This window comes from Brachybacterium sp. sponge (assembly GCF_001613775.1).
Taxonomy (GTDB): Bacteria; Actinomycetota; Actinomycetes; order Actinomycetales; family Dermabacteraceae; genus Brachybacterium; species Brachybacterium conglomeratum.
In genome coordinates this window covers 1411830-1467607 of sequence record NZ_LRMP01000001.1, presented here as the reverse complement: position 1 = coordinate 1467607, position 55778 = coordinate 1411830, and the positions used below count along the sequence as shown (strand labels likewise).

The 55778-nt window shown below is 72.4% G+C and carries 51 protein-coding genes and 5 tRNA genes (2 of these 56 cut by a window edge); 22 read left to right on the top strand and 34 right to left on the bottom strand.

Translation table 11 applies throughout. From position 1 onward, the window contains the following. Window positions 1-89 carry the beginning of a 4'-phosphopantetheinyl transferase superfamily protein gene (locus A4A78_RS06420; RefSeq protein WP_062947507.1) on the bottom strand. Its footprint begins 544 nt before the window's first position, so 89 of the gene's 633 nt are visible here — the first part of the coding sequence; the start codon lies at window positions 87-89; the stop codon falls past the left edge of the window. A 77-nt stretch (window positions 90-166) separates the two neighbouring features. Next, a complete protein-coding gene (gene nrdF / locus A4A78_RS06415; RefSeq protein WP_062947506.1) occupies window positions 167-1135 on the bottom strand; it encodes a class 1b ribonucleoside-diphosphate reductase subunit beta in 969 nt (322 codons plus the stop codon). 206 nt (window positions 1136-1341) lie between these two features. Here nrdF and A4A78_RS06410 point away from each other — a divergent pair, with 206 nt between their 5' ends. From A4A78_RS06410 to A4A78_RS06400, 3 genes are all read left to right on the top strand, one after another. Continuing rightward, the gene (locus A4A78_RS06410; protein ID WP_062947505.1) at window positions 1342-2733 is read left to right on the top strand and encodes a DUF418 domain-containing protein; all 1392 of its coding nucleotides are present in this window, start codon (window positions 1342-1344) and stop codon (window positions 2731-2733) included. A 601-nt stretch (window positions 2734-3334) separates the two neighbouring features. Beyond that, window positions 3335-3670 carry a PadR family transcriptional regulator gene (locus tag A4A78_RS06405; RefSeq protein WP_062947504.1) on the top strand — a complete coding sequence of 112 codons (336 nt, stop codon included), beginning with the start codon at window positions 3335-3337 and terminating at the stop codon, window positions 3668-3670. Beyond that, window positions 3667-4683, top strand: coding sequence for a permease prefix domain 1-containing protein (locus A4A78_RS06400; RefSeq protein ID WP_062947503.1), 1017 nt, complete (start codon window positions 3667-3669; stop codon window positions 4681-4683). The genes A4A78_RS06405 and A4A78_RS06400 overlap by 4 nt, the downstream gene beginning before the upstream one ends. A 140-nt stretch (window positions 4684-4823) precedes the next feature. On the opposite strand, the gene A4A78_RS06395 is transcribed toward A4A78_RS06400, so the two are convergent. Together A4A78_RS06395 and A4A78_RS06390 are read right to left on the bottom strand one after the other, a co-directional pair. Then, on the bottom strand, window positions 4824-5255 hold the full coding sequence (locus tag A4A78_RS06395; RefSeq protein ID WP_062947502.1) for a hypothetical protein: 432 nt from the start codon (window positions 5253-5255) through the stop codon (window positions 4824-4826). A 69-nt stretch (window positions 5256-5324) separates the two neighbouring features. After that, window positions 5325-5747, bottom strand: coding sequence for a hypothetical protein (locus A4A78_RS06390; protein WP_062947501.1), 423 nt, complete (start codon window positions 5745-5747; stop codon window positions 5325-5327). A gap of 140 nt (window positions 5748-5887) precedes the next feature. Between A4A78_RS06390 and A4A78_RS06385 the strand changes: the two genes are divergently transcribed. From A4A78_RS06385 to A4A78_RS06375, 3 genes are read left to right on the top strand one after another with little or no spacing between them, the layout of a single operon-like run. Beyond that, a complete protein-coding gene (locus tag A4A78_RS06385; RefSeq protein WP_062947500.1) occupies window positions 5888-6796 on the top strand; it encodes a WXG100 family type VII secretion target in 909 nt (302 codons plus the stop codon). A 48-nt stretch (window positions 6797-6844) separates the two neighbouring features. Then, window positions 6845-7378: a hypothetical protein gene (locus A4A78_RS06380; RefSeq protein ID WP_062947499.1), complete on the top strand. Its 534-nt coding sequence runs from the start codon at window positions 6845-6847 to the stop codon at window positions 7376-7378. After that, complete coding sequence (locus tag A4A78_RS06375) at window positions 7365-8039, top strand: hypothetical protein (protein WP_062947498.1); 675 nt, start codon at window positions 7365-7367, stop codon at window positions 8037-8039. Before A4A78_RS06380 ends, A4A78_RS06375 begins: the two co-directional genes overlap by 14 nt. 95 nt (window positions 8040-8134) lie before the next feature. Here A4A78_RS06375 and nrdE read toward each other — a convergent pair whose 3' ends face one another. The 4 genes from nrdE to A4A78_RS06355 all read right to left on the bottom strand — a co-directional run bounded on the left by nrdE (window position 8135) and on the right by A4A78_RS06355 (window position 13067). Then, on the bottom strand, window positions 8135-10267 hold the full coding sequence (gene nrdE, locus A4A78_RS06370) for a class 1b ribonucleoside-diphosphate reductase subunit alpha (RefSeq protein ID WP_062947497.1): 2133 nt from the start codon (window positions 10265-10267) through the stop codon (window positions 8135-8137). Between the two features lie 5 nt (window positions 10268-10272). Next, entirely contained in the window at window positions 10273-10671 is a 399-nt protein-coding gene (gene nrdI, locus A4A78_RS06365; RefSeq protein ID WP_010550465.1) for a class Ib ribonucleoside-diphosphate reductase assembly flavoprotein NrdI, read from the bottom strand. A 20-nt stretch (window positions 10672-10691) separates the two neighbouring features. Beyond that, entirely contained in the window at window positions 10692-10949 is a 258-nt protein-coding gene (nrdH, locus tag A4A78_RS06360) for a glutaredoxin-like protein NrdH (protein WP_010550466.1), read from the bottom strand. Window positions 10950-11588: 639 nt separating this feature from the next. Beyond that, window positions 11589-13067, bottom strand: a complete 1479-nt coding sequence (locus A4A78_RS06355) for a Gfo/Idh/MocA family protein (RefSeq protein WP_062947496.1) — start codon at window positions 13065-13067, stop codon at window positions 11589-11591. A gap of 208 nt (window positions 13068-13275) precedes the next feature. Between A4A78_RS06355 and A4A78_RS06350 the strand changes: the two genes are divergently transcribed. Together A4A78_RS06350 and A4A78_RS06345 are read left to right on the top strand one after the other, a co-directional pair. Beyond that, entirely contained in the window at window positions 13276-13947 is a 672-nt protein-coding gene (locus A4A78_RS06350) for a 1-acyl-sn-glycerol-3-phosphate acyltransferase (RefSeq protein ID WP_062947495.1), read from the top strand. Between the two features lie 65 nt (window positions 13948-14012). Further along, window positions 14013-14396 (top strand): universal stress protein, encoded by a 384-nt coding sequence (locus tag A4A78_RS06345; RefSeq protein WP_010550469.1) that lies wholly within the window; start codon window positions 14013-14015, stop codon window positions 14394-14396. Window positions 14397-14558: 162 nt separating this feature from the next. Here A4A78_RS06345 and A4A78_RS06340 read toward each other — a convergent pair whose 3' ends face one another. From A4A78_RS06340 to A4A78_RS06315, 6 genes are all read right to left on the bottom strand, one after another. Beyond that, window positions 14559-16070 (bottom strand): catalase, encoded by a 1512-nt coding sequence (locus A4A78_RS06340; RefSeq protein WP_062947494.1) that lies wholly within the window; start codon window positions 16068-16070, stop codon window positions 14559-14561. 98 nt (window positions 16071-16168) lie between these two features. Beyond that, a complete protein-coding gene (locus A4A78_RS06335) occupies window positions 16169-16603 on the bottom strand; it encodes a Fur family transcriptional regulator (RefSeq protein WP_053917054.1) in 435 nt (144 codons plus the stop codon). Between the two features lie 124 nt (window positions 16604-16727). Continuing rightward, window positions 16728-16800, bottom strand: a tRNA-Thr gene (locus A4A78_RS06330). A 142-nt stretch (window positions 16801-16942) separates the two neighbouring features. Beyond that, window positions 16943-18598, bottom strand: a complete 1656-nt coding sequence (locus tag A4A78_RS06325; protein WP_062947493.1) for an alpha/beta hydrolase — start codon at window positions 18596-18598, stop codon at window positions 16943-16945. A 130-nt stretch (window positions 18599-18728) separates the two neighbouring features. Continuing rightward, on the bottom strand, window positions 18729-19463 hold the full coding sequence (locus tag A4A78_RS06320) for an ABC transporter permease (RefSeq protein ID WP_062947492.1): 735 nt from the start codon (window positions 19461-19463) through the stop codon (window positions 18729-18731). 30 nt (window positions 19464-19493) lie between these two features. Continuing rightward, window positions 19494-20429 carry an ABC transporter ATP-binding protein gene (locus A4A78_RS06315; RefSeq protein ID WP_062947491.1) on the bottom strand — a complete coding sequence of 312 codons (936 nt, stop codon included), beginning with the start codon at window positions 20427-20429 and terminating at the stop codon, window positions 19494-19496. A gap of 156 nt (window positions 20430-20585) precedes the next feature. On the opposite strand from A4A78_RS06315, the gene A4A78_RS06310 reads away from it, so the two are divergent. Beyond that, window positions 20586-21719 carry a sensor histidine kinase gene (locus A4A78_RS06310; RefSeq protein ID WP_231880859.1) on the top strand — a complete coding sequence of 378 codons (1134 nt, stop codon included), beginning with the start codon at window positions 20586-20588 and terminating at the stop codon, window positions 21717-21719. After that, on the top strand, window positions 21701-22384 hold the full coding sequence (locus tag A4A78_RS06305; protein WP_010550476.1) for a response regulator transcription factor: 684 nt from the start codon (window positions 21701-21703) through the stop codon (window positions 22382-22384). Before A4A78_RS06310 ends, A4A78_RS06305 begins: the two co-directional genes overlap by 19 nt. 18 nt (window positions 22385-22402) lie before the next feature. Here the strand turns inward: A4A78_RS06305 and A4A78_RS06300 are convergent, their stop codons facing one another. Next, on the bottom strand, window positions 22403-22768 hold the full coding sequence (locus tag A4A78_RS06300; protein WP_062947489.1) for a metallopeptidase family protein: 366 nt from the start codon (window positions 22766-22768) through the stop codon (window positions 22403-22405). Window positions 22769-22923: 155 nt separating this feature from the next. Between A4A78_RS06300 and A4A78_RS06295 the strand changes: the two genes are divergently transcribed. From A4A78_RS06295 to A4A78_RS06280, 4 genes are all read left to right on the top strand, one after another. After that, window positions 22924-22996, top strand: a tRNA-Glu gene (locus A4A78_RS06295). Window positions 22997-23103: 107 nt separating this feature from the next. Beyond that, window positions 23104-23177 (top strand) — tRNA-Asp (locus tag A4A78_RS06290). A 73-nt stretch (window positions 23178-23250) separates the two neighbouring features. Next, window positions 23251-24273: an NADP-dependent oxidoreductase gene (locus A4A78_RS06285; RefSeq protein WP_062947488.1), complete on the top strand. Its 1023-nt coding sequence runs from the start codon at window positions 23251-23253 to the stop codon at window positions 24271-24273. Between the two features lie 196 nt (window positions 24274-24469). Then, a tRNA-Phe gene (locus A4A78_RS06280) sits at window positions 24470-24545 on the top strand. Window positions 24546-25354: 809 nt separating this feature from the next. Here A4A78_RS06280 and A4A78_RS06275 read toward each other — a convergent pair. Beyond that, window positions 25355-25666: a putative quinol monooxygenase gene (locus A4A78_RS06275; RefSeq protein ID WP_062947487.1), complete on the bottom strand. Its 312-nt coding sequence runs from the start codon at window positions 25664-25666 to the stop codon at window positions 25355-25357. 107 nt (window positions 25667-25773) lie between these two features. On the opposite strand from A4A78_RS06275, the gene A4A78_RS06270 reads away from it, so the two are divergent. Together A4A78_RS06270 and A4A78_RS06265 are read left to right on the top strand one after the other, a co-directional pair. After that, a complete protein-coding gene (locus tag A4A78_RS06270) occupies window positions 25774-26715 on the top strand; it encodes a GlxA family transcriptional regulator (protein ID WP_062947486.1) in 942 nt (313 codons plus the stop codon). Between the two features lie 806 nt (window positions 26716-27521). Further along, a complete protein-coding gene (locus tag A4A78_RS06265; RefSeq protein ID WP_082835207.1) occupies window positions 27522-29195 on the top strand; it encodes a formate--tetrahydrofolate ligase in 1674 nt (557 codons plus the stop codon). 176 nt (window positions 29196-29371) lie between these two features. Here the strand turns inward: A4A78_RS06265 and A4A78_RS06260 are convergent, their stop codons facing one another. The 6 genes from A4A78_RS06260 to A4A78_RS06235 are packed head-to-tail and all read right to left on the bottom strand — an operon-like array spanning window position 29372 to window position 36271. Further along, window positions 29372-29962, bottom strand: a complete 591-nt coding sequence (locus A4A78_RS06260; RefSeq protein WP_062947484.1) for a monovalent cation/H(+) antiporter subunit G — start codon at window positions 29960-29962, stop codon at window positions 29372-29374. Continuing rightward, on the bottom strand, window positions 29959-30597 hold the full coding sequence (locus A4A78_RS06255) for a monovalent cation/H+ antiporter complex subunit F (RefSeq protein ID WP_062947483.1): 639 nt from the start codon (window positions 30595-30597) through the stop codon (window positions 29959-29961). Before A4A78_RS06255 ends, A4A78_RS06260 begins: the two co-directional genes overlap by 4 nt. Continuing rightward, window positions 30594-31133, bottom strand: coding sequence for a Na+/H+ antiporter subunit E (locus A4A78_RS06250; protein WP_062947482.1), 540 nt, complete (start codon window positions 31131-31133; stop codon window positions 30594-30596). The genes A4A78_RS06255 and A4A78_RS06250 overlap by 4 nt, the downstream gene beginning before the upstream one ends. Further along, window positions 31130-32707 (bottom strand): Na+/H+ antiporter subunit D, encoded by a 1578-nt coding sequence (locus tag A4A78_RS06245; RefSeq protein ID WP_062947481.1) that lies wholly within the window; start codon window positions 32705-32707, stop codon window positions 31130-31132. The genes A4A78_RS06250 and A4A78_RS06245 overlap by 4 nt, the downstream gene beginning before the upstream one ends. Window positions 32708-32709: 2 nt before the next feature. Then, window positions 32710-33360, bottom strand: coding sequence for a Na(+)/H(+) antiporter subunit C (locus A4A78_RS06240; protein ID WP_062947479.1), 651 nt, complete (start codon window positions 33358-33360; stop codon window positions 32710-32712). Continuing rightward, on the bottom strand, window positions 33344-36271 hold the full coding sequence (locus tag A4A78_RS06235) for a Na+/H+ antiporter subunit A (RefSeq protein WP_062948115.1): 2928 nt from the start codon (window positions 36269-36271) through the stop codon (window positions 33344-33346). The genes A4A78_RS06240 and A4A78_RS06235 overlap by 17 nt, the downstream gene beginning before the upstream one ends. 185 nt (window positions 36272-36456) lie before the next feature. On the opposite strand from A4A78_RS06235, the gene A4A78_RS06230 reads away from it, so the two are divergent. Further along, window positions 36457-37800: an MFS transporter gene (locus A4A78_RS06230; protein WP_062947477.1), complete on the top strand. Its 1344-nt coding sequence runs from the start codon at window positions 36457-36459 to the stop codon at window positions 37798-37800. Window positions 37801-37823: 23 nt separating this feature from the next. Here A4A78_RS06230 and A4A78_RS06225 read toward each other — a convergent pair whose 3' ends face one another. Together A4A78_RS06225 and dcd are read right to left on the bottom strand one after the other, a co-directional pair. Beyond that, window positions 37824-38630: a hypothetical protein gene (locus A4A78_RS06225; RefSeq protein ID WP_062947475.1), complete on the bottom strand. Its 807-nt coding sequence runs from the start codon at window positions 38628-38630 to the stop codon at window positions 37824-37826. Further along, on the bottom strand, window positions 38627-39223 hold the full coding sequence (gene dcd / locus A4A78_RS06220) for a dCTP deaminase (RefSeq protein WP_062947473.1): 597 nt from the start codon (window positions 39221-39223) through the stop codon (window positions 38627-38629). Before dcd ends, A4A78_RS06225 begins: the two co-directional genes overlap by 4 nt. Before the next feature lie 140 nt (window positions 39224-39363). Between dcd and A4A78_RS06215 the strand changes: the two genes are divergently transcribed. Both A4A78_RS06215 and A4A78_RS06210 read left to right on the top strand, forming a co-directional pair. Then, window positions 39364-39434: transfer RNA gene (locus tag A4A78_RS06215), tRNA-Gly, on the top strand. Between the two features lie 203 nt (window positions 39435-39637). Continuing rightward, on the top strand, window positions 39638-40213 hold the full coding sequence (locus tag A4A78_RS06210; RefSeq protein WP_062947471.1) for a TetR/AcrR family transcriptional regulator: 576 nt from the start codon (window positions 39638-39640) through the stop codon (window positions 40211-40213). A 13-nt stretch (window positions 40214-40226) separates the two neighbouring features. Here A4A78_RS06210 and A4A78_RS06205 read toward each other — a convergent pair whose 3' ends face one another. The 7 genes from A4A78_RS06205 to A4A78_RS06175 form a co-directional block, all read right to left on the bottom strand. Further along, entirely contained in the window at window positions 40227-42680 is a 2454-nt protein-coding gene (locus A4A78_RS06205; protein WP_062947469.1) for a hypothetical protein, read from the bottom strand. 32 nt (window positions 42681-42712) lie between these two features. After that, window positions 42713-44617, bottom strand: a complete 1905-nt coding sequence (locus tag A4A78_RS06200; RefSeq protein WP_062947468.1) for a thioredoxin-like domain-containing protein — start codon at window positions 44615-44617, stop codon at window positions 42713-42715. 82 nt (window positions 44618-44699) lie between these two features. After that, window positions 44700-45377 carry an HAD family phosphatase gene (locus tag A4A78_RS06195; RefSeq protein WP_062947467.1) on the bottom strand — a complete coding sequence of 226 codons (678 nt, stop codon included), beginning with the start codon at window positions 45375-45377 and terminating at the stop codon, window positions 44700-44702. Next, window positions 45374-46087, bottom strand: coding sequence for an HAD family phosphatase (locus A4A78_RS06190; RefSeq protein WP_062947466.1), 714 nt, complete (start codon window positions 46085-46087; stop codon window positions 45374-45376). Before A4A78_RS06190 ends, A4A78_RS06195 begins: the two co-directional genes overlap by 4 nt. Before the next feature lie 64 nt (window positions 46088-46151). Continuing rightward, window positions 46152-47441 carry an O-acetylhomoserine aminocarboxypropyltransferase/cysteine synthase family protein gene (locus tag A4A78_RS06185; RefSeq protein ID WP_062947465.1) on the bottom strand — a complete coding sequence of 430 codons (1290 nt, stop codon included), beginning with the start codon at window positions 47439-47441 and terminating at the stop codon, window positions 46152-46154. Between the two features lie 33 nt (window positions 47442-47474). Continuing rightward, window positions 47475-49178: an ABC-F family ATP-binding cassette domain-containing protein gene (locus A4A78_RS06180; RefSeq protein ID WP_062947464.1), complete on the bottom strand. Its 1704-nt coding sequence runs from the start codon at window positions 49176-49178 to the stop codon at window positions 47475-47477. 97 nt (window positions 49179-49275) lie between these two features. Further along, window positions 49276-50244 carry an N-acetylmuramic acid 6-phosphate etherase gene (locus tag A4A78_RS06175; protein ID WP_062947463.1) on the bottom strand — a complete coding sequence of 323 codons (969 nt, stop codon included), beginning with the start codon at window positions 50242-50244 and terminating at the stop codon, window positions 49276-49278. A 106-nt stretch (window positions 50245-50350) separates the two neighbouring features. Between A4A78_RS06175 and A4A78_RS06170 the strand changes: the two genes are divergently transcribed. The 3 genes from A4A78_RS06170 (at window position 50351) to A4A78_RS06165 (ending at window position 53057) form a co-directional block, all read left to right on the top strand. Beyond that, window positions 50351-51394: an N-acetylglucosamine kinase gene (locus A4A78_RS06170; RefSeq protein ID WP_062947462.1), complete on the top strand. Its 1044-nt coding sequence runs from the start codon at window positions 50351-50353 to the stop codon at window positions 51392-51394. Then, the gene (locus tag A4A78_RS17765) at window positions 51384-51560 is read left to right on the top strand and encodes a hypothetical protein (protein WP_156488565.1); all 177 of its coding nucleotides are present in this window, start codon (window positions 51384-51386) and stop codon (window positions 51558-51560) included. Before A4A78_RS06170 ends, A4A78_RS17765 begins: the two co-directional genes overlap by 11 nt. A 69-nt stretch (window positions 51561-51629) precedes the next feature. Then, window positions 51630-53057, top strand: a complete 1428-nt coding sequence (locus A4A78_RS06165) for an NAD(P)/FAD-dependent oxidoreductase (protein WP_062947461.1) — start codon at window positions 51630-51632, stop codon at window positions 53055-53057. A 78-nt stretch (window positions 53058-53135) separates the two neighbouring features. On the opposite strand, the gene A4A78_RS06160 is transcribed toward A4A78_RS06165, so the two are convergent. The 3 genes in view from A4A78_RS06160 to A4A78_RS06150 are tightly spaced (each overlapping or abutting the next) and all read right to left on the bottom strand, a layout consistent with a single transcriptional unit that may run on beyond the window. Beyond that, on the bottom strand, window positions 53136-54890 hold the full coding sequence (locus A4A78_RS06160; RefSeq protein ID WP_062947460.1) for a cytochrome c oxidase assembly protein: 1755 nt from the start codon (window positions 54888-54890) through the stop codon (window positions 53136-53138). Continuing rightward, window positions 54887-55297, bottom strand: a complete 411-nt coding sequence (locus tag A4A78_RS06155) for a CrcB family protein (RefSeq protein WP_062947459.1) — start codon at window positions 55295-55297, stop codon at window positions 54887-54889. The genes A4A78_RS06160 and A4A78_RS06155 overlap by 4 nt, the downstream gene beginning before the upstream one ends. Further along, on the bottom strand, window positions 55294-55778 hold the 3' portion of the coding sequence (locus A4A78_RS06150; protein ID WP_231880858.1) for a CrcB family protein. The gene runs 79 nt beyond the window's last position; the window shows 485 of its 564 coding nt (coding positions 80-564); its start codon lies beyond the right edge, outside the window — the gene reads right to left on this strand; it ends in the stop codon at window positions 55294-55296. Before A4A78_RS06150 ends, A4A78_RS06155 begins: the two co-directional genes overlap by 4 nt.

Sequence of the window (55778 nt, the reverse complement as noted above, 5' to 3'; positions counted from 1 at the left end):
GTGACGGGGTGGAGACGCAGGTCAGCCCCGGAGCGCGGCGCTAGATCCTCGCGCTCCTCGAGCTCGGCGGGGTGCCGACGGGATGCCACGGTCTCAGCGTAGACGGACGGCAGGAGGCCCGGGGAGGCAACGTGCTGCCTCCCCGGGCCTCCTCTGCGATAAGGGCTCAGAAGTCCCAGTCGTCGTCCTCGGTCTCGACGGCCTTGCCCATGACGTAGCTCGAGCCGGAGCCGGAGAAGAAGTCGTGGTTCTCGTCCGCGTTCGGGGAGAGCGAGGCGAGGATCGCGGGGTTCACCTCGACCTGGTCCTGCGGGAACAGCGCCTCGTAGCCGAGGTTCATCAGCGCCTTGTTCGCGTTGTAGCGCAGGAAGGTCTTGACCTCCTCGGTCCAGCCGACCGGGTCGTAGAGGTCCTCGGTGTACTCCTCCTCGTTGTCGTACAGCTCCATGAGCAGCGAGAAGGTGTAGTCCTTCAGCTCCGCCTGGCGGGCGGCGTCGGCCTTCTCCACGGCCTTCTGGAACTTGTAGCCGATGTAGTAGCCGTGCACGGCCTCGTCGCGGATGATCAGGCGGATGATGTCCGCCGTGTTCGTCAGCTCGCCGCGGCTGGAGTAGTGCATCGGCAGGTAGAAGCCGGAGTAGAACAGGAAGGACTCCAGCAGGGTCGAGGCGACCTTGCGCTTCTCCGGGTCGTCGCCCTGGTAGTAGTCCATGACGATGTTCGCCTTCTTCTGCAGCGGCTCGTTGAACTCGCTCCAGCGGAAGGCCTCGTCGATCTGCTTGGTGTTCGACAGCGTCGAGAAGATCTGGGAGTACGACTTCGCGTGCACGGACTCCATGAACGCGATGTTGGTGTACACCGCCTCCTCATGGGGCGTGATCGCGTCGGGGATCAGGGAGACCGCGCCCACGGTGCCCTGCACCGTGTCCAGCAGGGTCAGGCCCGTGAACACGCGCATCACCAGCTGCTGCTCGGACTCGGTCAGACGGTTCCAGGACTGGACGTCGTTGGACAGCGGCACCTTCTCGGGAAGCCAGAAGTTACCGGTCAGGCGGTCCCAGACCTCCTGGTCCTTCGGGTCCGGGATCCGGTTCCAGTTGATCGCCTGGACCGTCGTCTTCAGGTGGTCGTTCACCGCAGCCTCACTTGCTCCTCAAGGGTCGTCGTCGTGTGCCCTCCAGTCTAGGCATCGAAGGCTCGCCCGGGGCCCTCCGGCCCGCCGCGGAGAGGTGCTTCCCACCACCGATCGAGAGCACGATCCATGACTTTCGTCGTGGGGCGTGCGGGCGCCGGCGCACTAGCGTGACGGGCACGACGTCCGCCGCTCCGGAAGGCCCTGCCGTGACCTCCGCTCCCGTCTCCGCGCACGCTCCCGACCCCTCGTCCGCATCGGCCGCTGCGGTCGCGCCGCCCCGCTCAGTCGCCCCCGATGTCGCGCGCGGGCTGATGCTCGCACTGATCGCGGTGGCCAACGTCTCCTGGTACCTGTGGCGCTCCTCGGAGACCGTCGGCGGCACCCCGCACATCCCGGCCGACGGGCCGCTGGACTCGATCGCGCAGGCGGTGATGACGATCGCGGTGGACCACCGGGCGATGCCGCTGTTCGCGTTCCTGTTCGGCTACGGGATGGTGCAGTTCTACCGCTCGAGGATCGACCGCGGCCTCGCCCCCGGCGCGGTGCGGGTGATGATGCGCCGTCGCCACTGGGCGATGCTGCTGCTCGGGGCGCTGCACGCGGCGCTGCTGTTCTACGGCGACATCCTCGGGGTGTACGCGGTCAGCGCGCTGGTACTGGTGTGGTGGTTCTTCGGCAGACGCTCCCGCACCCTGCGCATCTGGGTGATCGTGCTCGCGACGGTGACGGCGCTGTTCGCGCTGTTCAGCATACTCAGCGGCGTGGCGCTGACGTACTTCGTACCGGCCGAGGTGACTGCCGAGATGGCGGCGACGGACATGGGCACCGGCTTCGTCCGCCCCGTCGCGTACGACACCCCCTATCTCGTCTCGGTGCTGTATCGGCTCGGGCTGTGGGCGGTGGCGCTGCCCTTCGCAGCGCTGATGGGGGCGCCGCTGCCGATCCTGCTCGGCTGGCTCGCGGCACGGCGTCGGATCCTCGACGAGCCGTGGCGTCACGTGCGCCTGCTGCGGCGCACCGCGGTGATCGGCGTCGCGATCGGCTGGCTCGGCGGCGTGCCGGAGGCGCTCGCGATCCTCGGCCTCTACGAGCTGCCCGCCGCGGCGCCGTGGATGCTGACGGGGCTCACCTCGCTCACCGGTATCGCCTGCGGCATCGGCTACGCGGCCCTGTTCGGGCTGCTCGCCCTGCGCCTCGAGGGGAGGGCCCCCGTCGCCGACGCCCCGCGCCCGGACCCGTCGGCCGACCGGGACCTCTCCCCCGCCGAGCGCGCCTACGGCGTGCCCCGCGCGGAGGCCGCCCCGGCCCGCACACGCGAGCCCGGCGCGGTCGAGCGGACCCTCGCCGCGGTCGGGCAGCGCTCGCTGACCTTCTACCTGTTCCAGTCACTGCTGCTCGCGCCGCTGATGGCCTCGTGGGGGCTGGGTCTCGGCGGCACGCTCTCGACCGCCCCGGCGCTCGCGATCGCGTTCGCGGTGTGGCTGGCGTCGCTGCCGATCGCGGCGTGGATGGGCGCGCGCGGGATGCGCGGACCGGCCGAAAGGCTGCTGCGCCGGATGACCTACGGGAAGATCGACCCGGCGCCGGCGACGCGCTGAGCCCGCGCCGCCGGCTCGGCGGCAGGTCGTTCAGCGCCTTCCCGGAGCGAGCAGGGCCCGTTCCCGGCGACGGGTCTCGCGCAGCCAGGCGGGGTAGGCCCCACAGCGGCAGGATCCACCGCTGCCAGGTCGCCCCGTGCGCGATGACGTAGAGGGCCGCCTGGAACAGCACGGCTCCCATCGCCGCGACGAGTGTGATCCCTTCGACCGGGGCGAGCACCGGCCCGAGGACTGCCACGACGCCGAGCATCGCGAGGGTCTCGGCAATCACCGGCAGGAGCACCAGCGCTATCCCTTCGGAGAACGGGTACGTCCTCCGGTGCTCGATCGGCTCACGCCGCACCCACCACCGCGCCGACGCGCTGGTGCCGACCCTCCACCACAGGCACACCGAGGCGAGCAGTGCGGCGGCGAGGAACAGCACGACGCCGATCACGAGCCCGGCCAGGATGTCGCTGGTCATGACCTCGTGGTGGCACGCGGGGCTCCCCTCCCGGCGACGCCGCTCGCCCCCACCGCACCCCTCTTGCCGTACTACGCCTGCCGTAGTATTTTTTCCGGAGGACGCACCATAGCACCACGACGAGAGGCAGGGACCGATGTGATCGGAGCCGATGCCATCCGCGGGCACATCGACCTGATCCTGCTGTCGATCCTCGAGGACCGCCCCTCCTACGCCTACGAACTCTCCAAGACCATCACCGACGGCTCGCGCGGCGAGTACCTGATCAAGCAGACCACCCTGTACACCGCGGTCAAGCGCCTCCAATCCCAGGGACTCCTGGACAGCTACGAGGACGTCTCCACCTCCGGCAAGCCGCGCACCTACTACAAGCTCACCGCCGCCGGCCTCGAGCAGCTCGACGTCAAGCGCACCGAATGGCGCAGCACGCGGGCGCTCGTGGACCGCTTCACGGAAGGGAAGCACACCTCGTGACCGTCATCGACTCCTATCTCGACACCCTCTTCGCCCCGTACCCGGACTCGCCCCGTCTGCGCGAGGCCCGCACCGAGCTGCGAGCACTGATGGAGGACCAGCAGCAGGCGCTGATGGACGCCGGCCGCACCGAGTCCCAGGCCGTCGGCGCTGTGATCGCGGAGTTCGGCAGCCTCGACGAGGTCGCCGCCGAGCTCGGCATCACCGCGGAGCTGGACGGCACCGCGGCCGACACGGGCCCGACGGCACCGACGATTCTCGGCACCGAGCGCGCCGAGGAGTACGTGGAGGCCGTGCGCCGCGGACGGTGGATCCCCGCCGTCGCGATCCCCCTGTTCGTGCTCTCCGCGCTCCCGCTGCTGCTCCTGATCGCGGTGGGCGGCGAGGAGCCGTCGGGCTGGGCGCTCGGCGCGGGGCTCACCGCGCTGCTGATCCTCGTCGCCGTCGGCGTGGTGCTCCTGGTGCTCCAGGGCAGCCGGATGGAGGAGTTCGAGGACATCGACGAGGCCCGCTTCTCCCCCACCCCGGCGGTGCGGGAGATCGCCCGCGACCTGCGCCGGGAGCACCGTCGTGAGCGCACCCTCGCCACGGGCGCCGCGATCATGCTGTGGATCCTCGCTGCGGTGCCGGTGATCCTCATGGGCGTACTGACCGACTCCGGGTCGCTGGCCCCGCTGTACGGGGTGTGCGCGACGCTGGCGATGGTCGCGCTGGGGCTGTGGATCCTGCTGCGGTCGGCCTGGTCGGACACCGCCGCGGCCGCGCTCCTGCAGGAGGAGGACGAGGACGACCTCTCCGCCACCAGCACCTCCCCCGCGATCCGGGTGGTCGCCGCGGTGTACTGGCCCGTCGCCGCCGCGATCTACCTGGCCTGGAGCTTCCTCGGCGGCGAGTGGGGGATCACCTGGGTCGTCTGGCCGATCGCCGGCGTGCTCTACGCGGGCCTCTGGTCGGCGAGCGCGGCGCTCGGCTCGGCGGCGGACGACACCCGCTCGCGCACCCGTCGAGCATGACGAACGGCCCGCCCCGGGACCTCTCCCTGGGCGGGCCGCCGGCAATGGGTCAGGCTCTCTACTCATGCAGCTGACATGACCCTCGGCCGCATCGCCGGCGACTCGCCGAGTCCGTGTTTCGCGGGAGTCATGCCTGCGGCTCAGAGGCGACGGCCCCGCTGCGCCCTGAGATGCTCGACCTCAGCGCGACGGGTCTCCCGCAGCCAGGCCGGGTATATCCACAGCGGAAGAACGGAGCGGTAGCCGATCAGGAGGAGCAGCACAACCCAGATCAGCACTTCGAGGATCACCGCTGCCGGCACCAGGACCGATGCCATCGCCTCACGCAGCACGTCGACGGAGGCAAGCCCCACCACCCCGCCGGCCACGAAGACGGTCTGCGCGCACATCGGCAGCAGCACGAGCACGGTGGTCTCCGCGTAGGCGAACCCACGGCCCGGCCCCGCGCCGTGTGTGTCGACCCATGCGCGGAAGCCCCGCCCTCGACCGGCACGACACATCATCGCGAGGGCCGCCAGGGCACCGCCGAAGAGGAACAGTGCCAGCGCGACCAGGGCGAGCGAGAGATCCAAGCCTCGATCCTCCTCTCACCGCATGGGGCCTCTCCCCATGTCGTCCTCGCCCCACGACGGGCGTGCGAGTCACCGGCGGCCGTCCAGCCACTGCCGCTCGGCGCGGCGCTGCGGCCGCAGCCATCCGGGGTAGACGAACAGGGCGAGGATCTGCCGATTGCTCACGAGCAACATCACGACGATCGCGAGGACGATCTCGAGAGCCACCACGGTCCACATCACCGGGGCATGGAGCACATCGCGCACCCCCGGGTGCACCGCGAGCAGGAGGACGACCCCGATCGCCGCCATCAGCTGGCCGAGATAGGGCACGAGCCCCAGCGCCACGCCCTCCCCGGCGGCGTGCATGAACATCATGCGGTCCACTGGCTGTCGCCGAACCCACCAGCGGGCGACCCCGGACCTGCCCCAGCGGAACCATGCGGCGAGCATCAGCATCACCCCGCTCACGAGGAAGCAGAGCACGGCGGCGAGGAGGGCTCCGTAATCCATCGGTCCATCCTCCCATCTCGTCCCCGCCGGGACCGCTGGGGAGTTCTCCCCATCGCCACCGGCGGCGTGCTCCCCTAGATTCGACGTCACGCGACGACTGTCGGACGCTCACGTGGGGGCGCCGTACGAGGGGATGGACGATGACCGGCTTCCAGGGGATGGACACCGCACAGGTCGAGGACTACGGCGGCCTTCTGACGGATCGATCGGGCACGATCGAGGACCGCTTCAGCACGCTCGAGGGAATGGTCCGCGCGATCGTGGGCTCGCAGTGGGTGGGCCCCGATGCCGACGCGTTCGGCGATCGCTACAGCAACGAGGTCATGACGACGGTGCGGACCGCCCTCGATCAGCTCCAGCGCCGGATCGACGAGCTCCGCGGCCACGTGGAGGAGCAGGACTCCGCCTCCGACGGCTCCGAGGGCGGCTTCCTCGAGGGAGTCTTCTCGGCGCTGGGCGACGCGATCGACACCGTCGGCTCCTTCCTCGAGGACGCATGGAACCACCTCACCGACGACATCCTCCCCACCGTCCATGACGTCATCAGCAAGGGCCTCGGGGATGTCGGAAACGCGATCAAGAACGGCATCGACGACGCGCTCAAGCACGCCCCCGATCTCGGCAAGAACGCGGGGAAGCGGCTCCTGGGCTCGGCCGTCCCGTACGTCGGCGATGCCTACACCGGGATCGTCGCCGGCGTCGAGCGCTGGCAGCAGGACGGCGAGAACCACCCGGACATGGGCTTCGGGGAGCGACTCGGACGCGCCGCTCTGGACGGCGGGGCCAACTTCGCCGGATCCCTCGGCGGCGGTCTCCTCGGGTCCGCCGCCGGGACCGCGGCCGGCGGCTTCCTGGGCGGACTGATCGGTGGCGGCGGCGGGGCCGTGGCGACCTCCCCGACCGGTCCCGGTGCCGCCGTGGGCGGCGCCGCTGGCGGTGGCGGCGGCGCAGCCGTCGGTGGGGTCATCGGCGGCTACGCCGGCGACTTCATCGGGAGCTACTTCGGCGGGCGCCTCGCGGATGCCGGCATCGACGCCATCCTCGACTGAGCCCCGCACGGCCCTCGAGCCCCTGCACCCTCCCCCTAGGCTGGTTCCATGCCCTCCACCACGACCCCTCTGCGCACCGAGGTCCTGCCTCGACCGGACTCCCTCGTCCCACCGATGGCCGTGGACGTCCCGGTCACCTGGGTGCCGACCCCCGCCACGGACGCCGTCCTCGCGGGCTTCATGGACGACGGCACGCTGAGCCCGGCCTACGGGACCAACATCGTCCTCACCGGCGCCGCGCTGCCGGAAGGCATCGGGCTCGAGGACTGGCAGATCACCGTGCGGGACCGTCAGCTCTCCGCACTCCCGGACCTGCAGGTCCTCGACGATCGCCGACTCCCGACCCTCGGCGGCGACACGAGCGCCGAGCAGTGGTACCACTGCTCGGCGATGACGGACCGGCACGGGGCGACCGTGCTCACCCGTCGCTGGAACCGCCTGGTGCCCGGGCTCGGCCTGACGCTCACCCTCACCACGCTCCCCCTGCTCGATGCCGAGCACGGGGACCTGTTCGACGCGATCGCCGCCTCCTGGACGATCACGGAGCCCACGACGCAGGAGAGCGCCGATGATCACGCCTGATGCGAGCTCGCGGGTCATCGCGAGCGGCCCCGGTCCCGAGATCGACGCCCTCGTCGAGGCCTTGGCCGCCGGCCGTCCCGCCGCGGGCACCGAGGCGCTGGATCCGTCGTTCGTGCAGAGCATCGGCGAGATCGTCGCCGCCGCGTCGGGCACCGTCGAGGTCACCCTCTCCGGGCCGCTGAGCTACAGCACGCACCGCTTCACCCTGTCCCGCGGCGGGACGCTGCGGCGCAGCCAGGGGCAGTCCGACACCGTCGAGATCGCCGCCTTCCCGACGTCCGCCCTCCCCGGCGCCCTGCTGAGGCTCACGAGCATCGCGCCGGTCGAACCGCTCGGCACGGACACCGTGCTCGAGCTGCCCGAGGGGTGCCTGACGAGCCTCTTCACCCCCGAAAGCGAGCTCCGCGAGAGCGCTTGGGGCGCCGTGATCAGGGCCTCGCACACCCTGCCCGACGCAGAGCGCGCGGAGTTCGAGCGGGTCGAGCCCCGTGCGGCGCAGCTGGTGCGCCGCCGACCCGAGGGGGACCGCACCTCTCGGGTGCTCCTGCTTCGCGGCCGCTACCTGATCACTGCCGAGGACAGCACCGACGCGGTGCGCGGCACCGATCCCACCGGTGCGACCCGCAGCCTGCTGACCGGGCTGCTGCGACCCCAGGCATGAGCATCGCCGCCTGACCGGACGGTCTCGGTCGAGCATGACGAACGGCCCGCCCCCGGAGCTCTCCGGGAACGGGCCGCTCGCTGCGGGTCAGGGCGTCACAGCATGCAGCTGACGCAGCCCTCGACCTCGGTGCCCTCGATCGCCATCTGACGCAGGCGGATGTAGTACAGGGTCTTGATGCCCTTGCGCCAGGCGTAGATCTGCGCTCGGTTGACGTCGCGCGTGGTGGCGGTGTCCTTGAAGAACAGCGTCAGCGACAGGCCCTGGTCCACGTGCTGCGTGGCCGCGGCGTAGGTGTCGACGATCTTCTCGTAGCCGATCTCGTATGCGTCCTCGTAGTACTCGAGGTTGTCGTTGGTCATGTACGGCGCGGGGTAGTACACCCGGCCGATCTTGCCCTCCTTGCGGATCTCGATCTTGGAGACGATCGGGTGGATCGAGGAGGTGGAGTGGTTGATGTACGAGATCGAGCCGGTGGGCGGCACGGCCTGCAGGTAGGCGTTGTACATCCCGTGCTCGGCGACCTCGGCCTGCAGCTGCTTCCAGTCGTCCTGGGTGGGCAGGTGCACGTTCGAGTTCGCGAACAGCTCGCGGACCTTGTCGGTCGCGGGCTCCCACACCTGCTCGGTGTACTTCTGGAAGTACTCGCCGGTGGCGTACTTCGAGTTCTCGAAGTCGTAGAACTTCTCCTGGCGCTCCTTCGCGAGCTTCATCGACGCGAGGATCGCGTGATAGGTGACCGCGTAGAAGTACATGTTGGTGAAGTCGATGCCCTCCTCCGAGCCGTAGAACACCCGCTCGCGGGCGAGATAGCCGTGGAGGTTCATCTGGCCGAGGCCGATGGCGTGGGACTTCCGGTTGCCCTCGGCGATCGTGGGCACGGACTCGATGTCGGAGGTGTCCGAGACCGCGCTGAGGCCGCGGATCGCGGTCTCGATGGTCTGGGCGAAGTCCGGGGAGTCCATCGCCTTGGCGATGTTCAGCGAGCCGAGGTTGCAGGAGATGTCCCGGCCCATCTCGTCGTACGTGAGGTCGACGTTCATGGTGGAGGGCGTGGAGACCTGCAGGATCTCGGAGCACAGGTTCGAGTGGGTCACCTTGCCGGCGATGGGGTTCGCGCGGTTCACGGTGTCCTCGAACATGATGTACGGGTAGCCGGACTCGAACTGGATCTCGGCGAGGACCTGGAAGAAGTCGCGGGCCTTGATCTTCTTCTTCGAGATGCGGGGGTTGTCCACCATCTCGTGGTAGACCTCCGAGACGTTCACGTCCGCGAAGGGCTTGCCGTACTCGCGCTCCACGTCGTACGGGGAGAACAGGTACATCGGCTCGTTGTTCTTCGCGAGCTCGAAGGTGATGTCGGGGATCACGACGCCGAGGGAGAGGGTCTTGATGCGGATCTTCTCGTCGGCGTTCTCGCGCTTGGTGTCCAGGAAGCGCAGGATGTCGGGGTGGTGGGCGTTGAGGTACACCGCACCGGCGCCCTGACGCGCGCCGAGCTGGTTGGCGTAGGAGAAGGAGTCCTCGAGCAGCTTCATGACGGGGATGACGCCGCTGGACTGGTTCTCGATGTGCTTGATCGGCGCACCGTACTCGCGCAGGTTGCTCAGCAGCAGCGCGACGCCGCCGCCGCGCTTGGACAGCTGCAGCGCGGAGTTGATGGAGCGGCCGATGGACTCCATGTTGTCCTCGATGCGCAGCAGGAAGCACGAGACGAGCTCGCCGCGCTGGGCCTTGCCGGCGTTGAGGAAGGTGGGGGTGGCCGGCTGGAAGCGGCCGTCGAGGATCTCGTCGACGAGGTTGCGGGCGAGCTGCTCGTCGCCGCGCGCGAGGGTCAGGGCGACCATCACCACGCGGTCCTCGAAGCGCTCGAGGTACCGCTTGCCGTCGAAGGTCTTCAGCGTGTACGAGGTGTAGTACTTGAACGCGCCGAGGAAGGTGGGGAAGCGGAACTTCTTCGCGAAGGCCTGCTCGGAGAGCGACTCGATGAAGGAGAACTCGTACTGCTCGAGCACCTCCGGCTCGTAGTAGTCGTTCTCGACGAGGTAGTCCATCTTCTCGCGCAGCGAGTGGAAGAACACCGTGTTGGGGTTCACGTGCTGCAGGAAGTACTCCCGCGCGGCCTCGCGGTCCTTCTCGAACTGGATGCTGCCGTCCGGGCCGTACAGGTTCAGCATCGCGTTCAGCGCGTGGTAGTCGAGCTGCCTGTTGTGCTCGACCGGGGGCATCTCGGTCAGTGTCGCCAAAACTCTTCCAATCCGTCGTGGACCCGCGTCACATCGCGCGGAGTGCCGAACAGTTCGAACTTGTACATGTGGGGGACCTGGCACTTGGCGGAGATGATGTCCCCGGCCAAGCAGTAGGCCTCCCCGAAGTTGGTGTTCCCCGCGCTGATCACACCGCGGATGTGCCGTCGGTTGCGTTCATCGTTGAGGAACTTGATGACCTGCTTGGGCACGGCGCCCCGGCCGTTGCCCCCGCCGTAGGTCGGGACCAGCAGGACGAAGTCCTCGTCGACGACGAGGGGATCGTCCTTGGGGTAGAGCGGGATCCGATGGGCCGGCAGGCCGAGCTTCTCGACGAAGCGCTTGGTGTTGCCGGACACCGAGGAGAAGTAGACGAGACGGGTCACGCCGACGCCTCCCCGGCCTCTCAGATCGCGGCGGTGCGGCGCTGCTCGGCGCCGACGCCCGCGAGCGCCTTGATCTTGTCGGGGCGGAAGCCCGACCAGTGGTCCTCGCCCGTGATGACGACGGGCGCCTGGACGTAGCCGAGGGACTTCACCTTCGCGAGCGCGTCGGCGTCCTCGGTGATGTCGACGACGTCGTAGGCGACGCCCGCCTTGTTCAGCGCGCGCTTGGTGGCATCGCACTGCACGCAGAGGGGCTTCGAGTACACGGTGATGTCCAAGGGAAGTGCCTTTCAGGAGCGTCGCGCCGAGGCGCAGGACAGGGGCGAGAAGGAGATGTTCAGGAGGTCCGAGGACCGTGTCGCGAGGCTGTGGACTCCCGCAGGAGCCCTGTGCGCCGCGACAACGTCAACACTACACCTAGTGGTGACTCAGCGCGACGACCACAAGATGTACTGAGTTACAGGAGTGTCATCCACAATGCGATGTTGACAGCATGTGGATGGAGGGGGGCTCGCTGGGGACGGAGCGGCCGCCTCCCGTGCGAGCACCGCTGATACGTGCACAACCCGCTGTGGACGGCGCTCCGGGCGGCCGACGACGACGGTGGACAGGCACCCTCCGCACCCCTCCCGGAGCGGTCGGAACAGGCCTCCGAGTGAGGTGTCTCCCGGCGTGTCCCGCGCGCGCCCCGGCGTGTCGCGGGCGTGTCGTCGGCGTGTCCCCCGCCGTCCCCCGTCCATCCCCCGGCCGTCCCCCGCCGGGGCGCCGGATCCGGGCCGCGGACCACCGGTCCGGGGCCCGCGCACAGAGGGCCGACGCGGAGAGCCCCCGCCCTCCCCGGCAGGGGACGACGGGGGCTCTCTTCGACGGTCTGCGGACCGCCGGGGCCGACGGCGCGGCAGGGCCGACGGGTCGTCTCAGCGGCGCGGGTCCTCCGGGACGGTGGGGTCCGCGGCCGCGGGCGGTGCGTCCTCAACCGCGGCCGGTGCGCCCTCGGCGCCGCCGGACCAGGCGTCGACGACCTCCTCGGTGCTCGGCGCCGCAGGCTGCTCGAGGGTCACGGGCGCGGGCTCCGCCCCGGGCAGCTCGACCTCGACGGTCGCGGAGGGGGCGGACGCCCCGTCGGCGGGCTCCTCGTCCGTGCGTCCCGCGTTCGCGGTCGCCGACTCGGCCGACGGCTCCTCCGGCTGGGCCGACGGCTCCTCAGCCTCTGCCGCCTCCTCTGCCCCGGGCGCCTCCTCGGTCCCGGAGTCCTGCTCCGGCTCCGCCTCGAGGCTGCGGCCGTCGGCCTCCACGATGGTGGCGAGCACCTCGCGCAGCAGCACCACCTGGCGCAGCGCCTCGGCGGCGCCGGCCAGCGGTGCCTCGCCCTTCTCGACGAAGGCGTGGAAGGCCTCCCACATCAGCTCGGCCGAGCCCTTCGGCGCGGTGGTCGCGACCTCCTGGACCACGCCCGACTTCTTCTCCCGCAGCGAGACCGTGGAGCGGGCGTCGCCGTGGGAGGGGGCGGGCAGGTCCAGGCGCATGCGGCGCCGGGCGGAGAGCACCTGGAGCGTCTCGGAGTACTCGGGGGCGAAGGGGAGGTAGTGCCACACCAGGCGCACCTGCGCCCCGCTGCCGAGCTCGCCGAGCAGCTCGATCGATCCGGGGATCACTCCCTTGGGCCAGTGCCGCACCGCGACGAGCTTCTCGATCGGGCCGTAGGCCGCCTCGGTGACCGCCATCTGATGGGCGACGCCGGTGAGCAGACCCTTGACGTACAGGTCCCGGTCGCGCTGGGTGGCGCCGTCGCCGGTGCCCGCCTCGACGGCGGCCTGGAGCGCCTTGCGCCGCGCCGTGCGCTGCTCCGTGGGCAGGTCGTAGGAGGAGGTGGTGACGTGGGCCTGGCCGAACAGGGGCTGGCTGGCGGGCATGAGGACCTCGTGGTCCACCATCCGCAGGTCCTTGGTCGCGATGTGCTCGGACATCCGGGTCACGGAGTCGTCGTACTGCTGGGGATGGGCCAGCATCACCAGGCGCCGTCCCGCGATCCGCTCGAACTCGGCGACCTTCGCGACCTCCTCCTCGGAATAGCCCAGCGGTGGCTCGACCATCACCGGGATGCCGCGGCGCACGATCGCGAGCAGGTCGTCGACGTGGAGCCCGTCGGTCGACAGCAGCACGCCGTCCAGGGAGAGGGTCCGGGCGCGCACCGCGGCGACGAGATCCGCGACGGTCTCGTAGCGGCGCTCCTCCTCGATGCCCCACACCTCGGAGGCCTCGCGGCGCCGACGGGGCGAGTGGTCCACCAGCGCGGCCACGCTGAAGCGGTCCCAGCGCCGGCGCAGCACCGGCAGGTGCACGGCCTGCGCCATGGTTCCGGCGCCGACCACGGCGATGTTCAGGATCTTCGGCATCGACAGGCTCCTCGGGGGCTCGGCAGGGAGGGGCGGCTGCGCCGTCGGGACGACGGGCGCCGGGCCGTCTCCGGCATCGCGCCTGGACCGGGCACGATCGCACGCCTGTTCTACCACACGGGCAGGGACGACGATCACAGGGACGCCGCTCCGTCGCCCCCGCCCGCGGCGCTATCGTGGGGCGCTGATCGAACCCTGAGGAGGACCCGTGGTCGGACGCTTCTACACCGGTGTGCGGGGATTCGTGCGCCCGATCGTGAGGCTGCTGTGGAACCCGCGGGTCAGCGGGCTGGAGAACGTGCCGCCCGAGGGCGGCTTCGTGATCGCCTCGAACCACCTCGCCAACATCGACAGCTTCATGATCCCGGTGGTCCTGCCTCGAGCGATCCGCTTCGTGGCCAAGGAGTCGCTGTGGACGCAGAAGGGCCCGCACGGCGCGGTGCTGCGCTGGTTCTTCGACGCCGTCGGCGCGGTGCCGGTGGACCGCGAGGCGCTCTCCTCCGGCAAGGGCGCGCTGCAGGCCGGGCTCGAGGTGCTGCGCAACGGGGAGGGCTTCGCCGTCTACCCCGAGGGGCACCGCTCCAAGGACGGGCTGCTGCATCCGGGCAAGCAGGGCGCGGCCTGGCTCGCGCTCGAGTCGGGTTGCCCCGTGATCCCGGTCGGGGTCAAGGGCACCCAGCACATGTTCTCCTCCCTGATCCCCCGCCGCGGCGAGATGACGATCCGGGTGGGCACCCCGATCACCCTCGAGGAGATCGACCCCTCCGCCTCCAAGGGGGCGCGCCGACGCCTCCTGACCGCCCGGATCATGGATGAGATCCAGGCGCTGTCCGGTCAGCGCCGGGCCGACGGTCCCTCGGCACGGTCCCGGGACCAGTAGGATCGCACCAGGCCGCACACCGAGGTCGCGGCCGTCGCCCGAGAGCACCCCAGCCAGGAGAGCAGATGGCCGTCGTCGTCGGATTCATCCCCACCGAGGTGGGCTTCAAGGCGCTGGCCGCGGCACGTGAGGAGGCCGAGCAGCGCGGCGGGCCGCTGGTCGTGGTCAACGTGCTGCGCGCGGGCGTCGAGGAGGATCCCCGCCACGCCGACGAGCAGCAGCTCGAGATCGCCCGTGACGAGCTCCGCCGCACCACCGTGCGCGTCGCCTTCCGCCAGGAGACCACGGAGGACGACATCGCCGACGTCCTGCTGCAGGTGGTCGAGGAGGAGAGAGCCGAGCTGCTCGTGCTCGGCGTGCGCCGTCAGAACGACCTCGCCCGCCACCTGCTGGGCCTGACCGTGCAGAAGCTCCTGCTCTCCTCCCCCAGCGACGTGCTGGTGGTCTGAGCTCCGGCTCGGGCCGCCCACGGCCCGAGGGCGGACGCCGCTCGGCCCGACCCCGGCCGTCGACACCGACCCCACAGCGACGACAGCGGCCCGACCCCTTCCGGAGAAAGGACCGGGCCGCTGCGCTGTGCGGGGCCGCTCAGGCGGTCGCCCGCGCGAGAGTCACTCGGAGACGGGGTCCGCGCCGGGGATCTGCTCCTGCTGACCGGCCTTGACCTTGGCCTCGATGGCCTCGCCGACCTCCTGGTCGATGTTCTTCCAGTACTGGAAGGCGTTGGAGAGCACCGGCTCGATCACGGTGGACAGGCCGCCGGCGACCGTGTCGATCAGGCGCTGACGCTCGTCCTCGCCCATGACCTCGCGGACCAGGGTGTGCGCCTGGCCGAAGTCGTCGTCCTCGGAGTGCAGGGAGTAGGCGGCGCGCACCAGCGTGCCGTCGGCCTCCCAGCCGTTGTCGACCGGGCCCTGCGCGTCCTGATAGGCGCGGCCGAAGGAGTTCGGCGCGTACACCGGCGCATCACCGCTGTGGAAGAAGTTCATCGCGCCCTCCTTGTCGTAGGAGTTGGTGGCGATGACCGGACGGTTCACGGGCAGCTGGTTGAAGTTCGTGCCCAGGCGGTTGCGCTGCGCGTCCGGGTAGGAGAAGACGCGGCCCAGCAGCATCTTGTCCGGGGAGACGCCGGTGCCGGGCACCAGGTTCGAGGGGCTGAAGGCGGCCTGCTCGATCTGCGCGTAGTGGTTGACCGGGTTCTGGTTCAGGGTGAAGCGGCCCACGGGGATGCGCGGGTAGTCCTTCTTCGACCAGATCTTGGTGAGGTCGAAGGGGTTGAAGCGGTAGGTCTTCGCGTCCTCGTAGGGCATGATCTGCACCTCGAGCCGCCAGGACGGGAAGTCGCCGTTCTTGATCGACTCGAAGAGGTCGCGGCGGTGGTAGTCCGCGTCGGTGCCGGCGATCTCGTCGGCCTCCTCGTTGGTGAGGAACTCCAGGCCCTGCTCGGTGAGGAAGTGGTACTTGACCCAGAACTTCTCGCCGGCCTCGTTGACCCACATGTAGGTGTGCGAGGAGTAGCCGTTCATGTGGCGCCAGGTCTTGGGCAGGCCGCGGTCGCCCATGAGGTAGGAGACCTGGTGGGCCGACTCCGGGGAGAGGGTCCAGAAGTCCCACTGCATGGTGTTGTCGCGCAGGCCGGAGTCGGGGGTGCGCTTCTGGGAGTGGATGAAGTCGGGGAACTTCATGGGATCGCGGACGAAGAACACCGGGGTGTTGTTGCCGACGATGTCGAAGTTGCCCTCCTGGGTGTAGAACTTCAGCGCGAAGCCGCGCACGTCCCGCCAGGTGTCGGGCGAGCCCAGCTCACCGGCCACGGTGGAGAAGCGGGCCAGCATCGGGGTCTTGGCGCCCTTCTGGAAGAGCCCTGCCTTGGTGTACTTCGAGACGTCCTCGGTGATCTCGAGCTCGCCGAAGGCGCCGGAGCCCTTCGCGTGGGGGCTGCGCTCCGGGATGCGCTCGCGGTCGAAGCGCGCGAGCTTCTCGACCAGGGCGACGTCATGGAGCAGCAGCGGGCCGTCGGCGCCGACGCTCAGCGAGTTCGCGTCGGACTCGCGCGGCGCACCGGACTCGGTGGTCGACGCGATCGTCGAATCGTGATGGGCCGTGGGATCCAGATGGGTCATGGAGTTCTCCTCGGGTCTTTCTGACAGGTCGTGACGAAACGTTCTGACAGTCGTGGGCGGTCAAGGACCCTGGTCCGGCCGGAGCCGGGTCAGGGGGTTCAGGGGGTGGCGGCCTCGCGCTCGCGGCAGTCGCTGCAGGTCCCGCGATAGACGACATCGGCCATCTCGATCGAGAAGCCGTGGTCCTCGTGCGGGATCAGGCAGGGCGCGGCGCCGACGGCGCAGGGGACGTCCTCGAGACGTCCGCAGCTGCGGCACACCAGGTGGTGGTGGTTGTCGTGGCGGTGCATCTCGTAGCGCATGGAGCGCCCTCCGACGGAGACGCGTCGCAGCAGCTCGGCGTCGGAGAGGGCGTTGAGCACGTCGTAGACGGCCTGGCGGGAGACCGTGCCGAGGTTCTCGCGCACGGCCTGGGCGATCGCCTCCGCATCGGAGTGCGGGTGGGCCTCGACCGCAGCCAGGGTCGCGAGCCGCGGGGCGGTCACGCGCAGGCCGACGCTCCGCAGGGCGGAGGTGTGGTCGGTGGTCGTCATGGCCCCCACCCTAGCCCGCTATCTGGACAATCTCAAGAAAGCGAGCGGGCCCGTCCACACCGGCTCCTCCCCCGCCGACGAGAACGGGCCCGGCCCTCTCGAGGGGGCCGGGCCCGTGATCCGGAGCCGCCTGCCGGAATCGAACCGGCGACCTATTCATTACGAGTGAATCGCTCTACCGACTGAGCTAAGGCGGCGTCGCCGCGCACGCGCGGCGGACCGGTTCACTGTACGTGACCTGGCTGGCCAGGCGCAAAGCGTCCCGGCGCGATCCGCGTCACGCTCGTCGGCACGGCCGGTCCGCCGCGGAGCGCCGAGTCGTCGACCGCCGCGCGCGCTTCAGCAGCGCAGCCCGTCCTCGGGCACGGTGCCCTCGAGGAGATAGGCGTCGACCTGCTCCTCGATGCACCCGCCCGAGCGGCCGTAGGCGGTGTGGCCCTCCCCCTCGTAGGTCAGCAGCGTCGCGTCGTCGAGCTGGGAGGCGAGCTCCTCCGACCAGGCGTAGGGGGTGGCGGGATCGCCGGTGGTGCCGACGACCAGGATCGGGCCGGCGCCCTCGGCGGTGATCGGCGCGGGCTCGCGCACGGGCTCCTCGGGCCACTGGGCGCAGCCGTCCCCGCCGAGCATCGGGCCGAAGGTCGGGAACTCCTCGGCGAGGCGCTCGGCCTCCTGCTCGACCCACTGCTCGTCGGCGACCCCGGGGTGGTCCAGGCAGTTCACGGCCGTGATCGCGAAGGCGGCGTTGGTGCGGTAGGTCCCGTCGTAGCGGCGCTCGGAGGAGAGGTCCGCGATGTACAGCAGCTGGGAGCCGTCGCCGTTCATCGCGGCGGCGAGCGCCTCGCGCCCGTACTCCCACTGCGCGTCGTCGTACAGCAGCGTCAGCACGGCGGAGCGGGCGAGGGCCCCGGTCAGCGGCCGCTCGGGGTCCCCGGTGTCCAGCGGGGTCTCGTCCACGCTCTCGAAGAAGCTCAGCAGCTGCTCCTTCGCCTCGGCCTCGTCGCCGCGGAAGGGGCAGGAGTCGCCGGCCTCGAGGCAGCGGGCCAGGAACGCCTCGGTCGCGTGCTCGAAGCCCTCGGCCTGGCCGGCGGAGAACTCGTCCATGGACATGTCGGGGTCGATCGCGCCGTCCAGCACGAAGCGCCCCACCCGCTCGGGGTGCAGCTCGGCGTAGCTCGCGCCGAGATAGGTGCCGTAGGAGTAGCCGAGATAGTCGAGCTCCTCGCTCCCGAGCGCCGCGCGCAGCACGTCCATGTCACGGGCCGCGGAGTAGCTGTCGAGATAGGGCAGGACGTCGCCTGAGTTCGCCTCGCAGGCCTCGGCCACGCGCGCACCCCACTCCTCGGCGAGCGCGCTCGTGTCCTCCGCGGCGGGGTCCCCGGTCGCGGCGAGGTACTCGTCGGTCTCCGCGTCGTCGAGGCACTCGATCCCCTCCGAGCGGTTCACGCCGCGGGGGTCGAAGCCGATGACGTCGTAGCTCGCACGCACCTCGGGGGAGATCAGGATCTCCGCCGAGGGCAGGAAGTTCACGCCCGAGCCGCCGGGTCCGCCCGGGTTGGTCACGAGCGAGCCCTTCGACTCGCCGTCGGCGGCGAGTCGGCCGACGGCGATCTCGATGTCCCCGGCCTCGGGGTCGTTCCAGACCAGCGGCACCGTGATCGTCCCGCACTCGGCGCCGTCGGCGTCCACGTCCTCGCAGGGGCCCCACTCGATCTGCTGCGAGTAGTAGGCCTCGTAGGCGGGGTCCTCGGCCGGGTCCGTCGGCAGGTCGACCGCCGCGGAGGTCCCGGTCTCCTCGAGGGCCGGGCCCTCGTCGGCGGAGCCCTCGCCGGCGCCGCCGGCATCGCCCGCGCCGCCGGAGTCGCTCGCCTCGCTGCCGGCCGGGGCGTCCCCCTCCGGAGCGGCTCCCTCCGTGCAGCCCGCCAGGAGCATCGTCGCGACGGCCGCCGCGGCGGCGAGGCGGGCGAGGGGGCGTCGAGTGCCGGGGAGGGGCGTCATGCGGGGTCCTTGTCCATGGGGGGAAGCATCCGTGGGGCCCGGCCATCCTAGGACGCTTCCCCGCCGATCTCCCGACGTCAGGGCCCCGTCGTCGTCCGCAGGGCGTCCGGCCCCGGCGGAGCATCCGCCCTCAGCCGATCTCGCGGTGGCGCCACCTCTGCGTCCCGAGCGCGGCGGGGAGCAGGACCAGCAGGACCAGCGGCAGCAGCTCGAACGCGCCGGCCTCCCCGTTCGCCAGGGCGAGCGAGGCGCCGGTCAGGTCCACCGCGGCGATGACGTCGGCCAGGGTCTGCGAGCCGAAGGCCATGGCCAGGTTCGAGGCGGTCCCGATGACGAAGGGGATGCCGATCGCGGCGACCATACCCAGCACGGTGGACTGCAGCAGCATGCCCATCGCGAGGGAGAACAGGAAGGTCGCACCGAGGTTCGCGAGCTGCGTGGTCAGCACCCCCTCGATGCTCGAGAGCACCGCCCCCTCGCCGATCAGCTCCCCGCCGATCCAGGTGCTCGCGGCGGCCAGGCCGATGCTCACCGCCGCCAGTGCGACGAACACCACCAGCGCCGCGATCGCCTTGGAGGCCAGGACGGCGAGGCGCCCCGGGCGCTGCAGGAGGGTGATCTGGATCGAGCCGTCGGACCACTCCCCCGCCGTGATCCACACGGTCAGGGCGGGGATGATCAGGGTCAGCGGCAGCGAGATCACGAAGAAGGTCATCTCGAGATCGGCGGTGCCGTCGGGGACGAGCGCGGGCTGGATCAGGCCGCCGAGCGCGGCGAAGCCGGCCACGGCGAGCAGGGACAGGGTCAGCAGGATCTTCGCGCCTCGGGTGTCGAGGAAGGCGCGCAGGTCGATGTCGGGTCGCACGGGGGTCTCCTGGCGGTCGGAGGGCGGAGGTCAGAGGGCGGGGGCGGGTTCGTCGGCGGAGGGCTCGTCGTGCCCGGTCAGGGCGAAGAACACCTCCTCCAGTCCGGTGCCGGCGCCCGCGCCGAGGGAGGTGAGCACGAGCTGCTCGCGCAGGGCGAGGCGGCCCATGTCCTCGGGGGCGAGGCTGACGGCGAGCTCGCCGCCGGCGCGCAGCTCGAAGGCGATGCCGTGGGCGTCCAGGGCGCGGCGCAGCGCCGCCTGGTCCAGCGCGGCGACGCGGGTGCCGGTCACGGCGGTGAGCTCTTCGAGCGGGCCCTCGCGCACCAGGCGCCCCTCGGAGATCACGACCAGCCGGTCCACGGTCGCCTCGACCTCGCGCAGCTGGTGGCTGGAGAGGAGCACGGTGCCGCCGGCGTCGGCGAAGGAGCGCAGCAGGCGGCGCATCCAGCGGATCCCCTCGGGGTCCAGGCCGTTGGCGGGCTCGTCGAGCACGAGCACCGAGGGGTCGCCCATGAGCGCGACGCCGATCCCGAGCCGCTGCCGCATGCCGTAGGAGTATCCGCCCACGCGCTTGGTCGCGGCGTGCTCGAGGCCGACGGTCTCGAGCACCTCCTCGGCGCGGTCGCGCGGCATCCCGAGGGTGCGGGCGGTCAGGCGCAGGGTCTCGATCCCGGTGCGGCCGCCGTGGAGGGCGCGCGCATCGAGCATCACGCCGACGGTGCGGGCGGGATGCTCCAGCGTGCGGTAGCGGCGGCCGCCGATCAGGGCCATGCCCTCGTCGGCCTCGGCGAGACCGGTGAGGATCCGCAGGGTGGTGGACTTCCCCGCCCCGTTGGGGCCGAGGAAGCCGGTGACCGTGCCGGGGCTGCAGGAGAAGGAGAGGGCGTCGACGGCGGCGCGGGCGCCGTAGCGCTTGCTCAGCGCACGCACCTCGAGGGTCGGGGCGGTGGCGGTGGTGGAGGTCATGGCTCCACGCTCCTCCCCCGCCGCGGCGCGGCGACAGCGACCACGGGTCCGTGCGCGGGCGACGATCGTCGGCTCCTCGACGGTCCCCGTCCGACGATGGTCGCCGGCCCCGTCCCGTGCGGCGGCGCGGCCTGTGCGCGCCGCTACAGTGACCGGGTGGACCACCCAGGAGCGCCCGCCCGTCGTCGCTGGCAGGAAGGGCTGATCGTCGTCGCCGTCGCCGCGGAGGCGGCGGCGACGACGCTGCTCGCGACCTCCGCGATCGGCCGCTGGCAGGGCGTGGTCGCGCTGCTGCTGGGCGTCGCGCTGCTCGCCCGGCACCGGCACTGGCCGTGGCTGCTGCCGCTGGTGCAGATCGCCAATGCCTTCTCGGGCTCGATCACCGTGCTGATCATCGCCACGTACACCTTCTCCACCCGCTGCCCGAACCGCGTGCTGACGCTGCTGTTCGCGCTGCTCGCAGCGGGCACCGCCACGCTCACCCCGCTGCTGCTGATGGGCGACCAGCCCGAGGCGGCCCTGATGACGATCGTGCTGACCACGCTGGTCGTGGCGGCGTCGACCTCGATCGGCCTCTACACGGCGGTGCGGCGAGCGCTGCTGGCGGAGCTGCGGGAGCGGGCCGAGCAGGCCGAGTCCGGACGGGCCGCGGCCGAGGAGCAGGCCCGACGCGCCGAGCGCACCCGCATCGCCCGCGAGATGCACGACATCGTCGCGCACAAGATCTCGCTGGTCGCCCTGCAGGCCGGGGCGCTCGAGGTGAACCCCGACATGGGCCGCGAGCAGGTCCAGCAGTCCGCCTCCCTGATCCGCGGCACCGCGACCACGGCGCTGTCCGAGCTGCGGGAGGTGCTGGGGGTGCTGCGCGGCGACGAGGAGCAGGCGCCGCTGGCCCCGCAGCCCACCTGGGAGGACGTGCGGCGCCTGGTGACCACCTCGCAGGAGGCGGGGGTGTCGGTGGACCTGTTCGACTTCATCGACGACCCGGTCCCCGATCCCCTGGCGCGCACCGCCTTCCGCGTGGTCCAGGAGGGCCTGACCAACATCCACAAGCACGCCGTGCACACCCGGGCCCGGGTGGCGCTGATCGGCGAGCCCGGCACCGACCTCGTGATCGAGGTCAGTAATGTGCTCCCCAAGGGGTTCACGACGGATCTGCCGGGGGCCAGGATGGGCCTGTCCGGCATCGAGACGCGGGTGACCCATGCGGGCGGGTCCATCACCTCGGGCCCGACCGACGACGGACGATTCGAAGTGAGGGCGGTGATCCCGTGGCCGACGGCGACGTGACGCGCGTGGGACTGATCGACGACGACTCCCTGGTCCGGGCCGGGCTGGCGATGATCCTCGGCGCCGATCCGGGGATCGAGGTGGTAGGTCAGGGGGCCGACGGCTCCGAGGCGGTGCCGCTGGTGCAGAAGCACCGGCCCGACGTGCTGCTGATGGACGTGCGCATGCCCACCCTCGACGGGATCGCGGCGACGAAGGCGGTCACCGCGCTGACCGGCGCGCCGAAGATCATCATGCTGACCACCTTCGACATGGACGAGTACGTCTTCCAGGCGCTCGAGGCCGGGGCCAGCGGGTTCCTGCTCAAGGACACCCCGCCGCAGGACCTCGCCCGGGCCGTGCACGTGGTCGCTGGGGGCGAGGCGATGCTCTCCCCCACCGTGACCCGCCGGATGCTCTCCCACTTCTCCGACGCGAACCCCGGCTCCCGGCAGGAGCGCCACCCGGGCCTCGACCAACTCACCGAGCGCGAGACCGAGGTGCTCGGCGCCGTCGGGGCGGGGCTGTCCAACGCCCAGATCGGGATGCGGCTGTTCATGAGCGAGGCGACGGTGAAGGCGCACGTCTCGAAGATCTTCGCGAAGCTCGACTGCACCAACCGCGTGCAGATCGCGATCATCGCCCACGAGGCCGGGCTGACGGACCTCGACGCCGACCAGCTCTGAAACGGGGCGGTGCGCGCCCTACCCCCAGCCCAGCTCGTGGAGGCGCTCGTCGCTGATGCCGAAGAGGTGGCCGAGCTCGTGCAGCACGGTCACCGCGATCTCGCGGACCAGGTGCTCGCGGGAGCGGGCGTGGCGCTGCAGCGGTCCGCGGAAGACGAAGATCCGGTCCGGCTGGCGGAAGCCGTCGAACACGGAGCGCCGATCCAGCGGCACCCCCTCGTACACGCCCAGCAGCTCGGCGCCGCGGGACTGCTCGGGCGTCGGCTCCTCCTCGACGAGAATCGCGACGTTCGCCTCCGCGATCGCCCGGGCGACCTCGTCCGGCAGCGAGTCCAGGGCGTCGTCGACCGCCTCCTCGAACTCCGCCCGGCTGATGTGGATCATGCGGTCATCGAACCACGCCCGCCCGCGCCGTGGTGGACCGTCGGTCTCGGCGCCGGGCGGATCCGTGTCGGATAGGACGCACCTCGCCCGAACCCGCGAGCGTCGGTGCCCGGCCCGCGGGTATGCTCTGGCACGGGCGGTTCCGACCGCCCCGGGCCCCCATCGTCTAGAGGCCCAGGACACCGGCCTTTCACGCCGGCGACACGGGTTCGAATCCCGTTGGGGGTACTGCTCCGCCGAGGTGCGAGGCGGCTCACAGCGAAAGTGGTCGTGAGAGCCCAGAACCTCCGGTAGAGTTATCCGAGTCGGAAGGCGAGAAGCCGGAAGACACGAGAGGCCCTGTAGCTCAGTTGGTTAGAGTGCCGCCCTGTCACGGCGGAGGTCGCCGGTTCAAGCCCGGTCAGGGTCGCCCCTCGAGAAGGCCCCGGAGCATCGCTCCGGGGCCTTCTTCGTGCCCCTGCGGAACTGCGTACGCTCGAGGCATGAGCACCGATCTGCAGAACCGCCGGATCCGCCTCGCCTCCCGCCCGCACGGCGAGCCGGTCCCCTCCGACTTCCTCCACGACACCGCCCCCGTCCCCTCCCCCGGTCCGGGCGAGGCGCTGCTGCGCACCCTGCACATCTCCCTGGATCCGTACGTGCGCGGCCGGATGAGCGATGCGAAGTCCTATGCCGCTCCGATGGAGGTCGGCGACGTGATCGTCGGCGGCACCGTCTCGGAGGTCGTCGAGTCCGCCGACGACTCCCTCGCCCCGGGCGACGTGGTCCTCGGCTACGGCGGCTGGCAGGAGTACAGCGTCGAGGAGGTCGCGGGGCTGCGTCGCCTCGACCCCGCGGCTGCGCCGGTCACCACGGTCCTCGGCGTGCTCGGCATGCCCGGCTTCACCGCCTATGCGGGACTCACCGCGATCGGGAGGGTGCAGCCCGGGGAGACCCTCGCCGTCGCCGCGGCGGCCGGTCCCGTCGGCTCCGCGGTCGCGCAGATCGCCCGCCTGCGCGGTGCCCGCACGATCGCGATCGCCGGCGGCGAGCGGAAGGTCGCGCTGCTCGAGGAGCTCGGCGTCGACGTGGCGCTCGACCACCGTGCCCCGGACCTGCCGGGCCGGCTCGCCGCGGCGGCGCCGGACGGCATCGACGTGTACTTCGAGAACGTGGGCGGCGCGGTGTGGGACGCCGTGCTGCCGCTGCTGAACGAGTTCGCGCGCGTGCCCGTGTGCGGGCTCGCCGCGAACTACAACGCCACCTCCCTGCCGGAGGGTCCAGACCGCAGCGGCGCCCTGATGGGCCAGGTGCTCGCCAAGAGCCTCACCCTGCGCGGCTTCATCCAGCGCGAGTTCGCGCCGACGATGTTCGAGGACTTCCAGCGCGAGATGGGCGCCTGGGTCGCCTCCGGCGAGGTGCGCTACCGCGAGGACGTCACCGTCGGGCTGGACAGGGCGCCGGAGGCGTTCGTCGGGATGCTGCGCGGCGACAACCTCGGCAAGGCGCTGATCACGCTCGACTGACGCGCACGCCCGACCGGCCCCAGGAGTGCCGGGCGGGCTGGGGTGGAGGCGGAGCGGCTTCGACTGCGGGGTGGCTCGGGCCTGTGCACCCCGAGCCCCGGGCGCGTCGCCGTGGTCTGCCTCTCACCGGGGCGCATCCGGTGCACACCACCGCGCAGGGGCTGTTACGCTTGTCCTCGGTCGTCACGACGACCACGGCTCTGTAGCTCAGTTGGTAGAGCGTTCGACTGAAAATCGAAAGGTCACCGGATCGACGCCGGTCGGAGCCACCACCACGAAGCCCCTTGGTCCGCCAGGGGGCTTCGTCGTTGCTCGGTACTGTCCGCCGGGACTCTCGCATCCCAGCTTCTCCACCTTGAGACTGCTCCGCTTCGGCACGGCGGCATACGACCGACATGACGCCCGATGGCGCCCCCGCGTCCGAAAGTCAGGCTGACTGACCATTCTATTGCTGATGTTCAAAACAACATGACTGCAAGACACGGAGGAAAACTGTGGAGTTCAGCGAGCGGCTCGAAGCCCTGGCTACCAAGGTGCACACCGTCATCTGAGAAGTCCCCTGAAACGTCTTCGACGATGACGGGACCGGCGAGGAGGAGGGCGCGGTGAGCTAAAGGAATGGAGCTTGCTCGGCTTCGACGCCGCCGCAAGCTCCGGTGAAACGGTCGGTACTGGTCGGTAGTCGTCGGTCACCACCGGATGGCGGCGTCCGCCACGCTCGGCGTTTGCGCAGGTCAGCGGCTCGTTCGCGCAGTGGGCGCATCAAGCGATAGACGCAAAGCCGACGTGATGAGGTCGTCGGTTCGATTCCGACAGGCGGCTCCGGCGAACAGCCCCTGACCTGCGGAAACGCAGGTCAGGGGCGGTTCGGTCCAGGTGGTCGCGCGATGCGCTGGCCTCACGGCTCTGCCCGACACCGACGTCGCTCTCCTCTGCGACGGACCCCTCGCCGGCTGAGCGCTCGCGGCCGGCATCCTGTCCGTGTGCCGATAGGCCTCGCACCGCTCGGCAACGCAGCATGGCGTTGCGTCGCGACCTGGCGACGGCTCGGCGGGGCGCGATCGTCTCGTGCGTTGGCGGACTACGGGAGCTTGGACGCGAGGACGTCGGCCGCCAGGATCTCGGGTGCTGCGCTGAGGAGGTGCTGGTTCGCCATCAGGGCTGCGACGATGGCGCCGTTGGCGTGGGCGTCGCGAGCGGCCTCGTCGGGGAATGCATCGAAGATCCAGAAGGTGTCGGCGTTGGTCCTGACCGCGAACCAGACAATCGTTCCCACTTCTTCGTTGGCGAGTGCGACAGCGCCGGCGAGCAGATCGGCGACCGCGTCGTGCTGTCCATCGGCCGCGACGATCTTGGCGACGAAGGCATACGGAAGTGATGCGGGTGTGGACATGAGGGACTCTCCTAGGTGTCGGGGTTCTTCGTGGGACGAGTTCAGCGTATGACGAGCGAGGGCCGATGGGGAGTGGCGTATACGGCAGTATTGCTATTGTTTACGTCATGCGTATCGGACTGATCGCGATCGACGGCTGCTTCGGTTCGGCTATCGCGTCGATCATCGACATCGTGCGGGTGGCCGACGGAGCTCGCGGCGATGTCGACCCGCGGATCGACCCGATCGAACTCGCCATCCTCGGACCGAAACGGCGAGTGACCACGACGGCATCGATGACCCTGTCGGTGGACCAGCCGCTGTCGGAGTCCGGAGAGTTCGACGTGGTCGTCGTCCCTGCGCTTGGAACCCTTACGGCCGCCGCTACCAACGACGTCCTCCAGAGCCGAGATGCTCGTTCGGTCATCGCCTCGCTCGGGCGCCTCGACGAGGCGACCACCCGTATCGCCGCGGCGTGCACCGGCGTGTTCGCTGTCGCCGAGACCGGACGGATGCATCATCGGCGGGCGACGACCAGCTGGTTCCTGGGGCCGGAGTTCCTGAAGCGCTATCCGACCGTCGCCCTCGATCTCGACACCATGGTCGTGGTCGACGGGAACCTCGTCACCGCCGGCGCCGCGTTCGCCCACATCGACCTCGCGCTCTCACTCGTGCGATCGATCAGCCCCGACCTGGCCCAACATGTCGCCAAGCTCCTCATCATCGACGAGCGCCCGTCGCAGGCGGCCTTCGTCGCCTACGAACATCTCCGGCACGAGGACCCGATCGTCGTCGAGTTCGAACGCTTCGTGCGCGCCCGCCTGGACGAACCGTTCAACGTCGCCTTCGTCGCGCAGTCGCTCGGCACCAGCCGGCGCACCCTCGAACGACGAGTCCGTGCGGCGCTCAACCTCACTCCGCTCGGCTTCGTCCAACGGCTTCGCATCGAACGAGCTCAGCACCTCTCAGCAACCACGGACCTCACCTCCGCCGAGATCGCGCTACGGGTCGGCTACGCGAACGCCGAGACTCTGCGCTCCCTCCTGCGTAGGGAGCGACGCCGTTCCTGACCTATCGCAATGCCTGTAGCCGGTGTGCTAGTGCTCGACTGGAACCACCTCTCAGCACGTCGCGTCGACGCTCCCGCGTCGCCCCTGGACGACCCACTCGACACGCCCGCAGCACAGGCCATGTGACGTGTCCCGGCTTCGCGGACGGTCGGGGTTGGGTGGCTGTGATGTCGCTGCGTTCTCGTCGAGAGGATCAGCAGACCCGATCAGAGCCGATTGGGATAAGACGTGAAGGCGGTCAGGTCAGGGCGGCCGAAGCCGGCCGGCGGGGTAGCGTCGGTCACGTCGAGGTCCTTCGGATGGATGGCGTAGGAACCTCCATCGTCGGGAGATCTCGACGTCTATCTGCGGACCGACGCGCCCGGCCGACCTACACCCTCATCTGGGAAGAGCCCCTTTGCGCTGGGGCAGGAGGCCGGTCACACAACACGGGCGGGACGGCGACGAAGCGGGGCGAGATCGCTCCTCGGACATGCCTCGCTGCTGCGCGCCGGCATCGGGAGCGGTCCCTGGCGGGGATCGTGCGCTGTGTCGTCGGCCGAACCTCCCACAGCGCTTGTCGGACGGCGAGAGCCGGAGGTCCCCATGTCCCCGGCCGCCGGGCGGCTGGTCGGTCACACCGCTCGGGGACGACGCGCGGCGAACGGGCCGACAGGGCGGTCGGGCCGTCGCGCAGCGGCGCGAGGACCGGGCGACGTCCATCCGACGAAGGGGCGGCATATGCCCAGGATCTGCCCCGTAAGGTGGGCCACGACACTGCCCGGACGCCGATGCCCGGGTGAGCGACCACGAAGTGGAGGACGATGATGTCAGCCGACAACCCCGATCTCGCCATCGCCCAGGCGGCGACCCTGGAGCCCATCACCGCGATCGCCGAGCGCGCGGGCGTGCCCGGGGAGGCGCTCGTGCCCTACGGCTCCTACAAGGCCAAGGTGGACGTGCGCCAGATGACCCCGAGCGGGAAGCAGGGGCGCCTGGTGCTGGTCTCGGCCATGTCCCCGACCCCGGCCGGTGAGGGCAAGTCCACCACGACCGTGGGCCTGGCCGACGCGTTCTCGCTGATGGGCCACCGCACCATGGTCGCGCTGCGCGAGCCCGCGCTCGGCCCGATCATGGGCATCAAGGGCGGTGCGACCGGTGGCGGCCACGCCCAGCTGGTGCCGATGGAGGACATCAACCTCCACTTCACCGGCGACTTCCACGCGATCCAGATCGCGAACAACACCCTCGCCGCCCTCGTGGACAACCACATCCACCAGGGCAATGCGCTGGGCATCGACCCGCGCCGCGTCCAGTGGAAGCGCGTGGTCGACGTCAACGACCGCGCCCTGCGCAGGACCGTGATCGGCCTGGGCGGCGCCACACAGGGCGTCCCGCGCGAGGACGGCTTCGACATCGTCGTCGCCTCCGAGATCATGGCCGTGCTGTGCCTGGCCACGGACCTGAAGGACCTGCAGGAGCGGATCGACCGGATCGTCGTGGGCTTCACCTACGACCGCAGCCCCGTCACCGTCGAGGACCTCGAGGTGGGCGGCGCGATCACGATGCTGCTGAAGGACGCGCTGCTGCCGAACCTGGTCCAGACCCTCGGCGGCACCCCCGCGCTCGTGCACGGCGGCCCCTTCGCGAACATCGCCCACGGCTGCAACTCGCTGGCCGCGACCCGGCTCGCGCTCTCGCTCGCGGACATCACCGTGACAGAGGCGGGCTTCGGCTCCGACCTCGGGGCGGAGAAGTTCCTGGACATCAAGTCGCGGGTGGGCGACCTCGCCCCCGACGCCGCGGTCGTGGTCGGCACGGTGCGCGCGCTGAAGATGCACGGCGGCGTCGCCAAGACCGATCTGGCGACCGAGGACATCGAGGCCGCGCTGCGCGGCACCGAGAACCTCGCCCGCCACGTCGAGAACCTGCGCAAGTTCGGCATCGAGCCGGTGATCGCGCTGAACCGCTTCCCCACCGACACCGAGGCCGAGCTCGAGGCGGTGCTCGACTGGGCGAAGGAGCAGGGCTTCCGCGCCGCGCTGTCCGAGGTGTGGGCGAAGGGCGGCGAGGGCGGCCGCGCCGTCGCCGAGCAGGTCCTCGCCGCGATCGAGCAGGACGAGCCCGACTTCCACCACCTCTACGATCCCGCCGGCGGGATCGAGGAGTCCCTGCGCACCCTCGCCCGCGAGGTCTACGGCGCCGACGACGTGGTCTTCGAGGACCGCGCCCCGGCGCAGCTGCGGATGCTGAGGCGCAACGGCTGGGACACCCTGCCGGTGTGCGTGGCGAAGACGCAGTACTCGTTCTCCGACGATCCCTCCGCGCTCGGCGCCCCGACCGGGCACGTGCTGCACGTGCGCGATCTGGTGCCGAAGATCGGAGCGGGCTTCGTCGTCGCGCTCACCGGCGCGATCATGACGATGCCGGGACTTCCCAAGGAGCCAGCCGCCCTGCGCATGGGCGTGACCGAGACCGGGGAGTCCATCGGCCTGTTCTGAGCCGGGCCGGTCCGGGACGCCCCGCGCGTCCCGGACCCCCGCTCCCCCGCACGACGACGCCCGTGCCCGCGATCAGCGGGCACGGGCGTCGTCGTCGGTGTCGCCGGGCGTCGGCGTCGTCGTCGTCGGTGTCCCCGGGTGTCGGCGGTGTCGCCGGGTGTCGTCGGCGTCGCCGGTCAGCGCCGCTCGTCGCGCTCGGCGACCTCCTCGGCCTCGAGCTCGGTCTCGTCGTCGAGGTCGATGTCCAGCCCGTCCTCGTCCTCGGCGTCCGCGGCGCCGCCCTCGGGCTCCTCCCAGTTCCGTCCGGTGAGGGGCTCGACGGTGTCCGTGACGACGTTCTCGGGGAACAGCTCCTGGCCGCCCCCGTGCAGGTCCTCGTGGTCGTCGTCCGGCTCGTCGACGAAGCCGTCCTCGTCGTCGTCGTCATCGGACGGGGTGGCGAGCCGCTCGCTGAGCTCGTCGATCGCGTAGTCGCCGCCGCGCACGAAGCCGCGGCGGAAGGCGGCGCGCCCCACCATCACGCTCGCGACCGGGACGGTGAGCATCTGCGCGAGCAGCACGACCAGCAGGAACGCCGCGATGCTCCACGACCCCGCGGCCAGCGCCGCCCCGGCGAAGACCAGGATCAGGCCGAGCACCTGCGGCTTGGAGGCGGCGTGGATGCGCATCAGCACCCCGTCGAAGCGGTTCAGCCCGATCGCGGAGAGGACGCCCAGCAGGAGCCCGGCACCGATCAGCACCGACGCGATGATCTCGACCGCGCTCATCGTGCACCTCCCGTCGGACCGTCCGCGAGCCGGTCGTCGTCCTCGAAGCCCCGGTCGCCCGCGCCGGAGCCGTCCGTCGTGCCGCCGAGGCCGAAGCCCTCCTCGGAGCCGTCGTCGGCCTCCTCCGCCGGGTCCGCCGCCCCGAGCACGCGGGCGTGCTCGTCATCGGGTGCGAGGGCCCCGTCCTCGGAGGCGGTGCCGGTCTCATGCCCGAACCCGGCCCCGTCGCCGAAGCCGCCCTCGCCGCCGAAGCCGTCCTCGGCGCTGAACCCGTCCTCGGAGGCGGAGTCGGTCTCGAGGTGGATCGCCTCGTGCGGTCCGGTGTCCGCGTCGGGCTCCTGGGGATGGGGGCGACGCCGGCCCTGCATCGGGTCCTCCCGCGCGACGAAGCGCGCGAAGGTCACGGTGCCGACGAAGGCGAGCCCGGTCAGGCTCAGCATCGCGGGCCCCGCCCAGGCCGCGCCGGAGTGCGCGACGTGGAGCGCCAGGCCCATCACCACGAGGGTGACCAGGGAGTCGCTCGAGATCGCACGGTCCAGGATGGTGGGGCCCACGATCATGCGGTACACGATCGCGAGGCCGGCGACGGCGAGGATCGCGGCGTAGACCACCAGGACGACGTCGAAGGCGCTCATCGCAGACCCGCCTCCTCGAGGATCTCGCGGCGGCCGACGGCCCACAGCAGACGCTCCTCCTGCGCCCGCACGCTCTCACGGGCCTTCTCCACGGCCTCCGGGGTGCCCGCGTTGAAGGTGTGCAGGAAGAGGGTGCCGGTGGCGCGCTGCGCCTCGACCACGACCGAGCCCGGGATCAGGGTGCACAGCACGCCCGTGAAGGTCAGGAAGAAGTCCGAGCGGGAGGCCATCTGCACCGCGATCACGGAGCTCGGGGGCTGCGGGCCGGGACGCACCGCGAACCAGCCCACCTGCACCGCCGAGATCGCGCAGTCCACCAGGAAGCGCAGCACGAAGAGGGTGAAGCGAATCGGGCGCAGGGTCAGCTCGTGGCCGGTGGGCGGCATCGGGAAGAGCACGAAGACGAGCACGGCCACCAGGGCGCCGCCGAGCACGTTCTTCAGGTCGACCCCGCCCCACAGCAGGCACCACAGGGCCACGGCCGTGAGGATCCACAGCCAGGAGCGGCGCAGGTCGCGGAACCGTCGCGAGATCATCCGTCCACCTCCGCGATCACGCCGTCCTCGATCCGCTGGCCCTGGTCGTCGATCCGGTAGCGCAGGTCCCCGGCCGCCTCGTCGCCGAGCACCGCGCCGACGTAGGGGGTGCGCTGCAGGACCGAGTGCGCGGCCTCGTCGGCGTAGTTCATCAGCGGGCCCGCGAAGACGGTCAGCGCCAGGGAGAAGGCGATCATGGCGGTGGTCGCGCCGGTCATCACCTTCGGCATCGGCACGTCACGGGCGATGATCTCCTCGCTAGGCTCCTGCCAGAAGGCGCGGTTCCAGATCTTCGCGATCGCGTACAGGGTCAGCAGGCTGGTGATGACGCTGACGGCGATGAGGATCCACCCGGCGGTGTTGTCGTAGGCGATGCCCGCCTCGATCAGGCCGACCTTGCCGATGAAGCCGGAGAACGGCGGGATGCCGGCGAGGTTCATCGCGGGGATGAAGAAGAGCACCGCGATGAGCGGGGCGAGCTTCTGGAGTCCGCCGAGCCGGATGAGGTTCGTGGAACCTCCGCGGTGCTCGATCAGCCCGGCGGCGAGGAACAGCGTGGACTGCACGGTGATGTGGTGGGCGACGTAGTAGATCGTCGCCGCCATGCCGAGCTGGGTGACCATGCCGATGCCGAACAGCATGTACCCCATGTGGGAGACCAGCGTGAAGGACAGCACGCGCTTGAGGTCCGTCTGCGCGACGGCGCCCAGGATCCCGATGAACAGGCTCAGCCCGGCCGCGGCCAGCAGCAGGTTCGAGATCTGCGAGAAGGGGAACAGCAGCGTCTCCAGGCGCAGGATCGCGTAGATGCCGACCTTCGTGAGCAGTCCCGCGAAGACCGCCGTGACCGGCGCGGGCGCGGTCGGGTACGAGTCGGGCAGCCAGGCGCTCAGCGGGAAGATCGCGGCCTTGATCGCGAAGGCGACCAGCAGCATCAGCTCCAGGATCATGCGGGTGCCGGGCTCGAGCCCGTCCAGCCGCACCGCCAGCTCGGCCAGGTTCACGGTGCCGGCGGCGGCGTAGATCGCCGCGATCGCGGACAGGAAGATCACCGAGCTGAGCACCGAGACGATCACGTAGGTGGTCGCGGCGCGGACGCGGCTCGCGGAGCCGCCGAGGGTGAGCAGCACGTAGCTCGAGGCCAGCAGCACCTCGAAGCCGACGTAGAGGTTGAACAGGTCCCCGGCGAGGAACGCCATGGACACGCCCGCGACCAGGGTGAGGTAGGTGGGGTGGTAGATCGCCACCGGCGTCCGCTCGACGTTCTCGCTCACGCTCTGCGCGCTCGAGTAGACGAGCACCGCGAGGGTGACGAAGCTCGAGACGGTCAGCATCAGCGCCGTCAGCCGGTCCGCGACCAGCACGATCCCCAGCTGCGGGGTCCAGTTGCCGATCTGCAGGACCAGCACGCCCTCCTGGGTGACGTGCCAGGCCAGCACCAGCGCGATCGCGAAGATCGCCACCAGCGTGGCCACCGCGAGGCCGAGCTGCAGCCGGGTGTGGTGGCGCAGCAGCAGCGTGATCGCGGCGCCGACGAGCGGCAGCATCACGGGCAGGGCGAGGAGGAGCTCCATGCTCAGATGTCCTCCTCGTCGGTCGTGCGGTCGCGGATCTCGTGGCGCAGCGCCACGGCCTCCCCGCGGCGGTGCTCGCGGCGGCGGCGCATGGTCTCGCGCAGCGAGTCGGCGTCGCCCTCGTCGGCCTCCGTCGCGTCCTGGGGGACGTCCTCGGCGCTGGTGAGGTCCGAGCCCAGCGGGTCGTCGTCCTCGTCGCCGAGCCCCTGGGACTGCGCGAGCGCGCCGCGCCGCGCCTCCTCGCTGAGCGCCTGCGACCAGGGCAGGCGCTCCGCGTCCTCGCTGCGACGCCGACGACGGCGCAGCACGCGCCGGTCCTCGACGTCGTCGGGGACCTCGTCGTGGCCGAACAGCTGCCAGGCCCGGTACGCGAGCGCCATGCCGAAGGCGGTGATGCCCAGCGAGATCACGATCGCGGTGAGCACCATCGCGAAGGGCAGCGGGTCGGTCATCTGCTCGGGGTCGCCGCTGCCCTCGAAGGGCGGGGTCCCGATCGGTCCGGCGGCGACGATGAACAGCAGGTTCACGCCGTTCCCGGCGAGGACGAAGCCGAGCATGATGCGGGTCAGCGTGCGCTCGAGCACGAGATAGATGCCGCAGGCGATCAGCACCCCGGCGGTCAGGAGGAGGGCGAGGCTAACGGGCATCGGCATCGGCCTCCTGCTGCTGGTCGATCTGGGCGCCGAGGGAGCGCAGGAAGTCGAGCATCACGCCGACCACCACGAGGTACACGCCCAGGTCGAACAGCAGCGCCGTCGGGAAGTGCAGCTCGCCCAGCAGCGGCACGTGCACCACGGGCGTCGCCTGGGAGAAGACGTTGCCGCCGACGAGGAGGGGCAGCACCCCGGAGATCACCGCGAGCGCCATGCCGGTGCCGAGGACGAAGCCGGCCTGGACCGGGGCGGCCTCGGTGAGCTCGTAGCGGCCCCCGGCGAGATAGCGCACCGCGAGGGCCAGTCCCGCGACGAGGCCTCCGGCGAATCCGCCGCCGGGCAGGTTGTGGCCTGCCATCAGCAGGTACACGGAGAACATCATCATCATCGGGAAGGCGATGCGGGTGATGACCTCGAGGACCACCATCCGCCGCTCGGGCGCGAGGGTCAGTCCGGCCGAGAGCCAGGTGCGCCAGCGGTTGCCGCCCGCGACGTCATCGGGCCGCGCATCGAAGTCGAGCGCGTTCTGCGGCAGGGCCGGGTCCGCGCGACGGCGCCAGATCGAGGTGCGCGAGGCGTCGAGGTCGCGCACGCGGGCGATGGGCCGCTCGCGCCGGGTCACGAAGATCAGCGAGGCGACGCCGGTGGCGACCACGAGCAGCACGGAGATCTCGCCCATCGTGTCCCACACGCGGGCGTCGACCAGGGTCACGTTGACGACGTTGTGGCCGCCGCCGATCTCGTAGGCCGGCTCGATCAGGCCCGGGCCGAGCGCCTCCCGGTAGCGGGCGTCGGCGGCGTACAGGGCGCCGCCGCACAGCACGAGCGCGGTCGAGATCGCGATCGCCCACCGGCCCCAGGCGCCGATCCGCAGCGGCCGGCGCGAGAAGTGCAGCGGCAGACGGCGCAGCACCAGCACCAGCACGACGGTCATCGCGGTCTCGACCAGCACCTGGGTGGTGGCGACGTCGGGCGCGCCCGCGACCAGGAAGAGCACGGCCACGCTGTAGCCGGTGACGGTGATCAGGAAGACCGCCCGCAGACGGCGTCGGGAGCGCGCGGCGCCGATCGCGGCGAGCGCCGCGACGGGCAGGACGATCAGCTCGACCGGGTGCTGGAAGAGCACCAGGTTGTCCGGCAGCGGCGACTGGGTCAGCGCGACCGGGGCCACCAGCGCCAGCAGCACCACGAGCATCGTGCCCAGGGTGTAGGGCAGCGAGCCCCGCTGGAACAGGGGCGTGATAATGATCGAGAGCTTGTCGACCGTGCGCAGGATGCGGCGGAAGCCGCGTTCGGCGTCGAGCACGTCCAGCGCCCGCTCGGGTGCCCAGGTCAGCGGGGAGACCGCCTTCTGGAGCAGCGCCACGGGCCGCGGGATCAGGCACAGGACGATGCCCAGGCCGAGGGTGATCGCCGAGGCGAGCAGCGGCACTCCCAGGTGCGGGATGACCACGAGGTGGATCCCCTCCCCCGTCTCCGGGAGCACCGAGGCATAGGCGCGCAGCACCTCCTCCAGCGGCGAGGTCAGCACGATCAGTGCGAGGGACGCCGCGGTGATCAGCGCGGGCGCGAGCCAGTACAGCGGGGTGATGCGCACGGCGGCGACGCGCGGGGCACCGGGGGCCGGGCCGAAGGCGCCGCGCACGAAGCGCCAGGAGTAGGCGACGGTGAGGACCGAGCCGGCCACCAGCGCGATCAGGAGCAGGCGCTGCCAGCCGCCCGCGTACCAGAGCGCCGAGTAGATCGACTCCTTGGCGACGAAGCCGTACAGCGGCGGGACCGCGGCCATCGAGGCGGCCGAGAGGGTGCCGATCACCGCGAGGATGGGCGCGGCCTTCCCCACCCCGGAGAGGATGCGCAGGTCGCGGGTGCCGAACCGCTTGTCGATGATGCCCACGACCATGAACAGCGGCGCCTTGAACAGCGCATGGGCGATCAGCATCGCGAGCCCCGCGAGCACCGCGTCGTGCGTGGCCAGGCCCGTGACGGCGGCGAGGAAGCCGAGCTGGGATACGGTGCCGTAGGCGAGCAGCAGCTTGATGTCGGTCTGCCGCAGCGCGCGCCAGCCGCCCAGCAGCATCGTCGCCGCGCCGAGCACCGACAGCACGACGGTGATCACCTCGAGGTGGGTCAGCGCCGGCGCCATGCGGAGGATCAGGTAGATGCCCGCCTTCACCATCGCCGCGGCGTGCAGGTAGGCGGAGACCGGGGTCGGGGCGGCCATCGCGCCGGGGAGCCAGAAGTGCGTCGGCACGAGCGCGGACTTGCTGGTCGCGCCCGCGAGCATGAGCACCATGGCGGTGATCAGGAAGGGGCCGGCGTCGGCCCACATCGGGTCCGCGACGATCTCGGACAGGCGCAGGGTCCCCGCCTCGGCGGCGACCATCAGCATGCCCACCAGCATCGCCAGGCCGCCGGCGGTGGTGGAGATCAGGGCGTTCAGCGCCGCACGGCGGGAGGCCTGCTTGTCCTGGTAGTGGCCCACCAGCAGGTAGGAGAAGACGGTGGTGAGCTCCCAGAAGGTGTAGATCACCATGACGTCGTCGGCCAGGACCAGCCCCACCATCGCGCCGGCGAAGGCGGTGAGCACGCCGGCGAAGCGACCCAGCCCGGGCTCCGAGTCCTTGAAGTAGCGCGCGCAGTACAGCAGCACCATCGCCCCGATGCCGGTGGCGATCAGGCCGAGCACCCAGCTGAGGGTGTCCAGGCGGAAGGCGAGGTCGATCCCGAAAGCGGGGATCCAGGGGACGGACACCTCGACCGGTGCGTCCCCGAGGGTGCGCGGATCGAAGGTCGCCAGCCACACGGCGGAGGCGGCGGGCACCACGGCCAGGGGGTAGAAGGCGCTGCGCCCGATCCAGCGGACGAGGAGAGGAGCCACGAGCGCCGCCACCATGTGGGCGAGCAGCATCGTGAACACGGAATCTCCGTCCGGCGCGGGGAAAGGGCCAGGTGCCATCCTACGCGAGGGGGCCGCGCCGTTCCTGGGCCGCTGCTGATCTCACAGCGGACAGGGCTCGCGGCACGGCGCTCGGCTCTCGGCGCTCCGGGCTCGGCGTTCGGTGCTCTGGGCTCGTCGCTCCGTAGAGTGTGGCCATGACCTCGCCCCGACGGCTCCGTCCCCCGGTCGTCCCCTTCGCGCTGTGGGACGGAGGCATGTCCGCCTTCAGCTCCGTCATCCTCACCTTCGTCTTCGCCACCTATGTGGCCAGCGGCGTCGCCTCCGAGGGCGCGGTCGGCGAGGAGGCGATCACCGCCGCGCAGGCCCACGGCTCCCAGGTGCTGACCACCTGGCAGTCGATCGGCGCGGTCGCCGTCGCCCTGCTCGCCCCGCTGCTGGGCAATCTCGCCGACTCCGGCGGCGCCCGCAACGCCCTGCTGCGGATGACGACGCTCGCCACCGTGGCGACCGTCGCGCTGATGCCGCTGGTGAAGCTCGACTCCGACTACCTCACCCTCGGCGCGGTGCTGATCGCGCTCGCGGTCGTGTTCAGCGAGCTCGCGGGCGTGTTCGTGAACTCGGTGCTGCCGGAGATCTCCACCCCCGAGAACCGGGGACGGGTCTCGGGGACCGCCTGGGCGGTCGGCTACTGGGGCTCGATCGTGTGCCTGGGCCTGGTGCTGGTGCTCTTCGTGATGCCCGGGACGGGGATGCTCGGCATCACCGGCGAGGACGGCTGGAACTACCGGGCGATCCCCCTGTTCGTGGCGCTGTGGATCCTGGTCGGGACGCTCCCGCTGATGCTGCGCGCCCCGCGCCACCCGGCCACCGCGCCCGGCGAGCGCTGGAACCCCTGGCAGGGCTACGCCTCGATCATCCGTCGCGTGCTACGGGCGGTGAAGGAGGAGCCGGTGATGCTGCAGTACCTGGTCGCCTCCGCGATCTACCGCGACGGGCTCGGCGCCGTGTTCTCGATCGCGGGCGTGCTCGCCGCGAACGCGTACGGCTTCGGGGCGGTGGAGATCATCGTCTTCGGCATCGCCGCGAACCTCGTCGCCGGCGTCGGGGTGTTCCTCGGCGGGAGGGTCGACGACCGCGTCGGCCCCCGCCCCGTGATCATCGCCGGGTGCGCCGGCATCATCGTGCTGGGCCTGGTGGTGCTCGCCTTCGAGCCGACGATCGTGTTCTGGGTGGCGGGCCTGGCGATCTGCCTGTTCGTCGGCCCCGTGCAGTCCGCCTCGCGAAACCTGCTCACCCGACTCTCGCTTCCGGGCCGGGAGACGGAGAACTTCGGCCTCTACGCGACGACGGGCCGGGCGCTCGGGTTCCTCGGCACCGCGGCCTTCGCCGCGACCGTCGCGCTCTCCGGCGAGACCCGCACCGGGATCCTCGGGATCGTGATCGTGATGGCGCTGGGCCTGCTCGCCTTCCTGCCGATCCGGCTGGGGGCCGCGGGCCGCGCCACCTCGGCCGCGCGCTCGGGAGCCTCGGCCACCTGACCGGGGCCGGCCCCGGACCGGGATCAGGCGAGGTCGGCGGGGTCCACCAGGAGGCCGTCGAGGTCCAGGACGTAGCCGCCGACGCTCTCGGCGATCAGCCCGGCGATCACGCCGATGCGCCGGTACGCCTCCTGCCAGCGCTCCGCCGTCGGGGCATCCGGCGTCTCGATCGCGTCCTCCTCCGGATCCGCGGTGACGTGGACCAGCTGGTAGTCCACGGCATCGCCCAGCCATTCGAGGGCGCTGAGGGCGACGGGACGGGCGCTGCGCCCCACCCGCACCTCGATCACGTCGCCGCCGGGCAACGGCGCGGAGAGCCCGTAGCCGGTGCGGGAGGTCTCCTCGGGCGCGCGGTCCAGCTCCGCCTCCGGCTCGAGCGGCGCGAGCAGCTGGGCGAGGGACTCCGGCGCGAGGGCGTGGGGGCTCGTGACCGTCAGGTCCCGCACGTGGTACGGATGCGGCTCGAGGCGGACGTGGTCGTCGGTGACGACCGCGCCGTACAGGCGCCGCGCGAGCGCCCAGGCCAGGTCGAGGCTCTCCCGCTCCACGCCGAAGGGCAGTCCCTCGGGGAAGGCGCGACCGTAGCCGTGGGAGTCGACCATGCCCACGGGGACGGGGTCCTCGCGCACCCGCGGGGTCTCCAGGGTCCAGCGGCCCGCACCGCGCGGCGTGCGGTCGGGGACCAGACGGACGTCGTCCCCGATCTCGATCGCTCCGTCCTCGTCCTCCCGGGCGGTGGGGCGGACGTTGAGGATCATCGTGAGCACCTCGGCGGGGTCGGTGTCCCGCGGCAGCTGGAGACGATGGCTGGTGCGGACCGGCTCGGTCACTGCTGCTCCTCCTGGAGGGGGATCCTGGTGCGATGGAAGTTCTGCGCCGAGCGCGAGGGGGTGGGCCCGCGCTGGCCGAGATAGCGGTTGAGGTTCCCGGCGCTGCCGTAGGGGTTCTGCGAGGGGCTGGAGAGGCGGAAGAAGCACAGCTGGCCGATCTTCATGCCGGGCCACAGCGCCACCGGGAGGGTCGCCATGTTCGACAGCTCCAGGGTGATGTGCCCGTCGAAGCCGGGGTCGATGAACCCTGCGGTCGAATGGGTCAGCAGCCCCAGCCGGCCCAGCGAGCTCTTGCCCTCCAGCCGTGCGGCGACGTCGTCCGGAAGGGTGATCTGCTCATAGGTGGAGGCGAGCACGAACTCCCCCGGGTGGAGCATGTACGCCTCGTCGGGATCGACGGCGACCTCGCGCGTGAGGTCCGCCTGCTCGACCGAGGGGTCGATCAGGGCGTGCTTGTGGTTGTCGAAGAGGCGGAAGAAGCGGTCGATCCGCACGTCCACAGAGGCGGGCTGGATCATCGCCTCGTCGAAGGGGGACAGCCGCACCCGCTCGGCCTCGATCTCGGCCCGGATGTCTCGATCGCTCAGCAGCACGGCGAACAGACTAGTCCCCGCGGGCGCGGAACGTGAGCTCGTCCCGAATCGTCCCGGTTCGCGGACCACTCCGGAGAGGGGGTATGCTGTCTCCCGTTCGCTCGGACGGCAGGCCTCCTGCACCGGACGGGCACCCTTTCGCGGGTGTAGTTCAATGGTAGAACTTCAGCTTCCCAAGCTGACAGCGCGGGTTCGATTCCCGTCACCCGCTCTCGCGACCAGAGCCGCGATCTCCGTCCCCGGAGGTCGCGGCTCCGTCATGTCCGGGGTCAAGTCGGGGGTCGTCCCCGAGCGGGTCCGCCCCTTCCTCCTGCATCGCTCCCTGCCGCGGCATGACGCGCTCGGATCCCGCTCGCGCAGGGGCCTGCGGCACACGGGTTCTGTCGAACGTCCCGGTGAGTGTAAGAATGCGGCATGCCCAAGATCATCGGAGGGTCGCTCGAGGAGCACCGCGAACGCACGCGGGAGAAGATCTTCGCCGCCCTGGCCGAGCTGCTGGAGACCCAGGAGTTCGAGACCATCACCTTCTCCCGCATCGCGTCCGCGGCCGGCGTGGGCCGCACCGCGATGTACAACCACTTCCCCGACCGCGAGACCCTCCTGATCGAGTACGCGATCCACGAGACGACGGACTACATCGCCCAGCTGCGGGCCGGGGTCAGCGACTCGGCGACCCCGCGCGAGGCGGTCATCGCCTACGTGCGCACCCAGCTGGAGCTCACCGTCTCCTTCCACGTCCCGCAGGCCGCGGGCCGGGCCGCCCTCACCCCCGACGCGGCCTCGCGGATGCGCGAGCACGTGGTGCTGATCGAGGAGGTGCTCAGCACGATCGTGGAGGCCGGGATCGCGGCGGGCGACTTCTCCGCCGACCTCGACGTGACCGGCACCGTCCGGATCATCAACGGCCTGCTCGTCGGCTCCTCCGCGAAGCGCTACCCGCGCGAGGCCCTCGAGCGCTTCGTGCTGCAGGGGCTCGGCGCGAGCGTCTGAGCGCGCCGGCGCCTCAGCCCTTGCCCTTGCGCTTCCTCCGGGTGGGCCGGGCGGTGACGGTGACCTCGTGGCGGTCCTCCTCGTCGGCCTCCCAGTCCATCGCGTCCAGGGAGTCCTCCGGGGTCTCCTCCGCGGTGCGGGAGAAGAGCGGGCGGGACAGCTCCTCGTGCTCGTCCTCGAGGTCCACCTCGGGCGCGGTGGCGGTGATGACCCAGCAGGTCAGCGCGATGATGATCGCGACCACGGCGATGCCCCAGCGTAGATAGGCGCTGGTGCCGTCGGTGCTCATCCCCACCACGGCGCTCACGGCGAGCGCGGAGAGCAGCGAGGCGGTCAGCGCCAGCGGCAGCGCCACCGAGCCGATCACGGAGCGCAGGATGCCGGTGAGCACAGCCCCGCCGAGCGCGCCGGAGTGCCCCCAGGAGCCGGGGCCGCCGTAGCGGCCGGAGCCGATCACGGCGGAGGCGCCGGCGAGGGTCGAGGCGGAGCCGAGGGTCCACAGCCCCAGGCCCGCCGCGGTCAGCACCACGCCGACGACGAGGCCCGGCAGCGCGGCCGGGCCGAGCCCGTAGCCGGCCACCACAGGGGCGAGCACCGCGACGACCACGGGGGTCAGCGCGGCCCGGCGCACCATCTCGGGCAGCTCGGGCAGTTCCGCGCCGTCACGGCCCTCGAGCATCGCCGCGCGGGTCTCCACGACCGCGTTCGCGCCGAGCCGGCGGGCGCCGTCCAGGAGCGAGGAGGTCATCAGCAGGACGGTCACCACGCCGAGGGCGACGCCGCCGAGCAGGGTGAGCGAGGCGGGGGTCGCCAGGTGCAGGGCCCGGTCCTCCCACACGGTCGCGGCGCGCGGGGCGAGCTGCAGCGCGGAGACGACGGGGCCGAGTGCGCCGAGGCCGATCAGCACCGCGGCGAGCAGCAGCGCGCCGAGCGGGCCGGTCGCGATGCCGCCCGCGGCGCGGCGCGAGCCGCTCTCCGCCCCGGCGCGGTCCAGCAGCGTGGAGGCCAGCAGCGGCCCCGCATGGCCGGCGACCACGATCAGGGCGCCGAGGCCGGCGTGGACCCCGAGAGTCAGGGCGAGGGAGGGCACGCCGGCGGCGAGCACGGAGAGCACGGCGGCAATGAGGACCACGAGGGCGAGCGCCCCGGCGGCGGTCAGCGCCGTGGATCCCAGGCCGGCGGTGAGGCCGAGCGCCCCGCCGGTGCGGGAGGTGCGGGCGGCGCGCAGCACGGAGCCGCCCAGGCGGTGGCCGGTGCCGCCCAGCAGCAGCACCGCCGCGAGCGCGGCGAGGGCGCCGAGGCCGAGCGCCACGGCGACCACGACGTTCGGGGTGATGCCGTAGAGGGCGAGCATGTCGAGGAAGGCGGAGGCGTACTGCGAGTCGTCCGTCTGGGAGATGAACTGGCTCAGGTCGCCGCCGAGCTCCTCGATCTGCGGCTCGAGCTGCTCGCGCGGGGTGTCGGTGCCGCCGGTGATCGCGGGGTCGGTGAAGTTCTCGAGCCCGACGTCCTCGAAGCGGAGGTCCTTGTACTGGGAGGGGATCCACAGCGCCGCGGCGGCGACCGCGCCGGCGGCGCCGAGCACGGAGGGGATCAGCCCGCCCAGCTGCAGCGCGCCGCGCTCGTGGCCCTCGCGGCCCGCATGGGGGACGACGGCGGCGACGCCCGCGGCGAGCAGCGCGGTGCCCAGCGCCAGCAGCGTGACGACGAAGCCCTCGGCCGCGAGCACCGGCACGCCGAGCAGCACGCCGAGGGCGGCGCCGGCGGTCGCGACGGCGACGAGGTCGGCGCTGAGAGCCCCGCCGCGGCGCACCATGCGGGCGCTGCGCAGGTGGGGGCCGCCGAGGTTGTCCTCGTCGTCGACGTCGAGCTCGTGCTCGTCGGTGCCGACCAGCACCGCGGCCGCGGCCGCGCCCGCCTCGACCGGGGCCGCGCTGGCCCGCACCACGAGGGCGGAGATCGCGGCGCCCGCGGCGAGGGCGATGAGCGCCGGACCGGCCGTGGTCTGCAGGGACCACACCGCGATCACCACGGGCAGCGCGGCGAGCGCGAGCGCGCCGGCGACCGTGAGCGCCCCCAGCCGCGAGACCATCGCCCCGCGCCGCTCGGGGTCGACGCCGAGCGCGGCGAGCTGGAGCGCCAGGCCCCGCCAGGCGGCGAGCGGGCCGAGCGCGAGCCCGACCAGCAGCATCGCCGAGCGCAGGATGCGGTCGTCGGTCCCGCCGGGGGCCAGGTACACCACCACGGCGAGCGGCAGCCCCACCCACAGCAGGATCGAGGCGGAGGACAGCAGCGGCGCGCCGAGCCGGCGTCCGAGCGTCGGGTCCACCTCGGCGCTGTCCTCGTCGCGCCGCAGCCGGGTGGGCACGACCGCCCCGGCGACGAGCGCGGCCACGGCAAGCAGGCCGAGGACGAGCAGGGTGACGGCGAGATCGTCGCCGAGGGGGAATTGCGTGATCAGATCCACGGGTCGGCTTCAGCTTCCGTCGGCGTCAGAGGTCAGGCGAGCAGGGAGAGGTCCAGATGATCCGGGCCGCCCTCGACGACTCGGATCGGGACCCCCCAGTCCTGCTGGTGCATGTGGCAGGCGGGGAACTCCACGGCCGGGTCCGCGTCGCAGGAGGCGGCGCGGGCGCTGACGTGGAGGACGCCCTCGGTGTACGCGGGGTCGAGGGTGACGGTGCGCTCGAGCGCGGTGTCCACCCCTCCCCCGCCGGTCAGCATCGAGGTGGGGGTGGTCGCGATCGTGACCTGCGTGGACGGTCCGAGGGAGTCGTCAAGCTTGTGCCCAGGCGGCGGCGTGAACAGCACGCGCACGGTGAGCGGGCCGGGACCCACCTCGGTCGCGGGCCGCTCGGAGCGCTGGGCGCCCTCGTCGATCACGCGCTCGGCGGCCTTCGCGACCGGCACCCAGGTGATGCGGTGCGCGCCGGACTCGACGACGATCAGCTGGCCGATCCCGTCCACGGGCGGGCCGAGGATCGCGTCGGAGGGCTCCTTGAGGTCGGTCGCGACGGTGACGACCTCGCCGGTCTCCTCGTCCAGGAGGCGGATCGCGCCGTTGTAGGTGTCGGCGATCGCGATGCGCCCGTCGGGCAGGGCGGTCACGCCGAGCGGGTGCTGGAGGCGGGCCCGGTCGAGCGGTCCGTCCACATGGCCGAAGTCGAACAGGCCCTTGCCCACCAGGGTGCTGACCTGCATGGTCTGCGGGTCCAGGAGCCGCACTGCGGAGGACTCGGAGTCCGCGATCACGATCCGTCCGTCGGGCATCTCGTCCAGGCCCGAGGGCTGCGCCCACCATGAGGTGACGGCGGGGCCGTCGACCAGGCCCTCCTGGGTGGTTCCCGCGAGGACCAGCAGGGCGCCGGTGGCGGGGTCGTAGGTCCACAGCTGGTGGATCCCGGCCATCGCGATCACGGCCCGGTTCAGGGAGTGGCTCCAGGTGAGGTCCCAGGGGGTGGAGAGGCTGTAGGTGCGGGCATCGCCCTCGCCTCGCGGCAGCGGCTCGCCCTGCATCCACTGCTCGCCGGTGCCGGCGAGGGTGGCGACCTCGGTCGTGGTGCGGGAGCGCAGCAGGCGGTCCTGCCCGATCTTCACGCCGCGCAGGCGGTGCCCGGCGGTGTCGGCGACCAGGAGGTCGTAGCCCACCTCGTGGGCGACCTCGGCGGGCAGGGCGAGGACGCCGTTGGGCTCGGCGAACTGGGCGGTGTCCTCGTCGCCGTCGGCGTGGCCGCGCTCCCCGGTGCCGATGATCGCGTCGACCGTCGCGCCGTCGGCCTGGAAGACGACCAGGCGGTGCTGGCCCGCGTCGGAGACCACCAGCCGGCCGTCGGGCAGGACGGCGAGCTTCGAGGGGAAGCGGAGGGTCTGCTCGGTCCGCTCAGCGAGGACGGTCGGCGCGGGGCCGCGGCGCAGCGAGCCGTCGGCCTCGCCCTCGGCGACGAGCTCGGCGACCAGGCGGTCGAGGTTCGCGGCATGGCCCTCGCCGGAGAGGTTGCCGGCGATGCGGCCGTGGGTGTCCAGGACCATCAGGGTGGGCCAGGCGCGGGCGCCGTAGGCGCTCCAGGTCTCCAGCTCCGGATCGTCGATCACGGGGTGGGAGACCTCGTAGCGCTCGATGTTGGCCCGCAGCGCCTCGGGGTCCTTCTCGAACTCGAACTTCGGGGAGTGCACGCCGATGACGACGAGCTCATCGGCCCACTTCTCCTCGAGGGGGCGCAGCTCGTCCAGGACGTGCAGGCAGTTCACGCAGCAGAACGTCCAGAAGTCCAGCAGCACGATCTTCCCGCGCAGCGTCTCGAGGTCCAGCTCGGCGCCGCCGGTGTTCAGCCAGCCGCGGCCGCGCAGCGGCGAGCCGTGGGCGCGGGAGGTCAGGGGCGCGGAGGGGTCCGACGAAGTGGTCATGGGGACCAGTGAACACCGGATCTGCGCCCGGGGGCCAACTCGAGTGACATGCGCGGACATCCGCGCGGGATCGCCTCCCGGGTCACCAGGTCGCGATCCAGGCCGCGAGCTCGGGATCGGTGAGGGAGGTGAGGGCGAGGTCCGCGGGCGGGACGGCGTGCCCGGGGGCGGGGACCGCGATCAGGCGCAGCCCCGCGTCGCGGGCGGCGCGGGCACCGGTCCCGGAGTCCTCCAGGGCCAGGCAGTCCTCGGGCCGCTGCCCCAGGGCGCGGGCCGCCGCGGCGTACATGTCGGGGGCCGGCTTGGGGTTCTCGACGGTGTCCGAGGCCTCCAGGACGGTGAAGTGCTCGCGCAGGCCGCCGGCGACGAGCTTGTGGTCCAGCGCCTCGAGCCAGGAGTTCGAGGCGCAGGCCAGCGGCACCCGGGCGGCCGCAGCCTGCAGCACCTCGGCCGCGCCGGGCAGGGTGCGCACCCCGCCGGAGAGCTCGTGGTCGAACTCGCGGTGCAGGTCGGCGAGGACCTCGGCCTCGGTGTGGCCGGAGCGGAGGGCGATCAGCTCGGCGGCGACCTCGATCGTCGAGCCGTGCAGCACGGCGTCGTCCTCGGGGTCCAGGGCCGCGCCGCGCGCGGCGACGACGGTGTCCTGGGCACGCTGCCACACCGACTCGGTGTCCAGCAGCAGGCCGTCGCAGTCGAAGACGACGGCGCGCGGGGTCCAGTCGCCGAAGGCGCGGGCGAAGCGGTCGGGCGCGGTGCTCATCGGCGGGCCTCCCAGCTCGAGACCCAGTCGGCGAGGACGGGGTCCTCGAGCGTGTCGAGCCGGCGCGGCGCGACGGGGTCCTGGCCGGGGATCGACGGCACCGCGATGAGCTGCATCCCGGCGGCGAGGGCGGCCCGGGCACCGGTCTCGGAGTCCTCCAGCGCCAGGCAGTCGGCGGGATCGGCGCCGAGCGCCGCGGCGGCGGCGAGGTAGAGGTCGGGGGCCGGCTTCCCGGCCGCGACGTCGTCGAGGGAGACCCGGGCGTCGAAGACGTCGGTGAGGCCGAGCGCGTCGAGGGTCCGCTCGAGCAGGTCCCGCGGGGAGTTCGAGGCGACGGCGACGGGGCGCACAGCGGCGACCGCCCGGACGGTCCTGACCGCCCCGGGCAGCGGCACGAGCGGCTCCTTCAGGCGCTCCTGGTGGGCGGCCATGAGCTCCGCCCCGGCGCGGTGCGGATCCTTGCCGACGGCCTCGGCGATCGTGGTGACCACGACCTCGATCGGCCGGCCGGTCAGGGCCCGGCGTGCGTCCGCGTCCAGGGAGGCGCCGTGGTCGGCGAGATAGGCCTCCTGCAGCGCGAGCCAGCGCCCCTCGGTGTCCACCAGCAGTCCGTCGCAGTCCATCACCACGGCGGCCGGGGACCACGCGGGCGGCCACGTCTCCAGCGGGGAGGGTGCCAGGAGGGCGCCGGGGTCGCTCGCATCGCTCATGGCCCCAGCCTAACGATCACCGCGACCCCGGCGTCCAGCGAGCTCTCGCCCGCGGCGCGGCCGCTCAGGCCGACACCGCCGCGAGCCCCTGCTCGAGGTCGGCGAGGATGTCGTCGATGTGCTCGATGCCCACGGAGAGGCGCACGAAGCCGGGGGCGATGCCGGCGGCGCGCAGCTCCTCCTCGGTCAGCTGCGAGTGGGTGGTCGAGGCGGGGTGGATGACGAGGCTGCGCACGTCGCCGATGTTCGCCACGTGCGAGTGGAGGGTCAGGGCGTCCACGAAGCGGCGGCCGGCCTCGAGGCCGCCGGGCAGCTCGAAGCCGAGCACGCTGCCGGAGCCCTTGGGGAGATAGCGCTGGGCCCGCTCGTGGTGCGGGGAGGAGGGCAGGGAGGCCCAGGTGACCGTGCCCACCCGCTCGTCGGCCTCGAGGAAGTCGGCGACGCGGCGGGTGTTCTCCAGGTGGCGCTCCATCCGCAGCGGCAGCGTCTCCAGGCCCTGCCCGATGAGGAAGGCGTTGAACGGGGAGACGGCGGGGCCCAGGTCGCGCAGCAGGTTGGTGCGGGCGCGGGTCGCGAAGGGGCCGGGCACTCCGGCGAAGACGAGGCCGTTGTAGGACTCGTCGGGCTCGGTGAACTGGGGGTACTTCTCGGCGTGGGCGGTGAAGTCGAAGCTGCCGCCGTCCACGATCGCGCCGGCGATCGAGGTGCCGTGCCCGCCGAGGAACTTGGTGGCCGAGTGCACGACCACGTCCGCGCCGTGCTCAAGGGGGCGCAGCAGGTAGGGGGTCGCGACGGTGTTGTCGACGATCAGCGGGACGCCGACCTCGTGGGCGACGTCGGCGAGGGCGCGCAGGTCCGGGATGTCCTGCTGCGGGTTCGGGATCGACTCCACGAAGAAGGCGCGGGTGGTCCCGTCCGCGGCGGCGCGCCAGGAGGCGGGATCGGTGGGGTCCTCGACCCACTGCGGGGTGATGCCGAGGCGGGTGAGGGTGTGCTTGAAGAGGTTGAAGGAGCCGCCGTACAGGCTCGGGGAGACGGCGATCGAGTCGCCGGCCCCGGCGAGGTTCAGGATCGACAGCGTGATGGCGCTCTGCCCGGAGGCGAGCAGGAGCCCGGCCGCGCCGCCCTCGAGAGCGGCGATGCGGTCCTCGACCGCGGCCTGGGTGGGGTTGGTGATGCGGGTGTAGATCGGGGCGGCCTCGGCGAGCGCGAAGCGGTCCGCGGCGGACTGCGCCGAGGGGAAGACGAAGCTGGTCGTCTGGTGGATGGGCAGGGCGCGCGAGCCCGCGTCGGAGTCGGGGGTCTGGCCGGCGTGGACGGCGAGGGTCTCGAACTTCTGGGGCTGGTGCGTCATGGCTGCGCTCCTCCTGGGCGTCGGGGGTCGCGCTCAGCCTGTCCGCCGCGCGCCGGCAGGGCGAGGACTGTGAACGTCTGTGTCGCCGAGCTCGAGCAGCTCCCCGTCCCAGCGGCGGCGCAGCCATCGGTCGTGGGAGGCGATCAGCACGGTCCCGCCCCAGTCCGCGAGCGCGGCCTCGAGCCGGGTCGCGGTGACCAGGGCCAGGTGGTTGGTGGGCTCGTCGAGGATCAGCAGCTCGGGCGGGTCCAGCAGCACCGCGGCGAGCATGACGCGGCGCAGCTGCCCGCGGGAGAGGGTCTCCAGGGGGCGGGCGAGGTCGCGGGGGTGGACGAGCCCGAACAGCTCGGGCTGCTCGTCCTCCTCGAGGCCGGCGGCGCGGCGCAGATGGGCGCCGACGGTCCGGCCGGGCACGGGCTCGTCGTCCTGGCGGAGGTGCCCGATCCGCAGCGAGCGGGGCCGGCTCACGGTGCCGGAGGTCGGCGCGAGCCGGCCCGCCACCACGTCGAGCAGGGTCGACTTCCCGCTGCCGTTCGCACCGGTGACCAGCAGGTGCTCCCCTGCCGAGAGGGCGAGGGAGACCGGTGCGAGTCGGCCTTCGACGGCGACGTCGGCGAGGGCGAGCTGGACCTGGCCGGCGCCGCGAGGGGCGTCGGGCAGGTGGGTGAGCTCGAGCTCGGCCGGGGGCTTCCTGACCTGGTCCTGCTCGAGCTGGGCGAGGCGCTGCTCGGCGTCGCGCACGTGTCGGGAGACGCGCACGGCGTTGCGGTCGGCGAAGAACTTCCGGGCGATCTTCACCTCCGCCCGGCTGTGGGACTCGCGGCCCAGGGTGTGGGCGTCCCGGGCGACCTCCCGCAGCCGGGTCAGCTCCTCCTGCTCGGTGCGATAGCGGTGCTCCCACCGGTCGCGGGCGTCGTAGCGTGCCAGCAGGTAGTCGCTGAAGGTGCCGGTGCAGGCGGTGAGCCCGCCGGGCTCCTCGCCGAGCGGCGACTGGGCGGGGTCGAGGTCGAGCTGGGCGGCGGTCGAGTCGTCGAGGAAGGCGCGGTCGTGGCTGGCGATGAGGACGGGGCCGGGGTGGGCGGCGATCGCCCCTGCGACGAAGGCGGCGGCCTCGTCGTCCAGGTGGTTCGTCGGCTCGTCGAGCAGCCAGCTGGTGGGGCGGGCGATCAGCAGGTGCGCGAGCGCGAGCCGCTCGCGCTGGCCGCCGCTGATCTCCCCGAGCGGGGTGTCGCCGGGCAGGTCCGCGAGGCCGAGCCCGGCGAGGGTCTCCTCGGCGCGGCGCTCCGCGTTCCAGACGTCGGCGAGGGTCGCCTCGGCGAGCAGGCGGTCGTAGCGGGCGGCGGCCGCGGCGGTGCCGCCCGCGAGCTCCTCCCCCGCCTCGATCAGCTCCCGCTCGAGCCGCCGGGAGCGCTCGAGCGCGTCGGCGAGGACGCCGGCGAGCGGGGTGCGGTGGCCGAAGGGCAGCTCCTGGCGCAGCATCCCGACGGGGCCGGGCACCTCGCAGGCGCCGGCGTCGGGGTGGAGCTCCCCGGCGAGGATCCGCAGCAGGGTGGACTTGCCGCTGCCGTTCTCGCCGAGCAGCCCGGTGGGGCGCCCGGCGGGCACGACGAGGCTCACGTCGGTCAGGACGCGGCGGTCGGCGGCGAGGCCGGGATAGGTGAAGGAGATCCCGTCGGCCCGCAGGTGCAGGGAGGGATCGGCGGCCGCGGGGGCGGCGGACGGGGTGGGGGAGGGCATGGATCAGCTCCTCGGCGCGGAGGGACGGCGGGCGCGGGGCTGATCACAGACGCATGGTCGCCACCGTAGGGGCCGCGCCCCGGCCCCGTCGAGGGAATTACCCGCCGAGCGCCGCGACCGCGGAGCGGATCCCGGCGGGGTCGCCGATCCGGCGGGGGTCCCGGGGGAAGTCCTCGAGTGCGGCGGCCGACGCCCGGGCGTCCGTCCCGGACAGCAGGGCGACCAGCGCGACGCGCACGCTGCCGTCCGCGGCCTCGAGCACCCGCGCCGCCTCCTCGGGCTCGGCGCCGCTGGCCTGGACGAGCATCCGCACGGTGCGGGCGACGAGCTTCTCGTTCGTGGGCCGCACCTGGATCATCAGGTTCCCGAAGGTGGTCCCGAGCCGGACCATCGTCGCGGTGGAGAGGGCGTTGAGGGTGAGCTTCTGCGCGGTCCCGGCCTTCATGCGGGTGGAACCGGTGACCACCTCGGGGCCGACGTCGAGGAGGATCGGATGGTCCGCGAGCGGGGCGAGCGGCGCTGCGGGGTTCGCGGAGATCAGCGCGGTGGGCATCCCCGCGGCGCGGGCGGCCTCGAGCGCGCCGGCCACGAAGGGGGTGCGGCCGCTCGCGGCGAGGCCGATCACGACGTCGCCCTCGCGGCACTGCTCGCGCACCAGCTGGGCGCCCTGCGCGGCGGAGTCCTCGGCGCCCTCGACCGCGGTGAGGAAGGCGCCGGGACCGCCCGCGAGATGGGCGGTGACCATCGACTCGTCGGCGTCGAAGGTCGGGGCGAGCTCGACCGCGTCCAGCACCGCGAGCCGGCCCGAGGTCCCGGCCCCGAGGTAGTGGACGGTGCCGCCGTCCGCGATCGCCGCCACGCACGTCTCCACCAGCGCGGCGATCTCGGCGGAGCGCGCCTGGACCGCCGCGGCGACGGTCGCGTCCTCGCCGAGGATCACGTCGACCATCCCGCGGGCGTCGAGGGTGTCCAGCTCGGCGCTGGCGGGATTGCGCTCCTCGGTGGGCGAGGCGAGCCCCACCAGGTCGACGTCGAGGCGGCTCGGGTCCCTGCGGGGGTTGCTCACGTGGTCTCCAATGATCGGTGGGCGTCGCACGGGACAGCGTAGGACAGGCGGGGCGGGCCCTACGATGTGGGGACGCTCGACGGGGAACGCTGGAGGAGGGAGCCGTATGCGCCAGCACCTGGTGCTCGCCGGGGATGTCGGGGGGACGCGCTCGCGGCTGGTCGCCGCGACGATGGGCGGCGGGCCCCTCGCTCAGGTCGAGGGGCCGGGGGCGAACCTCCGCTCCTCGGGACCGGCGGCCTTCGACACGCTCGCGGCCACGATCGCCGACGTGCTCGAGCAGGCGCGGCACGCGCTGCGCACCGCCGACGCGGGCGCCGCCTCGGGCGCCGACGACGACACCTCCGACGGGCCGGCCGGCCCGCCCGCCGACGACCCCGCCGAGGTCGCGGCGCTCGCGCTCGGGATCTCCGGGGCGGGGCCGGCCCGTGCGGCGGAGGTCCGCGCCGCGGTCGGCGAGCGCCTCGTCCCGCTCGGCATCCCCGCCGAGCGGCTCCTGGTCACCGACGACCTGCACACCGCCTTCCTCTCCGGAGGGGTGGGCGACGACGGCCTGCTGGTGCTCGCCGGGACCGGCGCGGTCGCGGTCCGCTTCCGCGACCGGGAGGCGATCGCCCGCCGTGACGGGATGGGCTGGCTGCTGGGCGATGTCGGCTCCGCGGTATGGCTGGGGCGGCGCACCCTCGAGGCGGTCGCCGCGGACCTCGACGGACGCGGCCCCCGCACCCTGCTGACCGAGGAGGTCGGCGCCGCGCTGGGCCTGGACCTGCGCGAGGGGCTCCGCCCGCCCTCCCCCACCGGCGACCCGCGCCAGGACCTGATCCGCGCGCTCGACGAGCACCTGCCCGCCGGGGCGCCGGCAGCGCTGGGACGCTTCGCAACGCTGCCCGCCCGGGTGCGGGAGGACCCGGTCGCCCACGGCATCCTCGCCGCCGTGATCGAGCACGTGCTGGACACGGTCGAGGCGCTGGACCCGGAGGCGGTGCTGCCCGTCGTGCTCGCCGGCTCGGTGCTCACCGGTCCGGGCCCGATCCATGACGAGGTGACGGCCTCCCTGCAGGACCGCCGCCGCTCCGTGAACCCCGCGCCCGACGGGCTGCCCGGTGCGCTGCTGCTCGCACGCGAGCTCGCGGGCCGGATTGCCGGCTGATCTCTACGGCGCGGTGCAGATCCAGGCCTCCGCGGGCGCCGCGGACCTCGGCCCGCTCACGACCGCCGCACGTCGCCTGGTGCGCCACCAGGTGGTCCTCGCCTATGTCATGACGACGATCATCACGACGCTCGGCGTCTCCGCGGTGATCACCGCGGTCGCCTGAACCGCCTCCGCGCGGAGACTAGGATGGCGGGCGTCAGCAGGCCGTCCACCCGGAAGAAGGCTCCTTTCGATGCCCGAGCTCCACGACCAGATCCCCACCCGTGAGAAGGTGCTGATCATCGGCGCCGGCCCCGCCGGCCTCGCCGCCGCGGCGTCGCTGAAGGCGCTCGAGGTGCCCTTCGACATCGTGGACCGCGCCGACCACGTCGGCGGCATCTGGGACCCCGAGCGGGAGGACTCCCCGATCTGGCCGGCCATGGAGATGATCTCCTCGCGCGAGCAGACCCAGTACGAGGACCTCCTGCAGCCGGTCTCCTTCCCCGAGTTCCTCACCCCCGCGCACATGGCGAAGTACCTGCGCGCCTACGCCTCCCGCCACGGGATCACCGACCACTTCCGCCCGCGCACCGCCGTGCGCGCCGCACGCCCCTTCGGGGAGGGCGTGTGGGAGGTGGAGCTCTCCACCGGCGAGATCGGGATCTACCGTGCGGTGATCTCCGCGCACGGCATCTCGCAGCGCCCCCACCGCCCTGACTGGGCCGCCGACGTCCCGGGCACCGTGCAGGTCGTGCACTCCTCGGAGTGGACCGGCGCCGACGGTCTCGAGGGCAGGCGGGTGCTGGTCGTCGGCTCGGGCCAGTCCGCCGCGGACATCGCGGTCGACGCCGCCCGTCGCGCGCTCGAGGTGCGCTGGTCGATGCGCACCGGCCACTGGGTGGTGCCGCGCCGCATCGCCGGGATCCCCGGCGACGTCGCCTCCGCGCGCGAGCCCGCGATGCTCGGCGGTCTGAACGCGAGGATCGCGGAGACCGTGGTGCGACGCACCGTCGGCGACCCGGTCGAGGCCGGTCTGCCCCGCCCGGCGCAGCCCCTGCTCGAGGACCGCGTGATCGTCTCCGACGACCTGCTGCAGCGGGTCCGCGAGGGGCGCATCACCCCCGCCGGCGAGGTCCAGGGCGTGGACGCCGAGGGCGTGGTCACCCACGCCCGCGGCCGCGACGCCTTCGGCACCGACACCTACCGCGCGGACCTGATCGTGCTGGCCACCGGCTACGAGACCGGGGCCGACCACCTCCCCGAGGACCTCGTGCCCCGCACCGCGAGCGGCGAGAGCGACCTCTTCCTCGGCGCCTTCGCCCGCGGCCGCGACGACCTCGTGATCCTCGGCCAGCAGCGGGTCTCCGGCGGCGTGCTGCCGCTCCTGGTCGAGCAGGCCGACATCGCCGCCTACATGCTCGCCGCGACCCGCGACGGCGGCAGCTCCCCCGCGCTCGAGCAGTTCCGTCGCGTGCGCGGCGGCGCCGAAGCCGCGATCCCGGCCCGTCCCGCCCCCGCCTCCGGCGGTCTGCGCGGCCGGCTCGAGACCGCCGTCGGCACCCGCCGCGTCACCCCGCGCGAGGTCCCCTCCGGCGCCGGCGCCCAGGAGGGCCTGGTCCCCGCCGTGGACCGCGAGACCCAGCTCGCGCGGCTCCGCTCGGTGCGCAGCCTCTTCGACTGAGCAGGCCCGCGGGGCCGACGCCCCGCCGCACGCTCCGACGAGGGGCCCGCGCCGCGGCGCGGGCCCCTCGTCGTGCGGTCAGCCGCGGCGCCCGCGGGTCCGCAGCGCCGCCCCGGCGGCCACGAGCGCGATGAGCACCACGACGACGAGCACGAGCGTGCCCGCGGACTGCTGATCGGCGAGCGCGTCGGCCCGCCAGGTGCGGCCGGTCGCGCCGAACCAGCTCGCCGCCAGCAGCCTCTCCGTGCTGCGCAGCGCGATCCCCCCGGCAGCGCCCAGCAGCAGCGGGACCGCCGCGACCCAGGCCCGCCGCGGCGCGGGCGCGAGCCTCACGGCGAGCGCGATCAGCGCACCGGCGGCGAGAGCCAGCAGCTGCAGCGCGAGATGGGCGGCGTGGCTGTCCAGGGCGGCGCGGAGCAGCGGCGGGCTGATGTAGCAGGCGGCGAGCAGCAGCGGACCGGCCGCGGCCAGCAGCGCCGCGAGCGGCCAGCGCCCCTCCAGCAGGGTGCGCAGGCGCGGCGGGACGGTCATCGCGCAGCCCAGCAGGACCCCGGCGGGCACGAGCAGCAGCACGTGCTGGAGGACGTGGGCGGAGACGAGCACCTTGCCGTACACGTTCAGCGGGCCCGAGGTCAGCAGCACGAGCGCGGCGGCCCCGAGCAGGAGCTGCAGGCTGCGTCCGCGCGGACGCGGCGGGGCGCTCGGCCGCCACCACAGCAGCAGCAGGACGCAGGCGAGCGCCGCCCCGAAGGGGTCCGGGCGCCACTGGCCGAGCACGGTGACGAGGTCCGGGGCGGGCGGCAGCGGGTAGCCGGTGAGCGTGCCGGCGGTGCCCGCCGGCGGGGTGCCCTCCTCCGCGGGCGGCGGGGAGGAGCTCATCGCCGCGGCGAGCGCGACGGCGAGCCCCATCAGCGCCAGCTCGAGCAGGGCGAGGCGCCGGTAGGTCCCCAGCGCCCGGCGCCCCTCGGCGTCCGTGCCGAGCCCGGTGGCGAGCTGGCGGCGCTGGAGCGCGCCGAGCAGGCCCAGGAGCAGCAGCACCACGGCCTTGCCGAGCCCGATCTGCACGTACGCGCTGGTGAGGAGCTCCGCGGGGGTGTTCATGCGCACCGCGAGCGCGAGCACCCCGCTCAGCGCCAGGGCGATCCAGCAGATCAGCGCGAGATGGGAGTAGCCGCGCAGCACGCGCACGTCGTCGCGGCTGCGATCGGTGAGGACCTGCAGCACGGCGAGGCCGCCCAGCCAGATCCCCACCGCCAGCAGGTGCACGAGCATCGTGGAGGTGGCGATCTCGTGGGTCTCGTCGCCCGCAGCGTGCCCGGTCATCGCGGCGGAGAAGGCGACGACGGAGGAGAGGACCGCGACGGCGCGGGCGAGTCCGGCGGAGGTGCCGAGCACGGCGACGGTGGTGGTCGCCGCGGCGGCCAACAGCCCGCACAGGAGCCAGACGCCGAGCTCCGTCGCGAGGAACACCCCGAGGTCGGAGCCGAAGCGCGGCGAGCCGACGGGCTGCCCGGTCGCGATCGCGTACGAGAAGGTGAGGGAGGCGCCGCGGGCGAGGGTGGTGGCCGCGGCGGCGCCCGCGACGATGCCGAGGGCGCGGGTGCGGTCAGCCTCCTCGCGCAGGAGCCAGCCCGCCACCACGGCGCCGCCGAGGGCCAGTGCGGCGGCGAGGTCGGCGAGGGTCGCGGCGACCGGGGCGCCGATCCGGGCGACGGGGCCCGCGTCCAGCAGCACGAGGTTGTCGCCGCCGGCGGCGTCGGCCGCGAGGACGGCGAGCAGGCTCAGCACCGCGAGGGCGGGCAGGAGGGCGAGGAGGGTGCGGCGCAGGGTCATGAGGCGATCACCAGCCCCACCCAGAGGGCGCCCATGCCGGTGCCGACGCTGAGCATCAGGTAGGCCAGCGCGATCGAGTAGGCGCCGCGGCGGGCGAGCACGACGATGTCGTGCGCGGCGGTGGAGAGCGTGGAGAGCCCGCCGCAGAAGCCGCCGCCGAGCAGCACGTAGAACACGCCGCCCGCACCGGTGGCGGAGCCGAGCCGCGCCACGACGATGCCGAGCAGGAAGCAGGCCGCGACGTTGACCAGGAAGGTCAGCCAGGGCACGAGCCGCTCCACGTTCTCGATGCCGCGGGCGGCGATCATGCGGGTGCCGGCGGTCTGCACGCCCCAGCGGGCGACCGCCCCGAGGCCGCCGCCCACGCAGACCATGGCCAGGCTGAGGGCGAGCTGCAGCGCCGTCATGCCGCCCTTCCGTCCGTCGCCGCGAGCCCCCGGGCGCCGAGGCGGTTGCCCAGCAGCAGGCCGAGGACGACCGCGCCGAGGCACAGCGCGAGGGTCAGCGCGGCGTACAGCAGGGCCAGCAGCGGGAAGTCGGCGCCGATCATCGCCGAGCCCTCGAGCACGACGGTGGACATGGTGGTGAAGCCGCCGCACAGCCCGGTGCCCAGCAGCGGGCGCATCCACGGCCGCCCCTCGCGCACCTCGAGCACGCCGTTGAGCGCGCCGAGCCCCAGGCAGCCCAGCACGTTGACGGTGAGAGTCGCCCACGGCACCTCGACCAGGGTGGGGGTGGTCACGGCGGGGTCGAGCACGGTCAGCAGGAAGCGGAGCATCGCCCCGAGCGCCCCGCCGGCGGCGACGAGCAGGGCGATCCGCCAGGTCGTCGGCGCCGGACGGAACGGGCCCGAGACGAGGGTCTCGGAGTCGGCGACGTCCACGTGGC

Bases quoted from the DNA above. Each gene is read 5' to 3' on its own strand.
- A4A78_RS06210 (WP_062947471.1), top strand. From the start codon at position 39,638: ATGCCCAAGATCATCGGAGGGTCGCTCGAGGAGCACCGCGAACGCACG.
- A4A78_RS06390 (WP_062947501.1), bottom strand. From the start codon at position 5,747: ATGGATTACGGAGCCCTCCTCGCCGCCGTGCTCTGCTTCCTCGTGAGC.
- A4A78_RS06165 (WP_062947461.1), top strand. From the start codon at position 51,630: ATGCCCGAGCTCCACGACCAGATCCCCACCCGTGAGAAGGTGCTGATC.
- A4A78_RS06195 (WP_062947467.1), bottom strand. From the start codon at position 45,377: ATGAGCACCGCGCCCGACCGCTTCGCCCGCGCCTTCGGCGACTGGACC.
- A4A78_RS06345 (WP_010550469.1), top strand. From the start codon at position 14,013: ATGGCCGTCGTCGTCGGATTCATCCCCACCGAGGTGGGCTTCAAGGCG.
- A4A78_RS06260 (WP_062947484.1), bottom strand. From the start codon at position 29,962: ATGAGCGCGGTCGAGATCATCGCGTCGGTGCTGATCGGTGCCGGGCTC.
- A4A78_RS06180 (WP_062947464.1), bottom strand. From the start codon at position 49,178: ATGCCCTCCCCCACCCCGTCCGCCGCCCCCGCGGCCGCCGATCCCTCC.
- A4A78_RS06285 (WP_062947488.1), top strand. From the start codon at position 23,251: ATGAGCACCGATCTGCAGAACCGCCGGATCCGCCTCGCCTCCCGCCCG.
- A4A78_RS06340 (WP_062947494.1), bottom strand. From the start codon at position 16,070: ATGACCCATCTGGATCCCACGGCCCATCACGATTCGACGATCGCGTCG.
- A4A78_RS06265 (WP_082835207.1), top strand. From the start codon at position 27,522: ATGTCAGCCGACAACCCCGATCTCGCCATCGCCCAGGCGGCGACCCTG.
- A4A78_RS06200 (WP_062947468.1), bottom strand. From the start codon at position 44,617: ATGACCACTTCGTCGGACCCCTCCGCGCCCCTGACCTCCCGCGCCCAC.
- A4A78_RS06240 (WP_062947479.1), bottom strand. From the start codon at position 33,360: ATGCCGATGCCCGTTAGCCTCGCCCTCCTCCTGACCGCCGGGGTGCTG.
- A4A78_RS06190 (WP_062947466.1), bottom strand. From the start codon at position 46,087: ATGAGCGATGCGAGCGACCCCGGCGCCCTCCTGGCACCCTCCCCGCTG.
- A4A78_RS06325 (WP_062947493.1), bottom strand. From the start codon at position 18,598: ATGACGCCCCTCCCCGGCACTCGACGCCCCCTCGCCCGCCTCGCCGCC.
- A4A78_RS06275 (WP_062947487.1), bottom strand. From the start codon at position 25,666: ATGTCCACACCCGCATCACTTCCGTATGCCTTCGTCGCCAAGATCGTC.
- A4A78_RS06235 (WP_062948115.1), bottom strand. From the start codon at position 36,271: ATGCTGCTCGCCCACATGGTGGCGGCGCTCGTGGCTCCTCTCCTCGTC.
- A4A78_RS06355 (WP_062947496.1), bottom strand. From the start codon at position 13,067: ATGCCGAAGATCCTGAACATCGCCGTGGTCGGCGCCGGAACCATGGCG.
- A4A78_RS06335 (WP_053917054.1), bottom strand. From the start codon at position 16,603: ATGACGACCACCGACCACACCTCCGCCCTGCGGAGCGTCGGCCTGCGC.
- A4A78_RS06300 (WP_062947489.1), bottom strand. From the start codon at position 22,768: ATGATCCACATCAGCCGGGCGGAGTTCGAGGAGGCGGTCGACGACGCC.
- A4A78_RS06385 (WP_062947500.1), top strand. From the start codon at position 5,888: ATGACCGGCTTCCAGGGGATGGACACCGCACAGGTCGAGGACTACGGC.
- A4A78_RS06250 (WP_062947482.1), bottom strand. From the start codon at position 31,133: ATGATCTCGCGACGGTTCCGCGACCTGCGCCGCTCCTGGCTGTGGATC.
- A4A78_RS06255 (WP_062947483.1), bottom strand. From the start codon at position 30,597: ATGAGCGCCTTCGACGTCGTCCTGGTGGTCTACGCCGCGATCCTCGCC.
- A4A78_RS06380 (WP_062947499.1), top strand. From the start codon at position 6,845: ATGCCCTCCACCACGACCCCTCTGCGCACCGAGGTCCTGCCTCGACCG.
- A4A78_RS06170 (WP_062947462.1), top strand. From the start codon at position 50,351: ATGCGCCAGCACCTGGTGCTCGCCGGGGATGTCGGGGGGACGCGCTCG.
- A4A78_RS06245 (WP_062947481.1), bottom strand. From the start codon at position 32,707: ATGGAGCTCCTCCTCGCCCTGCCCGTGATGCTGCCGCTCGTCGGCGCC.
- A4A78_RS06230 (WP_062947477.1), top strand. From the start codon at position 36,457: ATGACCTCGCCCCGACGGCTCCGTCCCCCGGTCGTCCCCTTCGCGCTG.
- A4A78_RS06375 (WP_062947498.1), top strand. From the start codon at position 7,365: ATGATCACGCCTGATGCGAGCTCGCGGGTCATCGCGAGCGGCCCCGGT.
- nrdE (WP_062947497.1), bottom strand. From the start codon at position 10,267: ATGCCCCCGGTCGAGCACAACAGGCAGCTCGACTACCACGCGCTGAAC.
- A4A78_RS06315 (WP_062947491.1), bottom strand. From the start codon at position 20,429: ATGACCTCCACCACCGCCACCGCCCCGACCCTCGAGGTGCGTGCGCTG.
- A4A78_RS06185 (WP_062947465.1), bottom strand. From the start codon at position 47,441: ATGACGCACCAGCCCCAGAAGTTCGAGACCCTCGCCGTCCACGCCGGC.
- A4A78_RS06160 (WP_062947460.1), bottom strand. From the start codon at position 54,890: ATGACCCTGCGCCGCACCCTCCTCGCCCTCCTGCCCGCCCTCGCGGTG.
- A4A78_RS06155 (WP_062947459.1), bottom strand. From the start codon at position 55,297: ATGACGGCGCTGCAGCTCGCCCTCAGCCTGGCCATGGTCTGCGTGGGC.
- A4A78_RS06270 (WP_062947486.1), top strand. From the start codon at position 25,774: ATGCGTATCGGACTGATCGCGATCGACGGCTGCTTCGGTTCGGCTATC.